Source organism: Patescibacteria group bacterium, assembly GCA_035288465.1.
GTDB lineage: Bacteria > Patescibacteriota > UBA1384 > DATEAH01 > DATEAH01 > DATEAH01.
In genome coordinates, this window is the sequence record DATEAH010000007.1 from 1 (window position 1) to 57,671 (window position 57,671).

56 protein-coding genes, 5 tRNA genes and 1 other RNA gene (1 of these 62 running past the window's edge) are annotated in these 57,671 nt (G+C 38.0%); 41 read left to right on the forward strand and 21 right to left on the reverse strand.

Annotated features, from left to right (window positions below; genetic code table 11):
* Positions 1-272: 272 nt before the first annotated feature.
* From VJJ80_02285 to VJJ80_02310, 6 genes are all read left to right on the forward strand, one after another.
* Positions 273-878, forward strand: coding sequence for a histidine phosphatase family protein (locus VJJ80_02285; protein HLC38931.1), 606 nt, complete (start codon positions 273-275; stop codon positions 876-878).
* Between the two features lie 121 nt (positions 879-999).
* Positions 1,000-1,851: a hypothetical protein gene (locus tag VJJ80_02290; protein ID HLC38932.1), complete on the forward strand. Its 852-nt coding sequence runs from the start codon at positions 1,000-1,002 to the stop codon at positions 1,849-1,851.
* A gap of 150 nt (positions 1,852-2,001) precedes the next feature.
* Positions 2,002-2,073, forward strand: a tRNA-Glu gene (locus tag VJJ80_02295).
* A gap of 258 nt (positions 2,074-2,331) precedes the next feature.
* Complete coding sequence (locus VJJ80_02300) at positions 2,332-2,478, forward strand: DUF5679 domain-containing protein (GenBank protein ID HLC38933.1); 147 nt, start codon at positions 2,332-2,334, stop codon at positions 2,476-2,478.
* 152 nt (positions 2,479-2,630) lie between these two features.
* A complete protein-coding gene (locus tag VJJ80_02305) occupies positions 2,631-4,355 on the forward strand; it encodes a M48 family metalloprotease (GenBank protein HLC38934.1) in 1,725 nt (574 codons plus the stop codon).
* A gap of 279 nt (positions 4,356-4,634) precedes the next feature.
* Positions 4,635-4,949, forward strand: a complete 315-nt coding sequence (locus VJJ80_02310; GenBank protein HLC38935.1) for a DUF5640 domain-containing protein — start codon at positions 4,635-4,637, stop codon at positions 4,947-4,949.
* 141 nt (positions 4,950-5,090) lie between these two features.
* Here the strand turns inward: VJJ80_02310 and VJJ80_02315 are convergent, their stop codons facing one another.
* Entirely contained in the window at positions 5,091-5,840 is a 750-nt protein-coding gene (locus VJJ80_02315; GenBank protein ID HLC38936.1) for a PaaX family transcriptional regulator C-terminal domain-containing protein, read from the reverse strand.
* Positions 5,841-5,919: 79 nt separating this feature from the next.
* Between VJJ80_02315 and VJJ80_02320 the strand changes: the two genes are divergently transcribed.
* The 8 genes from VJJ80_02320 to VJJ80_02355 all read left to right on the forward strand — a co-directional run bounded on the left by VJJ80_02320 (position 5,920) and on the right by VJJ80_02355 (position 14,086).
* A complete protein-coding gene (locus VJJ80_02320) occupies positions 5,920-6,942 on the forward strand; it encodes a hypothetical protein (protein HLC38937.1) in 1,023 nt (340 codons plus the stop codon).
* A gap of 5 nt (positions 6,943-6,947) precedes the next feature.
* Complete coding sequence (locus tag VJJ80_02325; GenBank protein ID HLC38938.1) at positions 6,948-7,679, forward strand: L,D-transpeptidase; 732 nt, start codon at positions 6,948-6,950, stop codon at positions 7,677-7,679.
* Positions 7,680-7,893: 214 nt separating this feature from the next.
* Entirely contained in the window at positions 7,894-8,886 is a 993-nt protein-coding gene (locus VJJ80_02330) for a hypothetical protein (GenBank protein HLC38939.1), read from the forward strand.
* 310 nt (positions 8,887-9,196) lie between these two features.
* Positions 9,197-10,000, forward strand: coding sequence for a ThiF family adenylyltransferase (locus tag VJJ80_02335; GenBank protein ID HLC38940.1), 804 nt, complete (start codon positions 9,197-9,199; stop codon positions 9,998-10,000).
* An 18-nt stretch (positions 10,001-10,018) separates the two neighbouring features.
* Positions 10,019-10,630: a GNAT family N-acyltransferase gene (locus VJJ80_02340; GenBank protein ID HLC38941.1), complete on the forward strand. Its 612-nt coding sequence runs from the start codon at positions 10,019-10,021 to the stop codon at positions 10,628-10,630.
* Between the two features lie 82 nt (positions 10,631-10,712).
* Positions 10,713-12,530 (forward strand): ATP-binding protein, encoded by a 1,818-nt coding sequence (locus tag VJJ80_02345; GenBank protein ID HLC38942.1) that lies wholly within the window; start codon positions 10,713-10,715, stop codon positions 12,528-12,530.
* A 48-nt stretch (positions 12,531-12,578) separates the two neighbouring features.
* Positions 12,579-12,986: a response regulator gene (locus tag VJJ80_02350; protein ID HLC38943.1), complete on the forward strand. Its 408-nt coding sequence runs from the start codon at positions 12,579-12,581 to the stop codon at positions 12,984-12,986.
* A gap of 8 nt (positions 12,987-12,994) precedes the next feature.
* A complete protein-coding gene (locus VJJ80_02355) occupies positions 12,995-14,086 on the forward strand; it encodes a DUF3048 domain-containing protein (protein HLC38944.1) in 1,092 nt (363 codons plus the stop codon).
* 77 nt (positions 14,087-14,163) lie between these two features.
* On the opposite strand, the gene VJJ80_02360 is transcribed toward VJJ80_02355, so the two are convergent.
* From VJJ80_02360 to VJJ80_02405, 10 genes are all read right to left on the reverse strand, one after another.
* A complete protein-coding gene (locus VJJ80_02360; protein HLC38945.1) occupies positions 14,164-14,430 on the reverse strand; it encodes a hypothetical protein in 267 nt (88 codons plus the stop codon).
* Positions 14,427-14,975: a type 4a pilus biogenesis protein PilO gene (pilO, locus tag VJJ80_02365; GenBank protein ID HLC38946.1), complete on the reverse strand. Its 549-nt coding sequence runs from the start codon at positions 14,973-14,975 to the stop codon at positions 14,427-14,429. The genes VJJ80_02360 and pilO overlap by 4 nt, the downstream gene beginning before the upstream one ends.
* Before the next feature lie 4 nt (positions 14,976-14,979).
* On the reverse strand, positions 14,980-15,567 hold the full coding sequence (locus tag VJJ80_02370) for a PilN domain-containing protein (GenBank protein HLC38947.1): 588 nt from the start codon (positions 15,565-15,567) through the stop codon (positions 14,980-14,982).
* On the reverse strand, positions 15,567-16,616 hold the full coding sequence (pilM, locus tag VJJ80_02375) for a type IV pilus assembly protein PilM (protein ID HLC38948.1): 1,050 nt from the start codon (positions 16,614-16,616) through the stop codon (positions 15,567-15,569). Before pilM ends, VJJ80_02370 begins: the two co-directional genes overlap by 1 nt.
* 120 nt (positions 16,617-16,736) lie before the next feature.
* Positions 16,737-17,945 (reverse strand): PilX N-terminal domain-containing pilus assembly protein, encoded by a 1,209-nt coding sequence (locus VJJ80_02380; GenBank protein HLC38949.1) that lies wholly within the window; start codon positions 17,943-17,945, stop codon positions 16,737-16,739.
* Positions 17,942-18,532: a prepilin-type N-terminal cleavage/methylation domain-containing protein gene (locus VJJ80_02385; GenBank protein ID HLC38950.1), complete on the reverse strand. Its 591-nt coding sequence runs from the start codon at positions 18,530-18,532 to the stop codon at positions 17,942-17,944. The genes VJJ80_02380 and VJJ80_02385 overlap by 4 nt, the downstream gene beginning before the upstream one ends.
* A gap of 1 nt (position 18,533) precedes the next feature.
* A complete protein-coding gene (locus VJJ80_02390; GenBank protein HLC38951.1) occupies positions 18,534-18,971 on the reverse strand; it encodes a prepilin-type N-terminal cleavage/methylation domain-containing protein in 438 nt (145 codons plus the stop codon).
* 1 nt (position 18,972) lies between these two features.
* Positions 18,973-19,422, reverse strand: coding sequence for a GspH/FimT family pseudopilin (locus VJJ80_02395; GenBank protein ID HLC38952.1), 450 nt, complete (start codon positions 19,420-19,422; stop codon positions 18,973-18,975).
* Positions 19,423-19,430: 8 nt separating this feature from the next.
* The gene (locus tag VJJ80_02400; GenBank protein HLC38953.1) at positions 19,431-20,648 is read right to left on the reverse strand and encodes a type II secretion system F family protein; all 1,218 of its coding nucleotides are present in this window, start codon (positions 20,646-20,648) and stop codon (positions 19,431-19,433) included.
* A 31-nt stretch (positions 20,649-20,679) separates the two neighbouring features.
* Positions 20,680-23,112, reverse strand: a complete 2,433-nt coding sequence (locus VJJ80_02405; protein HLC38954.1) for an ATPase, T2SS/T4P/T4SS family — start codon at positions 23,110-23,112, stop codon at positions 20,680-20,682.
* A 269-nt stretch (positions 23,113-23,381) separates the two neighbouring features.
* On the opposite strand from VJJ80_02405, the gene dnaX reads away from it, so the two are divergent.
* The 12 genes from dnaX (at position 23,382) to VJJ80_02465 (ending at position 37,095) form a co-directional block, all read left to right on the forward strand.
* Positions 23,382-24,959, forward strand: a complete 1,578-nt coding sequence (gene dnaX / locus VJJ80_02410) for a DNA polymerase III subunit gamma/tau (protein ID HLC38955.1) — start codon at positions 23,382-23,384, stop codon at positions 24,957-24,959.
* A gap of 71 nt (positions 24,960-25,030) precedes the next feature.
* The gene (dnaB, locus tag VJJ80_02415) at positions 25,031-26,386 is read left to right on the forward strand and encodes a replicative DNA helicase (GenBank protein ID HLC38956.1); all 1,356 of its coding nucleotides are present in this window, start codon (positions 25,031-25,033) and stop codon (positions 26,384-26,386) included.
* 42 nt (positions 26,387-26,428) lie between these two features.
* Positions 26,429-27,040, forward strand: coding sequence for a hypothetical protein (locus VJJ80_02420; protein ID HLC38957.1), 612 nt, complete (start codon positions 26,429-26,431; stop codon positions 27,038-27,040).
* Between the two features lie 793 nt (positions 27,041-27,833).
* Positions 27,834-28,043 carry a hypothetical protein gene (locus VJJ80_02425; protein ID HLC38958.1) on the forward strand — a complete coding sequence of 70 codons (210 nt, stop codon included), beginning with the start codon at positions 27,834-27,836 and terminating at the stop codon, positions 28,041-28,043.
* 92 nt (positions 28,044-28,135) lie between these two features.
* Entirely contained in the window at positions 28,136-30,331 is a 2,196-nt protein-coding gene (locus VJJ80_02430; protein HLC38959.1) for a UvrD-helicase domain-containing protein, read from the forward strand.
* Positions 30,332-30,419: 88 nt separating this feature from the next.
* The gene (locus tag VJJ80_02435) at positions 30,420-31,373 is read left to right on the forward strand and encodes a G5 domain-containing protein (GenBank protein HLC38960.1); all 954 of its coding nucleotides are present in this window, start codon (positions 30,420-30,422) and stop codon (positions 31,371-31,373) included.
* A gap of 77 nt (positions 31,374-31,450) precedes the next feature.
* Entirely contained in the window at positions 31,451-32,293 is an 843-nt protein-coding gene (rsmA, locus tag VJJ80_02440; GenBank protein HLC38961.1) for a 16S rRNA (adenine(1518)-N(6)/adenine(1519)-N(6))-dimethyltransferase RsmA, read from the forward strand.
* Positions 32,256-33,860 carry a divalent metal cation transporter gene (locus tag VJJ80_02445; GenBank protein HLC38962.1) on the forward strand — a complete coding sequence of 535 codons (1,605 nt, stop codon included), beginning with the start codon at positions 32,256-32,258 and terminating at the stop codon, positions 33,858-33,860. The genes rsmA and VJJ80_02445 overlap by 38 nt, the downstream gene beginning before the upstream one ends.
* Positions 33,861-33,872: 12 nt before the next feature.
* Positions 33,873-34,553 (forward strand): 16S rRNA (cytidine(1402)-2'-O)-methyltransferase, encoded by a 681-nt coding sequence (gene rsmI / locus VJJ80_02450; GenBank protein HLC38963.1) that lies wholly within the window; start codon positions 33,873-33,875, stop codon positions 34,551-34,553.
* Positions 34,523-34,804 (forward strand): acylphosphatase, encoded by a 282-nt coding sequence (locus VJJ80_02455; GenBank protein HLC38964.1) that lies wholly within the window; start codon positions 34,523-34,525, stop codon positions 34,802-34,804. Before rsmI ends, VJJ80_02455 begins: the two co-directional genes overlap by 31 nt.
* 7 nt (positions 34,805-34,811) lie before the next feature.
* Positions 34,812-36,218, forward strand: a complete 1,407-nt coding sequence (locus tag VJJ80_02460; protein HLC38965.1) for a class I tRNA ligase family protein — start codon at positions 34,812-34,814, stop codon at positions 36,216-36,218.
* Positions 36,219-36,255: 37 nt separating this feature from the next.
* Complete coding sequence (locus tag VJJ80_02465) at positions 36,256-37,095, forward strand: DMT family transporter (GenBank protein ID HLC38966.1); 840 nt, start codon at positions 36,256-36,258, stop codon at positions 37,093-37,095.
* 58 nt (positions 37,096-37,153) lie between these two features.
* Here VJJ80_02465 and VJJ80_02470 read toward each other — a convergent pair whose 3' ends face one another.
* From VJJ80_02470 to VJJ80_02480, 3 genes are all read right to left on the reverse strand, one after another.
* Positions 37,154-38,083, reverse strand: a complete 930-nt coding sequence (locus tag VJJ80_02470; GenBank protein HLC38967.1) for a PD-(D/E)XK nuclease family protein — start codon at positions 38,081-38,083, stop codon at positions 37,154-37,156.
* 155 nt (positions 38,084-38,238) lie between these two features.
* Entirely contained in the window at positions 38,239-38,670 is a 432-nt protein-coding gene (locus VJJ80_02475) for an iron-sulfur cluster assembly scaffold protein (protein HLC38968.1), read from the reverse strand.
* Positions 38,660-39,859: a cysteine desulfurase family protein gene (locus VJJ80_02480; GenBank protein HLC38969.1), complete on the reverse strand. Its 1,200-nt coding sequence runs from the start codon at positions 39,857-39,859 to the stop codon at positions 38,660-38,662. Before VJJ80_02480 ends, VJJ80_02475 begins: the two co-directional genes overlap by 11 nt.
* Positions 39,860-39,998: 139 nt before the next feature.
* Here VJJ80_02480 and VJJ80_02485 point away from each other — a divergent pair, with 139 nt between their 5' ends.
* Positions 39,999-40,181: a ferredoxin gene (locus tag VJJ80_02485; protein ID HLC38970.1), complete on the forward strand. Its 183-nt coding sequence runs from the start codon at positions 39,999-40,001 to the stop codon at positions 40,179-40,181.
* Between the two features lie 16 nt (positions 40,182-40,197).
* Here VJJ80_02485 and VJJ80_02490 read toward each other — a convergent pair whose 3' ends face one another.
* Positions 40,198-40,749, reverse strand: a complete 552-nt coding sequence (locus VJJ80_02490) for a hypothetical protein (GenBank protein ID HLC38971.1) — start codon at positions 40,747-40,749, stop codon at positions 40,198-40,200.
* Between the two features lie 149 nt (positions 40,750-40,898).
* On the opposite strand from VJJ80_02490, the gene VJJ80_02495 reads away from it, so the two are divergent.
* The 11 genes from VJJ80_02495 to VJJ80_02545 all read left to right on the forward strand — a co-directional run bounded on the left by VJJ80_02495 (position 40,899) and on the right by VJJ80_02545 (position 51,965).
* The gene (locus VJJ80_02495; protein ID HLC38972.1) at positions 40,899-41,183 is read left to right on the forward strand and encodes a hypothetical protein; all 285 of its coding nucleotides are present in this window, start codon (positions 40,899-40,901) and stop codon (positions 41,181-41,183) included.
* 2 nt (positions 41,184-41,185) lie between these two features.
* Complete coding sequence (gene mnmA, locus VJJ80_02500; GenBank protein HLC38973.1) at positions 41,186-42,376, forward strand: tRNA 2-thiouridine(34) synthase MnmA; 1,191 nt, start codon at positions 41,186-41,188, stop codon at positions 42,374-42,376.
* A gap of 24 nt (positions 42,377-42,400) precedes the next feature.
* Complete coding sequence (gene recG / locus VJJ80_02505) at positions 42,401-44,452, forward strand: ATP-dependent DNA helicase RecG (GenBank protein HLC38974.1); 2,052 nt, start codon at positions 42,401-42,403, stop codon at positions 44,450-44,452.
* A 120-nt stretch (positions 44,453-44,572) separates the two neighbouring features.
* Positions 44,573-45,160: a helix-hairpin-helix domain-containing protein gene (locus VJJ80_02510; protein HLC38975.1), complete on the forward strand. Its 588-nt coding sequence runs from the start codon at positions 44,573-44,575 to the stop codon at positions 45,158-45,160.
* A 154-nt stretch (positions 45,161-45,314) separates the two neighbouring features.
* Positions 45,315-46,220 (forward strand): hypothetical protein, encoded by a 906-nt coding sequence (locus VJJ80_02515; GenBank protein HLC38976.1) that lies wholly within the window; start codon positions 45,315-45,317, stop codon positions 46,218-46,220.
* Between the two features lie 114 nt (positions 46,221-46,334).
* Positions 46,335-46,411: transfer RNA gene (locus VJJ80_02520), tRNA-Glu, on the forward strand.
* A 363-nt stretch (positions 46,412-46,774) separates the two neighbouring features.
* Positions 46,775-47,323, forward strand: coding sequence for a hypothetical protein (locus VJJ80_02525; protein ID HLC38977.1), 549 nt, complete (start codon positions 46,775-46,777; stop codon positions 47,321-47,323).
* A 125-nt stretch (positions 47,324-47,448) separates the two neighbouring features.
* Positions 47,449-48,495, forward strand: coding sequence for a lysylphosphatidylglycerol synthase transmembrane domain-containing protein (locus tag VJJ80_02530; GenBank protein HLC38978.1), 1,047 nt, complete (start codon positions 47,449-47,451; stop codon positions 48,493-48,495).
* 4 nt (positions 48,496-48,499) lie between these two features.
* The gene (locus VJJ80_02535) at positions 48,500-49,309 is read left to right on the forward strand and encodes a C39 family peptidase (GenBank protein ID HLC38979.1); all 810 of its coding nucleotides are present in this window, start codon (positions 48,500-48,502) and stop codon (positions 49,307-49,309) included.
* A gap of 839 nt (positions 49,310-50,148) precedes the next feature.
* Complete coding sequence (gene rny, locus VJJ80_02540) at positions 50,149-51,672, forward strand: ribonuclease Y (GenBank protein HLC38980.1); 1,524 nt, start codon at positions 50,149-50,151, stop codon at positions 51,670-51,672.
* 17 nt (positions 51,673-51,689) lie between these two features.
* Positions 51,690-51,965: an HU family DNA-binding protein gene (locus VJJ80_02545; protein HLC38981.1), complete on the forward strand. Its 276-nt coding sequence runs from the start codon at positions 51,690-51,692 to the stop codon at positions 51,963-51,965.
* On the opposite strand, the gene smpB is transcribed toward VJJ80_02545, so the two are convergent.
* From smpB to murI, 3 genes are read right to left on the reverse strand one after another with little or no spacing between them, the layout of a single operon-like run.
* Positions 51,958-52,416 carry an SsrA-binding protein SmpB gene (gene smpB / locus VJJ80_02550; protein ID HLC38982.1) on the reverse strand — a complete coding sequence of 153 codons (459 nt, stop codon included), beginning with the start codon at positions 52,414-52,416 and terminating at the stop codon, positions 51,958-51,960. The genes VJJ80_02545 and smpB overlap by 8 nt on opposite strands.
* Positions 52,409-53,443, reverse strand: a complete 1,035-nt coding sequence (locus VJJ80_02555) for an AI-2E family transporter (protein ID HLC38983.1) — start codon at positions 53,441-53,443, stop codon at positions 52,409-52,411. Before VJJ80_02555 ends, smpB begins: the two co-directional genes overlap by 8 nt.
* Positions 53,444-53,491: 48 nt before the next feature.
* Positions 53,492-54,289 carry a glutamate racemase gene (murI, locus tag VJJ80_02560; GenBank protein HLC38984.1) on the reverse strand — a complete coding sequence of 266 codons (798 nt, stop codon included), beginning with the start codon at positions 54,287-54,289 and terminating at the stop codon, positions 53,492-53,494.
* 190 nt (positions 54,290-54,479) lie between these two features.
* Between murI and VJJ80_02565 the strand changes: the two genes are divergently transcribed.
* Positions 54,480-54,551, forward strand: a tRNA-Arg gene (locus VJJ80_02565).
* Positions 54,552-54,563: 12 nt separating this feature from the next.
* Positions 54,564-54,635, forward strand: a tRNA-Pro gene (locus VJJ80_02570).
* 142 nt (positions 54,636-54,777) lie between these two features.
* Here the strand turns inward: VJJ80_02570 and ssrA are convergent.
* The 3 genes from ssrA to VJJ80_02585 all read right to left on the reverse strand — a co-directional run bounded on the left by ssrA (position 54,778) and on the right by VJJ80_02585 (position 56,609).
* Positions 54,778-55,142, reverse strand: a transfer-messenger RNA (tmRNA) gene (ssrA, locus tag VJJ80_02575).
* Between the two features lie 282 nt (positions 55,143-55,424).
* A tRNA-Val gene (locus VJJ80_02580) sits at positions 55,425-55,499 on the reverse strand.
* A 111-nt stretch (positions 55,500-55,610) separates the two neighbouring features.
* Positions 55,611-56,609: a CvpA family protein gene (locus VJJ80_02585; protein ID HLC38985.1), complete on the reverse strand. Its 999-nt coding sequence runs from the start codon at positions 56,607-56,609 to the stop codon at positions 55,611-55,613.
* Positions 56,610-56,715: 106 nt separating this feature from the next.
* On the opposite strand from VJJ80_02585, the gene thrS reads away from it, so the two are divergent.
* Positions 56,716-57,671, forward strand: partial view of a threonine--tRNA ligase gene (gene thrS / locus VJJ80_02590; GenBank protein HLC38986.1) — the 5' portion only. Its footprint extends 766 nt past the window's final position; the window shows 956 of its 1,722 coding nt (coding positions 1-956); its start codon is at positions 56,716-56,718; the stop codon falls past the right edge of the window.

The window sequence follows — 57,671 nt, forward strand, 5'->3', positions numbered from 1 at the left end:
TTTTTTGAAATTTAAATGAGACACTCATCAATCCCTTTTTATGGTGTCTCATTTGTCTCATCCGCCTTGGCGAGCCTTCGGCGAGACAGGTTTTTGCTTCAAAACCTCAAAAATGATGTAATATAATCAATCCCTATTTAAATTAGGTAAAAGACTAAGGAACAAGGTAACCCTCCTTCGCTAAAGCTTCGGAAAGGCAAGAAGGTTATAGACCAGTGTGGGGAGCCAAATTAAATGTTTTAATTTAGTTAAATTTACTAGAAAGTAAAACAATGACGACTTTTTATTTAATGAGACATGGCGAAGACAAAGACAATGCCGCCGGAATTTTAAACGGTCGGAGAGATGAGCACTTAACAATGAAAGGGATTCAACAGGCAAAAACAATTGCGCAAAAAATTAAAGATTCAAATTTAGCCATTGATGTAATTTATACTTCACCATTACTTAGAGCCGTTGAGACGGCCAATATCGTGGCTGATAAATTAAATTTAGTAAAGCCGATAATTTTAAATGATTTAGTTGAAAGAGAATTTGGCGTGATGACGGGAAAGCCGGTGAACCTGGTAGAAAAACTCTGCACACCTAAGATTTTAAAAATAGACGGCACTGTTTATTTTTTTGAAGCGGCGGCGGCGGAAACATTTCCTCAGCTTAAAATCAGAGCCCGACTGCTTTTGAATAAATTATCTAAAAGGCATTCTCGAGGCAAAATCCTGTTAGTTAGCCATGGTGATTTTGGTAAAATGATTTATGCCGCATTCTATCATTTAAACTGGCGTAAAGTTTTGAGTATGTTTTATTTTGATAATGGCAGTGTGGTGGAATTGTCTAAAAAAGCTAATTTTAAAAAACCGGTAGTTTTTAAATCAAATTAGGCTAAAATTTGTGAAATAGAATATATAGATTATAATTAATTTAGAAACTAAATATTAATGTTCCCGCCGGATAAGCGGGGATAAAGCCCCGCCGAAAATACGGACGGGGCAAGGAGGGGAAATGGATGCTGGGGAACCTACTAGTAATCTTGAGGAACAAACCCCAACTCCTAAATCTGGAGGCTCAAAAATTCTTTGGATTATCATCCCAATTCTTATTTTGGGCTTAGCAGTTTTAGGCTGGGGTTTTTATGGTGGAATTAAGACTAAGAAAATTGCCACCGAAGTTGAAAGTAAAATTGCCGAAAACGAACAAAAATGGCAAATTGATGAATTACTTAATCCAACCGAAAAGGTTAATAGTGCCGAAGACGTGGCAGCTCTGAAAGCTGACTACCAGGAAGTTTATGACGATTCAACCGCCGGGTTAGCAAAGCTTGAGACGCTAAAAGGAACCCGAAAAACCGCCGCCTTGGAAGCTGATTTGGCGCGTTTTTATCAATTAACGCAAAAAGCCAGCGGCAATGCGATTACCATGTTGAATTATTTGCAAGAAATGCAAAAAATTAGCTCAAGCTTTCCAACCGTTGATGCAACTGGCGTGGCTGAGTTAAAGACACAGCTGACGGCTTTTAAGGCCTCAGTTGACAAATCATTAGCGACTCTAAAAACCATTAAAACCACACCTTCATTAGAAGCGACAAACAAGAGTATGGTCACTGGTTTAACACAACTTTCCGGTTTATTGGGTCAAGCAATTACTGCTTTGGATAATAATCGTCCAGATCAAGTCCAATCATTGTTAGCTGGTTTTGCCACCTCGGCATCAAGTTTTGAAAGTGTCAAAATGCCAGATCAAACCGCGATGAAGAATGATATTGCTACTGATAGCGAGGTTGCCGAAATTAAGAGCTTAATAACCTCTATTAAAGCTAAGGTCGCCACTTGTAAAACGGTGATCTTTACTTTCTAAGATATCAATAATAGCTTTGAAATTATGTAAAATAGCTTGAAATAGCTTAGATTTTGTGTTAAAATGAAGATAGTGAGAGACTTTTAAATTCTCAAGAAAATTAATTTGGGCCCTATCGTCTAGTGGTTGGGACGTCCCGATAAACAAAATGACGTTATCGTCTAGTGGTCAGGACGTCAGGTTCTCAGCCTGATAACCCGGGTTCGAATCCCGGTAGCGTCAAAAAATTTATTATCGGGATAACAGGGGTTCGACTCCCCTTGGGGCTACCAAATTAATAATTTTTCGAGAAGGCAATAGCTCAAATTGAAGCTAAATTCTCAAGAAAATGAATTTTAGCCTTGACAGCCTCAGAGGCTGCTATATAATAAATTTGAAGCTAAAGACTCCTGAATATTCTTTCAGGGTAAAGCTAATATGGTCGAAGCTTTCCCGAAACTCCAGTTTATGCTTTCGGGAAAAACCTCGAAAGGAGGATAGATGTCAGAAGGATATTGTGTAAAGTGCCGCAAGAAGCAAGAAATGCAAAATGCTCAAGCTATCACCATGAAGAATGGTAAACCGGCGATGACCGGAACTTGCCCATCATGTGGTACCAAAATGTTCAAAATTGGTGCAGCTTCCTAATTCTCAAATTACAGATAATAATAAAAAGCGGTCGCTCAAAAAGTGGCCGTTTTTTATTATTATGTGCTTCTTGACAAATGTTTAATTTAGGAGCATTTTAAAGGTGAGTAACAGTACATTTACAACTCGAGTTCATCGAGGGGGCAACCTAGATGAAGCTGGTTGGTCGGTGGTTCTCTTTGATGATGTTATTGTTGGTTTTTTGCATGAACTCACGCCTTGAAGCGAAAAAATTTGAGATTCAAGCAGAAATTATGGTTGGCCAAATGGTGGCGGGTGATTTGGAAAATCAATTCGGGATTTCTGATAACCCCGAATTCAATGCCGAAATTCAAAATATTGCGTTGCAATTAGCGCCGCTTGCCCAAAGAGAAGGTATTGACTATCAGTTTAGAGTCTTGAATACCGACGAAGTTAATGCTTACGCGGTGATGGGCGGTAATATTTATATTAATAAAGGTTTACTGAAAGCCTTGGGTTTTGCCAGTAGTGAATTTAATCCACTTCAAATTTTGCAACAGATGTTTGGCGGCGGTGGTAGCTTGCTTGAACCAATTCCGCCGGCAAAGGACGAATTGGCGTTTATTATGTCGCATGAAATTACACATATAAAACAAAAACATGGTGTTAAGCAAGTATTATTGAGCATGGGTCTTTCTTTGTTGCTCGGAGATGTTGATTCTAAAAAAGCCGGAGGAGCGGCAAAATTATTAGTGGCACAATTACTCACTTCTGGTCGGAGTCGTGACGATGAAAAAGAAGCTGACAAAAAAGGCGTTGAATTAATGGTTGAAGCTGGATATGATCCAGCGGCAGCTTTGGCAGTAATGCGCCGAATTGAAACCTTATCATCTAATCAAAAAGAATTGGGTATTGAGGGTTTGCTTAGCCGTCAACTGGCGACTCATCCGCCAACTTCAGATCGGTGCGAAGTTTTAAAGGATAATTTGATAAAGTCCCTGACAGGTTTAACCTTTAAAGCTGATATTGCTTATGCGGCAACACAATATTTGAATGGTCCTTATAATTATGACGACCCTGCATGGTCTACCAAATTTGAAGATAAAACAAAGAGAAAGATTAGCAATCTTGAATTAGCAAATTCTAGTTATCGTAAAATGGGAGAGGAATATTTAGGTCAATGTACATGGTTTGTGGTGGCGGTGAGAGAGGATAACATTCTCCCAATTATTAAAGGTAAAGGCAATGCTTGGGTTTGGTATGACGCGTTTAAAAATGCAGGATATGGTTGTGGTCCAGAACCCAAAATAGGTTCAATTGCTGTTTGGGATAAAAAGATTGCCGGGACAGGCCATGTTGCTTTGGTGACAGGTGTTAATGGTGACGGAACATTTGAGGTTTGGGATAGCAACTGGAGCGCTTCATTGGATAGGAAAGTAAGGAACAGGGTGGTATACTCGAAAAATAATATTACTGGTTTTGTGTATTGGCCGAATGGCAAAACAGAACCAGACAAGATATTGATTTCTCCAGATCCACAAATTCCAAACCAGCCGCGCAATATAATCGATATTCAAAATGAGCAATTTCATCTTGGAGATAATCAGGCGGATTCAAAAACGATTTGGCTTAAAGAATTCGCTCTTTCAGCTGCAGATTTAGCAAATCGGACCAAAGCCAAATTATCTTTGAAAGTTAAAGGCACCCCGAAAAAAGACCCAATTATTTATATTAACCGTCAAAAAATAGGTTATGCAATCACGCAGACCGACGAATGGGAGGATTTTTCTTTCCCATTTGATCCTAAAATTCTGCAGGCTGGCAATAACTTGATTGATATCGAGACCATTATTGCCAATTTGTGGCAGACCTTTGATGAGTGTGAGATCCAAAATATTCAATTAATTTTTGAATAAGAAGATTTTTTTACCAGCCGTTGCAGGCGAACTCGACCCACTTGCGACGGCTTTTTTTATTGTCTCGATGACGATAATCCCGCATTCCAAGCGTTATTAATAGGAAAGTCTGCGGGATAGTTGACATAAAACTTGATTTTTTGGTAATTATATTGTAAATTATGATTGATTTTAAAACATCCCAATCCGCACACCCTGATCAGCCAAGGAGAGCGATGAACCGTGAAAAACGGACTGAAACTGTTGGCAATATTTACTATCCTCCTTTTCGTTCTACCGATGCTCAATATATGTTGCTCAAAATCAAATAGTATTGTTGGAACATGGGAAGTTCAATCTGGCTGCGGCCCAATTCAAATTAACTTTAATAAAGATGGCACGGGTTCAATGACTACCCCGATTGATAATCAGAACTTTAATTGGAAAATTGAAGGTAATGAGATCGTTCTTGAGTCAACACTCCGCCATAGTAGTATTTCAGGCGAAACCCACACGAATCCAAAAATACAAAGATATCCTTATAGATTAGAAGAGAATGTTCTCACGATTCATTATTCTGATGGGACAGCTTATGCTTTTCATCGCCTTAATTAAGTTCTAACCTATTTATTTCTATTCATTATTGCCGAGAGGCACCAAGACCCAACTTAGCCTTTCGGCTTTTTTTATTGCCTCGACGACGATAATCCCGCATTCCAAGTGTTATGGCAGGAAAGTCTGCGGGATTGTTAATTTTTAGTACGATTTGATAATATCTCGATAAATTTGATAGGCTTTTTCGCCGCGCCAATTTGAGGGGAGGAATTGTTTGGGGAGTTGGGGATCGTCCCGATAAATTTGCGCAAACTCCATTTCTAAAAAATTGGCCACTAAGGGCCAAAATTTTCCTCTTTTCGTGCGATGGACGTGCTTGATAAATTGTTGGTATTGAGCGTTAATTTCGTTGAGTTTCCAGATTTTTTGAATGGTGCTTTTTTCCCGGTCAATTCGATCTGCTTCCGCCAGAGTCATGTATTGCCTGATGCCGAGCTCATTGGAAAGGCGGTTGATGGCGCCCAGGAGCGGATGGGGGGAGATATAGACGCCTTTTTGGATTTTTTTGAAGCTCATTTCCGCTAATTTTTTTTGAAGCTCAAGTCGGTAGGGGCGTTCTTTTTCCGGAAGGCTAAATATCACCATTCGCCATTTGCCGTCCCAGGGATCAAATTTTCGAAATGGTAGTCTGGGCAAAATTCTGAGCCGACCGCGATTGGTGAGGCTGGGAATTTTATGATGATAACGATGGGTAGTGGTGATTAAGCCCCGTTTTTTAAGAATAGACAATTCTTTCTGAAGCGTGGCCAAGGAATATGTAGTTTTATAAAAGCGACGAAAAATTTGCTGCAATTGAGAATAAGAGAGCGTGTAATTGATCTCGGGCAGGCAATAGTTAATAAAAATCAATAATTTTTCTTGTAAACTGAGATGCTGTTTTATTCTGACCATAATTGTATTTTATCTCAAAAGATTAACTTTTTCCAATAAATATGTTAAAATATTATCAACTCAGGAAAGGGTGATCCAGATGAAAGTCCCACGGCCGATCCTCTTTGTCATTATCGGTGTAGTTATAATTGCCGCAACCTTCAGTTTTTGGTTTTACCAAAAGAAAACTCAGGAACGAATTTGCGAACAAGCTTTGGTCACGAGTTGGTCTTCGGTTATTGGCTTAATGGAAGATATCGGAACCACAATTAAGGAAAAAAATCTTGATTTTGCCGATGTTAGCCGATGCTCGAGCGAATGTTACGCCAAACTCAGTGATATGCAAAAAGCAGTGACAGCGCTGGATGAAACGGCAAAATTTGCAAAAACCAAATCTGATTTAGTAGGTATAATCCGAGATTCAATGGATTTGATGGAAGATGTTAAGGATTGCTGTGACCAATGGCAGACGGCGAATTTTCGAAAATTGGAACTGAAGATCGCTTCAATCAAGCAAGTCGCAGAAAGCACCTTTACAACCTGGCCAACTAGCAGTATGCGCGTCAGGCAACCTCAATTAGCATCTCTAAACACTATTCCAACGCAATTTAACAAAATGAGAAACGCCCGCAAACAGACCGCAACTCCTTCCATATTTCCGACTATGATGTCGATTCCGATTAGCAGAGATTCATTACCAGCCGCGGGTTGGGTTCAGGTAATGACCCCATCTCGTCCAAACTTAGAAGTTTGGTATAGCCCAAACGCAAACGATTATTTTCGATCAATGCAATCTTTGCTCAAGGCCTACAAAGGTCTTCGAGGAGACCTCGATGAATATATCGAACGTGCCAAAAAGCAGGGTTGGGTTTATGGCAGTGCTTATAGCCAATTTTATGATCGTGCTTATGAGTCGCGGCAAAATATTTACAACGCCATGAACGGATTGCCAATTTCTCATGGGTTTGGTGCTCAGCATCAAGAGGCTTTAAATTGTGTCCTTCGCGGTCTAAATGCGATGGATGCCTTAAAAGCCGGCGATTACTCCACCTTTCATAATCTTTCTACCATTAATACTAATGCTTTAAGACGAGTTATGAATGAATATGATCTTAGGGGGTGAGATTCTTGAAATGGCAAATCACTACGTTTTTTATTATTGCCGCATCACTGCTTAGTTTATATTTTTATTCTGATAATCATTTGCGAGTTTTGAAAAGTGAAGCGGCGATCGTGCATAATTCCAGCACCGCGCTGCAGGCTCAACGAATGAGCCTGCCGGTTGCTTTGCCTGAACGCGAACTTAAACCGAAAATGACACCACCAGAATCAAATCTTTCGACACCAATGAAAAAAATTACCCAAAAAACCGCACCTCATTCAGCGAAACAAGCCAAACTTAAATTATCATCAGATTATTATCAGATTTATAATCCCAAGGCAGAAGTAGATTATATCTTAGTTAATCTTGACACTCAGCAGCTTCACGCTTTTTCGGGTCAAACCTTGGTGCTGACCGAAAAAATTTCCGCAGCTTCAAGCAATATTAATATTCCGTCAGATTATGATCTTGAAGGTCCTCACAACCATTTTGGAAACTTTTCAGTCATCAATAAAGTTGTTAATGGTTTTAGCCATCAATTCAATTGTCCTATGCCCTATGCCCTGTATTATTTTAAAGGTCATGCGATTCATCAAACCGAACCTCAATATTATCACCTTTTAGGCACCCCAGCCAGCCACGGCTGTATCCGCGAGGGACCCGTGGTGGCTAAATGGTTATTTGATCATACCTCGGTTGGTACTCCAATTAAAATTTTTTCTTCGAATTCAAACTATCAGCGAGAATTAGCGTATTAAGTTCAATGCGACATTCTCGCTTTTTTTTGTTATTCATGATATATTATCATACTCTTTTTTATTTTTATCGTCAAGTTTTTGGTATGATTTAAGAATAATTTTATGAAGTCAGGGGTATTAATTATTGACTTTTTTCTTATTTTAGTGTAATATTTTATGTGACTAAGGAGCTTGTTCCTTAAGCTCTTTAACAACTCAAAAGGAGATGGTCAGGATGAGAAAGTCGTTGTTGTCAATCGCGATTTTTCTTTTCTTTCTTCGTGTGGGTTTTGCTCAGATTGGACCCGAGGCTCCAATTCTTGGCAAGAGCGTATTAGGTCTCAACGGAATAGCTGTTTTGGAAGTAGCTTCTCCTTCTGAATATTCATACAATCCTGCCGCTGTTCCTTTGGCGCTGAAAATATTTAATGAAGAAAAGTATGCTGAAATTGATTACGGTTTGATCAATTTTGCGAAAGGTCCGACCGTAGAAAATACTTGGCAGTATTGTTCTTTTCGAACAAGTCAGGATTCAGCCATGCGTGTAGCTCGATATACCATTAAATCAAATTCAAAACCAATTATATATCTTGGACCAGACCTTCTAGTAAAGTTTGAAGGAGAGACATACGAAGTTACTTATGGAAAGATGTTTTCGGAAAAAGTGGGCTTTGGCGTAGCCGTCGTCCCTTACGAAAACATTAAAACCAAACTTTCAGCTGATAACATACAGCTTGGTGTAGGTGAAGCCAAATCGGATCTGCACTTTAGAGTTGGTGGGATATATCTTATCCAATCGAATCTGAGTGTGGGAGTCGTCTTTACTAAAGACAAAATAAACGCTTCAACCCTTCTTTCTCCGCTTCTTTCAGGATCGTCCGAGCCAATTAATTTAAATGCCGATTATAATGAGAAGTTGTGGACAGTTGGTGTGGCTTGGCAGCCAAAGCAAGGTACGGGGCTATACTCCACTTGGCAAAAGGGGGATATTACAGGTCCAAACCTTCATGAGGATATTGATCTTAAAGCTTTTGGACTCCAGCAATTTTTGAGTCCAAAACTATGTATTAGGGTTGGTCTTTATGATACTGTTCCTGGATATCAAGTTACCTATTATGGTGATAAATGGAATATTGGTGTTTCTTTTTCAAATAATACATACCGTCGGAGTGAAGCTTTTCTCGGATCGGCGGATACCTTTTATATTTGGGCTGGTGGGAGTTTCTGAATTCTATCAATAAAAAATACCCGAGAGAGGTGAAAGAAAATGTATGAAGAAACGAGCCGAATAGTCGTAGTCTTAACAAGTATCATTATTACGATCGGGTTATATTCACAAGGTATTAAGATTTGGAAAACTCGTAGCGCTAAGGATTTTTCCTTTATGCTAATAGTAGCTTTGTTCCTTGACTGGATGAGTTGGTATAACTATGGTTTCATGTTACACGAATGGCCAATAATTCTAATTGGATCACTAAGTTTTCCTGGAGTTGTATTGGTCTGTTCCGGCTACATCAAGTACCGAGGGGGCGAAAATAATGTGGAGTGATTTCTACGCGGAGCTGGTTAACAGGAACATTGGCGTAATTACAGTGGATGAGCAAGATATGTTAAGAAATTCTTGTATTGCAGTTGCTGGTTGTGGTGGAATGGGAGGTTATTCTGCCGAACAATTAGTACGTTTAGGCGTTGGTCACATTAAAATTGCTGATTTTGATAATTTCGAGGTTCACAATATCAGCCGTCAGGCAGGATCAAGTTTTATTACTGTGGGTCAACCCAAAACCCTAGTTCTATCTTCTTATTTTAAGCAGATAAATCCTGAACTTCATCTTGAGTCATTTCCTGAAGGGGTTCAGCCTGAAAACGCGGCTGAGTTTGTCAGGGATGCTGATATTGTTATCGATGCGATTGACTACACTTGTTTGTACAACTCGGTCGTTTTGCATCGTGAGGCGCGCAAGCAAGGTTTGTGCTTGATTAACCCTCAGGCAATTGCTTTTGGGGTGAGTGTTTTGGTTTTTGGACCAGGGACCCAAACCCTTGAGGAATACGTTGGTTTGCCCGAAGGTGCTACCAGAGAAGAAATTGAAAAGTTTATACCACCGATTGAAAAATTTTGTCCTTATTTCCCAAGTTATATAGACAAAAATATCGCCATGAAAGCAGCGACTGGGCAAATTAATATTCCTAATATTATTATGCCCCAATGTTTGGGAACAGCGATAGCTGTTTCTGAAGCTACGATGATGATTTTGGGAAGAATTCCTCAACCTCAAGGGCCAAATCCAAGAATTTTCATCTTGGATCTCCAAGACAGGTTTTTCAAATGCATAGAGTGACAAAGGAGGTGGGACGGAATGCTCGAGTTCCGGCAGGCTAATGGTAGGGATGAATTGATGAAAGTTTTTAAATTGCGGTATCAGGTTTATTGTCTCGAGAAGTGTTTTTTGCCATCATCGGATTACCCTGAGGGTGTTGAAGTTGACGAATTTGATACGGCGTCTGTTCATTTTGTCGCAATGCATACCGTTGATGGTCAGGAATTGGTTGGAACAATGCGTTTAATACTTGATTCGGACAATGGTTTTCCGGTTGAGAAGCATTTCAGGCTAACTAAACCCATTACAAACCGACAAACAACGATCGAACTTTCTCGGTTGATTGTTGCTCCATCGGCAAGGATAATTGCTATTCCTATTTTGATGGGTTTAGCTCGTGAGATTTATTGGTATTGCAATGATCATCAGATTGAGGATTGCTATGCAGTTTTAGAGGAGCCGTTGCTTAAGATGCTGAAGAGGATTAGATTTCCTTTCCATGTGGCTGGTAAGGAACAGTGGTATATGGGTGGTCTAACCCGACCAGCATATTTATCGGTTTCTGAAACGGTGAGAGTAATGGTTCGTAGTAATGCTATATTTAGAGAGTATCTTACTGAGTCAAAGGGCAATCCCATGATTCTTAGTTAGCGGGGCGACTAGCTTCACAAGCGAGTTTCCCCGTTTTTTTATTTTTACAAATATTGTATAATTAATTTAGATAAGGGGGTAAATGAGCTATTCAACAATTATTTTGTTATTTATGGTGATATTAAATGTTGGTTTGGCAACGATTGTTTTATTTAATAATCTTAAAAATCGGCTAAATCAAATTTTTGCCTTTTTTATTTTGTTTGTAGTTTTATGGACAATAAGTAATTATTTTGCTAATTTCTACGGTCCTTATTCTTTATTTTGGACACAAATGACGTTTGCAAGTGCGGTATTGGTCGCATTTACCTTAGTTTATTTTTCATATTATTTTCCAAAATCAGAAAGAAAAATCTCTAATAAAGAACACCTTATAATTACAATCCCAACAATTTTAATTTTGTTGTTATTATTATTCACAAAAACAGTAATTGCCGGTATTACTATTATTGAAACCGGGACTGGTGTTGAACAGGGAATATTGTATTATATTTGGCCTGTCTATTTTTTGTTATTTATTATTTTTACATTTTATAACTTGATTAAAAAATACCGGAATCTTAATAAAAAGCAACAAATTCAAATGAGAATACTTTTTGTGGGTTTATTATTGAGTTTGTTATTAGCCATTACCACAAATTTACTTTTTCCCTTAATCTTAAAAAACGATACCTTAAGCAATTATGGTCCATATTCTACTTTTATAATCATTGGGTTTACAACTTATGCAATTATCAAACATGAGTTATTAAATATTCGAGTAATAGCGACTGAAACCTTGGTAGCATTAATAATATTAGCCTTGATTGTTCAAACTTTATTATCAAAATCGTGGGCTGAGGGATTGATTCGGACAGGATTTTTATTGCTTGTCGCTTATTTTGGTTATTTGCTTATTCGGTCGGTTATTCAAGAAATTGAGCGACGAAAAGAGGTGGAGAAACTATCTCGGGAATTAGAAAAGGCCAATCTTCATCTGCAGGAATTAGATAAACTTAAATCTGAATTCGTCTCGATTGCCAGCCACGATTTATTAACCCCAGTCGCTGCGATCGAAGGCTATCTGTCGATGATTTTAGATGAAAAATTAATCAAACTCAAAAATCCGAAATTAGAAGATTATTTACACCGCGTTTACGATTCGGCCAAGCGTTTGACCCGCTTAATTACAGATTTATTAAATATTTCAAGAATCGAAGAAGGCCGCCTGAGATCAGAAAAACAACCCATTGATATTAATGAAACGATTAAGAGCGTGATTAAGGAATTATCTATCCAAGCGGATAAATATCATTTGTATTTACGATTTGATGAGCCAAAAGAAAAACCAAAACCAATTTACGCCGACGAAGATCAACTCAAAGAAATCTTAATAAATTTAATCGGTAATAGCTTGAAGTTTACCAGAAGTGGTGGGGTAACCATTTCGCTTGAAACTCTTTCGACTCATGAAATTGAGTCAAGGGTCGCAAAACTCGAAGAGACGGCTTTATCGCAAGCCAGCAAACAAGGCGAGATGTTGCCGATGATGGTGGGAACAAAAAGCCGAGTGATGTTAGGTGATGAGCAATTAGTAATCCACGTCAAAGATACTGGCGTTGGAATTGCTGAAGACGAATTGCCAGGACTTTTTCAAAAATTTTACCGTGGCCGCACTCTTTGGACAGTGAAAAAAACTCCGGGTACTGGTTTAGGATTATATATTTCAAAATCATTAGTGGAAATGCACAATGGTCGAATCTGGGTAAATGAATCTCGAAGGGATAATGGTTCTGATTTTGCCTTTAGCGTCCCATTTGTCAAAGACTCAATTATTGTCGGACATCACGAAAAGAAGTTGACTCTTGAAGAGGAAGCAAAGCTAAAACCTTTGGCGAAGGGACCAACCAGGGATTTTTAAAAGTTGACATTTTTAGTGAATCAAATATGATGGAGGTGCGGAGGAAAAATGGTAGAAGCAAAAGCAACAATTTTAATCGCTGAAGATGATTTAACCCTAAGAGACATGTATCAAATTCGCTTGGAAGCGGGCGGTTATCGAGTTTTGGTGGCAGCAAATGGTGAGGAAGCCTTGCAAGTTTTGGAAAAAGAAAAGCCAGATGTAATTTTGCTTGATATTATGATGCCAAAAATTAATGGCTTAGATGTCTTGGAAAAAGTAAAAACTAACCCAGCTACCAAAGCGACCCCAGTTATTATTTTAACGGTCTTAATCCAAGATCAGACTCGTGTTAAGGGATTGATGTCAGGCGCGGATGATTATTTGATTAAATCCGAAACCATGCCTGGCGAAGTCATTAAAAAAATTGAAGAAGTCTTGGCGAGAAACCAAAAAAATAAAACCGAAGAGAAATAAAAACAAAAATGGAAGAAATTAATATTTCCGAAGAAAAACAATCTAAAAAGCCAAATTTTTTATTAAGGCCATTTTCAAGGACTACGAAAATAGTCCTTTTAATTTTATTGATAATTTTTGGTTTAGTTTTTGCCTGGGCGATTTATGTTACGCCGATTGCTGATTCTTTTAACCCTTTTGCTAGCCGTAAAGGAGATCAGGGGGAATTGCCAACCTTAAATGCGGTCTGTCCGTTAAATGGAAGTGCCGCGGCTGATGATATGGTGGGAAATCGTCCTTTTGGCGTCATGATTGAAAACCATCCCGATGCCAGACCCCAATCTGGTTTAGACAAAGCTGATTTGGTCTATGAAGTAGTTACTGAAGGTGGCATTACTCGGTTCTTGGCATTTTTTGGGTGCCAAAACCCAAGCCAAATTGGACCGGTTCGATCGTCTCGGATTTATTATTTAGATTGGGTTTCGGAGTTAAAATCATTTTACGCTCATGCGGGCGGTTCACCCGATTCTTTGGCCGCTATTCAACAACGTGGGATTTTGGATTTAAATCATGCCACTGGTTATTTTTGGCGATCAACAAGTCGAGCTGCACCTCATAATTTATATACCTCATTAGAAAAACTTAAATCGTATGCTCAGAGCCGTCATTATGATTTAAATAAAGCTGATTTCACATTATGGAAATTTAAAGATGATCCGGAAAAATCTGCTCGACCTGAATCAAAAAGCGTTAAAATTAATTTTTCTTCAGCCTCGTTTCTGGTTTCTTATTCCTATAATAAAGAGACAAATAATTGGTCAAGGTCAATGGCAGGCAAATCTCATTTAGACGCGGCGACAGGGAAACAGCTTAAAGTTAAAAATATTGTGGTTCAATATAGTCAAATTGTGGCTCGAAGTGATGGTCGGGTTGATGTCGGCAATATTGGATCAGGTCAAGCTTTATTCTTTATTGATGGCATAGCCTTGACCGGTACTTGGAAAAAAGATTCGACCAGCGCTCGAACTATATATGCCGATTCAAATGGCAGGGAGATTGAATTTTCACGTGGTCCAATTTGGATTGAAGTGGTTAAATTAGGAACAGTCATAAATTATTAATAAATCATAGATAGCTTTAAATTTAGATTTAATAAAATCCGCCAGCAGGCGGATTTTATTGATTGGCAAGCTGATTTCTATTTATAGGGGACGAGAGGATCTGGCCGACCGGTACTTTCGGTGGCGGAAACCGGATTGGTATAATTTCGGGTAGCCTCAACCTTTTTAGTTTCAGCCGTATCTTTAATCGTAATTTCTGGTTTAACGACATCTGGAGTGAAATTATATAATAAATAACCTTGATAACCTAAATAAGCAAACAACGCCATAAAAGCAATCACGATTAAAAATTTTACCGTTTTATTGATAATTGAAAAGCTTGTTTTGGTATTTTTTTCAGTCATTTGGTGGCCTTTCTTTGGTAAACCGAACCATTAATTTTAGCTTTAGTCTTTTCTGGTGTGTATTGTAATTCAATGCCGGTCGCATTATTAATTTGGGCTAATTGAGTTAAGCCTGACAAGAACCTTACAAACGAGCCAAAATTTCCCTCTAATTCGATTTCAAATTTACTTTCATCAACACCACTGACAGTAGAAGTGGTTTTGGTTTTTTGATCAGCGGCGGTCGGAAATTTGATTGAGGTGAGGGTATTTCCTGAACTTTGGGCAAGAGCTTCAGCCTGAGTGGTAAAATTTGTCGAGCTATCTTGAGGTAGATAATTTAGCATTTTATCAATTTTTGGCTTTTTAGTTTCAAATTCTTTAGCGAATTTTTCTAAATCGACTAACTCGTCTTTAGCAATAATTAATTCTTGATTTTTGGTTTTATTTTCTTTGTATTGTTTGGCGAGTTGTCCGGTAAGCGGTTTGACGACAAAATAAAGGACCGCCACAATAATGAAGCTGAAAAGGATCACGACGGTTAAATTTTTTTGTTCTACAGACATATTATTACTCCTCAGATTTGGTGCCGGTTGATTGAGTGGTAGGTGCAAATTTAGCATTTGCTAATTCCGCGATCATTTGAAAAGTTAAGCCACCGCCATCAGGATTAATTGAAGCGGAAATAAAAACCGGATTATTAAATTCATTCGAAGTAGCCAGTTTAGTCTTAAAAAGCATCACCGTGCGGTAACTACCAGCAAAACCGGCAATTTCGATTTTATTTTGGGATTGTTCGTTAATCTTAAAGGTGGTTAATTGGAGATTGCCCGGAGTTTGATTGGCTAAATTCAAGAGAATTTTTTCCCAATCGACTTGATACGCGGAGATTTTTTTAATAATGGTAGAAGTTTCATTATATTTTTGAACTTGAGATAAAATCTGGTCGTATTGTTTACGCTTATTGGCAGCATCATTTATTTGATTTGCAAGGCCACGATTGATGATATTGAAATATTGGACTCCAGAAAAGATGACGATTAAGATTAAAACAACTAACAGGGCAATCGGAGTCATATACGAAGAATAATAAAGACTTTTTCTTTTTGAAATAATTTTTTCTTTTTCTTGTGGCGGGAGAAGGTTGATTTTTATCATTAGTATTGATCCCTTAAAGCTAAGCCAGCCGCTGTAGTTAATCGTAAAATTTGTTCTTGAGGCATTTTTCGCCAGGTTCGTGAGGCGATATTAACAAATGGGTTGGCAATATTGGTTTTTTTGCCAGTCGTTTCGGTTAAATAAGTGGCAATTTCAGGGGTTAATGCCCCGCCCCCACAAAGTCGAATTTCAGAAATTTTACGGGCCGGCTTGGTGCGCGTTTCATAAAATTTAATGGCGTTATTGATTTCTTCAATGACATCATTGATAACCGGCGACATTGCCGCAATTAGATTTAACTTAGGGTCTTTTTTGAAACCCGTTTCTCTTTTAAGTTTTTCAGCTTCAACATCAGTAATTTTTAAGCTATTGGCGAGACTTTTCGTTAAAGTGTTGCCGCCATGAGGTACGGTGTAGGTGAATTTGATGCTATCAACATCGTAAATGCTAATGCCAATGGCGGCGGCGCCAATATCAAGGATTAAAAAGGTACCTTGTTCTCCTTTTTTGGCAATGGCGCGAGCGGCGGCGATTGGTTTGGTCTCAAGGGCGATCAAATCAATGCCAATAGATTTAAAGATTTTAAAATAATTATCGACTAAATATCTTGGGGCAGCCACGATTAGGACATTTAGGCTATTTTGGGAGGCTGGTCCTAAGGAAAACCAATCTAAATATAATTCATTTTGGGGGATGGGAATATGTCGAGCCGCTTCGGTGGGGACGGCAACAGCTAATTCTTCATCAGTCATTTTTGGAATTTGAATTATCTTTGTAAAAACCTTAGATTCTGGCAAACCGGAAACGGCGGTTTTTTCGAAAATACGAGGCCTGGCAGTTCGACAAGCGTTTTTAATCGCATCAGCAATTACCCGATCGGCAATGTCTTTTTGCTGGTTGGCTTTGGCGGGAATATTAACAATATTAAAGGATTTTAAATAATTTTGATTGCCACGTTTTTTTAAAGCCACAATTTTTACGCTATCGTAACCTAAATCAACACCAAGTAAGTTTTCCTGAATTTGTAAAAAACGATCAAATGAAGACATTATTCCTCAATAAATAATCAGCCCCGGATAATTTTTAAATTTTAAGGATAGAGATGCGCCCCTGACCTTTAATACTAATTTTAATTTATCAATAAATGAAATATCTGTCAATTTTTAAAGCTAATAAATTTCGTTCCAAGTTTTACTTTTCATAAGCCATTTACCGCCAGGACCAGTGGTAAAGATGGAACTTGCTAATCCCATGTCATAATCTAAGGTGGCGCTGCTATTCAAGGTGAGTTTTTTACCAATCAGTGATACCACATGGCCATTTGAATTAATGGTAATGCCACCATTTAAGGCATAAAATAAGCCACCGACACCATTGGAATTAATCGTGTTGGCAAAAACATCAGTGCTGGTGGAGGCGAAAAGAATATAGCCTTTAGGATCAGCACTGGTTGGATAAATATTGGTGTTGCTTTCGATTACGACGGTGCCGTCAACAACAATCACCGTGCCTGCCGAGACAAATTGTGGATCGAGCCTGAGGGTTGAATTTGACCTCATCACAAAATTCCCGGTCACATATATGGGACCTTTGAGGGTGGTATCTGAATTTTGGCCAAGAGTTAAATTACCAACAACTTTGCGAGGTCCAAAATCGCCGGTGCCAGTAATAGTATAATCGCCGTTAATTTGATCGTCATTTTCGCTGGCGGCATTTTTCCAAAAATCAATCGTGATAACAGGCATTTGTTGTGATGGGGCACCCGGGTTGGTGGTGCCGGAAATTTCCGGATTTGGAGTGGTAATAGTGGTGACCGCATAGGCATCACCATTAATATGTGAATTTGAAGCCCCGGCAATATGGCCATTAGAATAAACATTACCATTAATGATAGAATTGCTGGCCATTTCCAAGCCCCATTCACCAATTTGGACCGCATAATGGAAGGCGGCTTCTTCTTCAGAAGCTTCGGTGCTGGCAATGATTTGAATTTGGCGTTGGGCGGGAAAGGGTGAAGAAACTGGGTAGTAACCGGTCGAAGTAATGAGTCTTTCGTTCGGATCAGAAGCTGAAGGGGCAACCGTGACCGTAAATTTGCCCCCACCCAGAGCAGTATTTTGTTCGCCGGCATAATTTAAACTTGGTTGGTTGAGGCCCCATAGTGCTTTTTGAATGCCAGATTCAGCTAAAGTAAAAGCCAAATTAGAGTTTTTTAAATTTTTAGTAATTTTTAAATCATAAGAAACAACGGAGATAAAAAGCGTACCAATTGCCATCATAATCACCATAATAAAGAGGACGGTAGTCAGGGCAAAACCAGAATTATTACGAAAATTCTGGCCAAAGATTTTAAAATTTAAAAGTTTGTTTTTTTTCATATTAAATTCCGAGGTTTAATTTCTGTTTGTAAATTAATTGTTTGCGAGCCTTGAGTTGCGGTTAAATCAATGGTGATAATGGAAGTTCCATAAAGCGTCAAGCCGGTGATGTTACTAGAAATAATAGTATCCTCATCAGAGCTAAGAACGGCATCGCTGGTGTCATATGAAACCCAGACTTCAGCGGAATCGACATAGTAGTGATAAATCTGACGTTTTAAATCTGTGCCGGAAAGGTAATATTTAATATATCTTATTTTTTCAAAATTAGAATCTCGAAAACTAATTTCATGTGCAACTAAGGGATTATCTTTGGTGGCAGTTAAAACCGTGGCGATTTCTTCAGTTTCTCTGAGCTCTCGGGAAATTCTTTCCAAGCCAATGCGGGCGTTTTGGGTTAAATCAGTTTGGGCTGAGCCAGTTTTATAAGATTTTTGGCTAACCGCATAAACAGTATAGATTGAACCTAAAATCAAGAGTGAAACTGTAATCGCAACTAATAATTCCATTAAGCTAAAACCGGCTTGATTGAATTTTAAATTGCGACGAGTTTTGGAATTTACGAATTTTTGGGGCAAAAATCTCATTTTATTTACCTTTAAGATAAGTGCTGGTCAGACTTTTTTGTTGGCCACCGTCAGTCCAAAAGACGGTGGCGGTAATTTTTTTCAAGTTCGTTTCTGTTTGAGACTGGACTAAGCCATTATTTACATAGATAACTATGGTTTGAAAATAATAATCATAAAATGGGCTTGTGGTATCACTTGTAATACGGTTTTTTACCTGACTTGTAACTGAAACATATGCAGTATTTTGGATCTTTTCTATTTCACCTTGGAGTAAATTTGAAGCGGTGGTTTCCTTTTCAGAAGTTTTGGTGGCTCTTAAGCCAGCTGGAAAAAGTTGAATAATCGCGGTCGTGGTTATAATAAAAACCAGCAAAGCCAATAAAACTTCAACCAAGGTGAAGCCATTTTTGGCCGGTTTTGAATTTTTTACTTTAAGATTTTGTCTTGATATTCTCATATTAATAGGTTTTAATTTGTCCGACCGGGGTAATTTCAATAGTAATTTTTTCACCAAGATTATTATTTAAGATTATGGTACCATAATTTAAGGGTGCACTCGAAGGTGTAAAAGTAATTTGATTATTGGTAAGATTTACTTGGAAAAAGCGAATCCCACGAGATAGGTTGGTGTTGCTGACTTCTGTTTCAGAGCCATCAACTGCTAAGCGATAATTGGTGTAGCTATCGTTTCCTAAATTAAACCTCACTAAATGCCGAGCTTGAGTGGAAACAGTGGAGCTTTGGGCTTCACGTAGGGCTGCGACCATTTCTCTCGCCGAACCAGTCAACCGATAATGGGGTGCGACTCGAGTCAGGGCCGCGAAGGAAACAACGCTAAGGATTAAAATGATAGAAATTACGACGAGAACTTCAACTATACTGATGCCTTGTCGGAAATATTGATTCATATTTTTCTCTATTTAATAACTTGAACTAAACTATAAATTGGACCTAAAACAGACATCAAAATAAAGGCAACGCCCGCACCCATGACAATCATTAAAATTGGTTCGAGTAAAGTCGTTAAGTTTTGGCTCATATAAGCGACATCTTTTTCTAAAAATTTGGCTAAATTACGTAAAACATAGTCTAAGTTACCCGATTTTTCACCGACCGTGATCATCTCGCAGATTAAAGGTGGAAAATTTTTATCTTCGAAAAGAGAGGCGCCAACCGGTGAACCATTTTCAATTTTAATAGCCACCTTTCTAAGCCCATTTTGATAATGAACATTGCCGGTTAATTCGACTAAGGTATCGAAAATTTCCAAAATTGGCAAACCGGCCGCAGTTAGAGTGGCTAAGGTTCTGACAAAAGTGGCCAAATAAGCCTTTTTTTGTAATTGACCAACTACCGGGGTTTTCATGCTAATCCAATCAAACACAGATTTAATTTCAGGGAATTGTTTAGTCCAACGGTATAAGAGATATAAACCCACCACAATCGTAATTATTAGCCACCAATAATTAACAAATGCATTACTGACACCAACCAAAATTCTGGTGGTAAGCGGTAAAGTGGCACCGACTTCATTAAACAAGCTCGTTAATTGAGGCACCACAAAAATCATAATAATAACGACCACCGCGACCAAGGAAATCAAAATAAAGATTGGATAAATTAAGGCGTTTTTTATTCTTGACATTAAGTCATAATTTTTAGATAAATCACCAGCCAATCTGGTTAATACCTTATCGAGCTTGCCGGATTTTTCGCCTGATTTGGCAATTTGGCTATAAATTTTAGGAAAAATATCGCTTCTTTTTGAAAGTGAATCGGAAAGAGCATTGCCCCCTTTGACTTCTTCGGAAATTTCCGCAATTTGCTCGGAGAAATATTTATTATTAGTTTGATTTTTGAGGGTGTCTAAGGCGGCGACTAAGGGAAAGCCGGATTTAAGCATGACCGCTAATTGTTGAGTGAAAATTACTTTATCGCGGAGAGCGACTTTTTTCGAAAAATAATTTAAAATATTAAAAGAGCTGGTGGCTAAGTCTTTACTGGAATCGGAAAGAGAGGTCACAAAGAGACTTTGTTTTCTTAAAATTTCCGCCGCCGCCAGGCTATTTGCCGCTTCAACCTCACCGGCTTTTTCAACGCCATCTTCAGTCTTGGCGCGATATATAAATTTCATATCAACCCTCTATAATTAATGAATTTTCAATTTATTCTCGAGTCACTCTCCAAACTTCTTCAACAGTGGTAATACCATCAAGCGCTTTTAAAATCCCATCTTGTTTCATGGTGATCATACCTTCGGAAATCGCTTTGGTGGCTAATTCTTGGGAGGAAACTTTTTTCAAGATTAAATTTCTCATCGGTTCAGTTAAAGCAAAGACTTCAAAAATTCCAACCCGTCCTTTATAGCCGATATTATTGCACGCTGTGCAACCTTTGCCTTTATAAAAGACCATCTCGCGATTATCAAGCTCCTTTTTTTCTTTCTCGGGGAGCTTGGCTAATTCTTGTTTAATTTCAGTAAGAATTTCATCGGCAATAGGTTCTTTTTGTTTGCAATGTTCGCAGACTTTACGAGTTAATCGTTGAGCCACAACAGTATTAACCGAAGAAGTGACTAAAAATGGTTCAACGCCCATATCAATCATACGAGGCACCGCTCCAGCGGCGTCATTAGTATGAAGAGTTGAGAGCACCACGTGGCCAGTTAAAGCCGCATGGACAGCCATTTCGGCGGTTTCGAGATCGCGAATTTCACCAACCATAATAATATCCGGATCTTGTCTGACAATTGAACGTAAGCCTTTCGCAAAAGTAAAACCGATGTCAGTCCGCACCTGACCTTGGTTAATACCCTTAATCTGATATTCAACCGGGTCTTCAAGGGTAATAATATTAACACCTTCTTTGTTTAATTTGCCTAAGACGGCATATAAAGTAGTGCTTTTACCAGAACCGGTCGGTCCAGTCACTAAAATCATCCCATGTGATTTACTAATGGCATCGTTTAAACGGGAGAAAGCTTCGCCACGAAAACCCAATTCCTCTAAAGTTAACACGCCACCCGATTTATCTAAAATACGCATGACCGCCTTTTCGCCATAAACAGTGGGAAAAACACTTAACCTAAAATCAATTTTACGTTTATTAACCGTGAGTCCAAAACGACCGTCTTGCGGAAGTCGAGTTTCGTCAATTTTTAAATTTCCTAAGATTTTAATACGAGAAATAACGGCTGGTTGTATCGATTTTGGCAAGGAAACTACCTCTTGAAGCACGCCATCAATTCTAAATCTAACGATGACTTCTTTTTCATAAGGTTCAATATGAATATCTGAAGCTTCGGATAAGACGGCGCGTTTGAGAATTGATTGGACGGCTCGTGAAGTTGGTGCTTCAGCTTTGGCAATATCTTCTTCTTGGTCTTCTTTTGTTTTAGTTTCTTTCTCTGGAGTCGCTTTTTTAATTTCTTGAGCTATTTCAGATTCAAATTCTGAATATTGTTCCAAAACATGACCAATATCTTCTTGGGTCGCTAAGGCTGGTTTGATTTCTGCACCGGTTTTTTTCTTGATAAATTCGATGGCTTGATAATCTTCGGGATCAACCATAGCGACGATTAATTTGCCATTTTTTTCTTCAACCGGAATCGCTTGATAAAGCCTGGCGATATATTCTGGAATTTTGGCTAAAATTTCTTTGGGAATTTTATGGCTTCGAAGATCAACATAGCTAATATCATTTTTTGGTTTTGCAGTTTCGGATAAAGTCGCGGTAATTTCCTTGCGGGCGTTTTTAAAAACATTGGCTTGATTAGGGTTTTGAGCTGCAAGATTGTTGGGGTTAGGAGCGGTTTTTGCAGCTGGATTTGTTGGAACTGGAGTTAAAGTTGTGGGCTCTTTTTTGGGACCAGCAATTGGAGCGGTTTTTACAGGTTCTATTGGTTTTTCAGATTTTGTTGGGGTTGGTTTTTCTGAAGCATCAAGGGTGGGAGAAGAGGTCCTGGAAGCTGATTTTTTGCCAAATAAAAAACCGAAAAAGGATTTTTTAGTGGACGGAGTTGGCGAAGGAGCAACTGGTTTAGACTCAGGTTTAGGCGAAGGGGTAGGAATAGTAGTGCTTGGACTATCAGGGGTAGGTTTTATTTTTGTACCATAATTAATTTGTGAACCAGATTTGAGAAATGATGAAGAAGGTTGATTTTGTGGGGTAGTTTTTGCTGCCAGAGAAGCGGGCGCAGAGGTAGTGTGGCTAGAAATTTTTTCAATAGGTTCAGTTTTGGCGGGTCTTTGGATTGGAATAATTTGTTCACCAGAAATAGGTGCCAACTCTGGTTCAGTTTTAGCAGCTTGCGTTTTGGGTTCAGTATAATCTTTGCCAATCGATTTTTTGAGCGTATAGCTGGTATTAAATGAAGGTTTCTTTTTATTTGCCGTAGGCTGGGGGTTTTGTTGGGGATCGATGTTTTTATTAGAGATCGCACTCGGCGAGAAAGCCCCCAAATTAGAAATTAAAACTTTATTGCCTTGTGCTAATTGCGAGGTCACGACATTAATAAAAGTTCTTACGAATAATTCCGTTTTTTTCACAGGTAAATTTGAATTTGTCGCTAATAATCTCACAAATTCTTTTCTGAGCATTAAAAAACCCTCCTTTTTATTCTTTTATCTCAAATTTCAGTTTGGAATTAGTTTTATATTAAAATAAAACTATAAAGACGGGATTTCAGTTTATCCGCAATGCAGATCTCTAATTGTTTGAGCATCTATTTTAATCGTACTATTTCCATAATTTGTTGTCAAATCTTGGCATTTTTTCAATAATAGTTTAAGATAAAAAGAGACAAAACAAAAATTAAAATATTAAATTTATTTCTATAAAACATAAATTTCAACAGATGAGGGGCAAGATGCTTCCTATTTCTTTGTATCGTAAATGGAGACCACAGCGGTTTGAAGAGGTCGTGAACCAAGCGCCAGTGGTAAAAACTCTCGCTGGCGCAATTCGCCATGGCCATATTTCGCATGCTTATTTATTTGCTGGGCCTCGCGGGACTGGCAAAACCACGATTGCGAGGTTATTGGCTAAGGCCGTTAATTGTGAAAATAATAAAAGTTTCGAGCCGTGCAACAGATGCCAGTCGTGTCTTGAAATAAGTGAGTCTAGGTCATTGGATATTTTTGAAATTGACGCAGCTTCGCATCGCGGCATTGATAAAATTAGAGATTTGATTGAAAAAATTAAATTTACACCCGCCCGGGCGCGATATAAGGTATTTGTCATTGATGAAGTCCATATGTTAACTCGCGAAGCGTTTAACGCCCTGCTAAAAACACTCGAAGAACCGCCAGTGCACGCGATCTTTATTTTGGCAACCACAGAGGCTTACAAGATACCACCAACCATTCTTTCACGTTGTCAACGTTTTGATTTTAAAAGATTATCAGTTTTACAAATTTCCCAGCAACTCGAAAAAATCGCCAAAACTGAAAAAATCAAAATTGAAGCCGGAGGTACGGAGTTATTAGCACAAAATTCTGAAGGATCATTGCGTGATGCCATTGGTTTTTTGGATCAGCTTCGGGCAATGACCAAAAGCAATATCACTTTAGCAGACATTGAATATGTATTGGGTTTGACTTCGCAAAAATCAGTCCTGAGGTTAATGGATTTAATTTTTAAAAACTCTTTAAAGGAAGCGGTTGAATTGGTGAATAAAATTTTTAGCAAAGGCTATGAATTGCCGCAATTTGCCAATGCCGTGATTGAAGAATTAAGAAAATTAGTCTTAGCTAAAAGTGGTTTGGAATTTTCTTTTTTAGGCTTAGACGAGGATGAAGAAGCTAAGTTTTCCAAATGGCAAGATCGAGTTAGCCTAAAAAGATTACTAGAAATCATCAAAGCTTTTCGTGGCGTGGAGGATTATTTAAAAACTGTCTCGCAACCACCACTGGCCCTCGAAATGGTTTTAGTGGAATTAATCGTGCCAAACCTTGAAAAAGACGGAGAAACAAGATTTCAGGACAAAATTGTAAAGCCGAGTGTAGATTCGCCAAAATCTGACACATCAAAAAGTAGTTCATCTAAATCAAATTTAAAAATCGAGCACCCAAAACAGAATCTCAAAACCGAGAATCCTCAAGAAATGACGAAATTTATCGAACTTTGGGCGGAAATTTGTGAAAAAGTTAAAGAGGAAAATAGCTCTTTAGCCTCGTTTTTGAAAATGTGCGTGCCATTGCAAATTTTAGATGATAAAATAATTATTGGAGCAAAATTTAAATTATATATTGATAAAATTCACGAAAAAAAGGTCTTAGTTGAAAAAGTGATCGAGGCTGTTTTTGGCCAAGGATATGAATTATCGTGTGAAAAAGTGACTGATCAAAACAAAGACCAATTTCAGCAAAATTCAGATAAATTACGGGAAGCGGAAGAGCAGCTCGAAGAAAAATTAGCCCAAGAAGCGCGTCAAGTTTTTGAGTAATAAATAATTTTAAAGAGGATTAAGTGGCGAGAAAACGCAACCGCACCACCCATGCCAAAAAATTTGATCAAATGGCGGATATTGTCGGCAAATTGCCACCACAAAACATTGAAGCTGAAAAATCGCTTTTAGGTTCTCTATTGATTGATAAAGACGCGATTATAAAAGTGGCGGATATTTTAAAGGTTGAAGATTTTTATCGGGAAACGCACGGCCAAATTTATGGGGCAATGCTGGGTTTGTATGATAAAAAAATGCCAATTGATTTAATTACTTTGACTGATATTTTAGAGAAATTAAAAATTTTAGAAGAAGTTGGCGGGGCAAGCTATTTAGCCACCTTAGCAAATTCCGTACCCACTGCCAGCCACGTGGTTTATTATGCCAATATCATTAGCCAAAAAGGAATTTTAAGAAGGCTTATTGAAGCTGCGCAAAATATTGCCCAGTTAGGTTATGAAGAATCTGAAGATGTTGATGCAGTTTTAGATAGCTCAGAGAGAATTTTGTTTGATGTCACCCAAAAATTTTTAAAGCAAGAATTTGTTTCCATGAAAGATGTTTTATCTGATACTTTTGAGAGGATTGATAAGCTTCACAAAGAAAAAGGCAAAATGCGGGGTGTACCGACTGGTTTTGACGGCTTGGATAATATTTTGGCTGGTTTGCAGCCTTCTGATTTTATTGTTTTAGCTTCCAGACCTTCGATGGGAAAAACTACCCTAGCTTTAAATATGGCCGCACATGTGGCAATTAAATTAAAAATTCCGACCGGAATTTTTTCTCTGGAAATGAGCAAAGAACAATTAGTTGACCGAATGCTTTGTACGCAGGCGGGCGTGGATTCGTGGAAATTACGGACCGGCAATCTTGATGATGAAGATTTTCCGAAAATTGGTTATGCAATGGGGGTCTTGTCTGAGGCGCCTTTGTATATTGACGACGCACCGGTTTTAAACTCGATGGAAATTCGCACCAGAGCTCGAAAATTAAAAGCGGAACATGGTTTAGGTTTGATAGTAATTGATTATTTACAGCTAATCCAAGGTCGAAGTTTTACAGGTGATCAAAACCGTGTCCAAGAAATTTCTGAAGTGAGCCGTTCCTTGAAAGCCTTGGCTCGGGAATTAAACATTCCAGTTTTAACCTGCTCACAACTTTCAAGAGCCGTGGAAATGAGGCCGAATCACCAGCCGCAATTAGCTGATTTACGAGAGTCAGGTTCAATTGAACAAGATGCAGACGTGGTGATGTTTATTTATCGGGAAGATTATTATGACAAAGACACGGAAAACAAAAATATTGCGCAAATAATGATTAAAAAACATCGCAATGGCCCAACTGGCGAAATTGAGCTTTATTTTGTACCTGACCAATTAGCTTTTAAGGATTTGGAAAAAAAACGTAAAGTTGAAGCTCGTTCGTAGAAACATTAAATACAGTAGAAGCATTAAATACATAGGAAAGAGATGAAAGATTTTTTTGATGAAAACGTGATTGATTGGCGAACAATTGATGACTACCAAAATGAGGGAACTTTGGCGGGTTTGTGTATGGCGCTGGCAGAATCTGACAAATTATTAAATTATATTCTCACTCAGCAACATTATTTGGGCAAGAATGTTTATGAAAAAATCCATGAGGCCAAAGGCCGCTTTTCTGATTTGAAAAATTTAGCGCGGGCGCTTGAAGTAAAAGAGAGTATTTTTGTAGAATATGACCAGGAAGTTTCCAAAGAAGATATTAAAATGGCTTTAAAATATTACCGTGAGGCGATTTTAGATCTTACCGAGAACAAAAAGCCAGATTCAGGTGCTTTTGAAAGAATTTCATCCTGGATAAATTATAATTTTATTTTTCATTCAGGTCGATTCAGAAAAGTGGTAATCAGTTTTTTGGTGGCGATTTTCTTATTGATAATTTTAGACGTAACTCATCCTGGCCAGGCAATCGTGCACTTTTTAACAAGTTTGTTATTTAAAGCTGGAAATTGGTTTTTGGTGGCTGGTGTTTTTGTGGTTGGAATCGTGATAATTGTTTTAGGGGTAATTATCTATTTTGAGAAAAAAAACCGAAAATAATAAATTTAGGCTGTGGATAACTCATCAAAAATCAAAATGCAAAAATCAAAATGCAAAATGAAAATTAGCAAAAACGAATTCAGTTTTCAAAGAAAATTAAATTAGCCCCCTTTTAGGTCTTGACAAAATTAAACCCATGGCATATAATGGTATAATCTTCAGAAATGAAGATGAAGATTAACAACTAATCTCTACCGAAAATTTTCTGAAATTGCATCGGGTGGAAGAAGACAAGGAGGGCTTTTTAATACCTTAATTCTTCTGCTATACAACACTACAAAATTGCACCTAAAAAAATAAAAATAAAAAATGAGTAGTTGGTACACTTAAGCTGGATAAAAATTATCTTGCTCAAGCGTACCAACTACCCAAAATAGGGTAGAGATTGGTACAACAGAGGATCGGCACTCGCACCTTCTAAACAAAGGCTTGCAGAGACTGAGTTTTCTCTGAAGGGCCAATAGGTTTTTCGGGGATCATTAGAAGACTGCAGCCTTCCAAGGCGCGGAACGCGCCAAACATTTTAAAAATAGTGGGCGTTTAGTTCCGCGCCTATTCTAACACAAAGCTTGAAGAAAATCAAGTCTAAGCGCAGCCCGTCTCACCTTATCGGTGAGCCGAGGTAAAAAGAATAGGCGCTTTTTTTGTTGCCTCGATAGCAACAATCCCGCACTCCTATCGTTAAGAAAGGAAAATCTGCGGGATATTTGTTGCGAGTCTTTATTTATTCGTAAATTTTTGGTATATTAACCACAAGCTGTTTAATCGCCACACAATCCGAGGAGGTACCGAAATGACCAGCAAAGAGTTTAGGCAGATGATTTTTAACCCTAACATTACTGATGTGGATTTGGAAGAGCGTTTTTACGGAGTCGAAGTTGAGAGCGAAGAAGATGCACAGCAGCTTTTAGAACTGCTTAGAGAGCATCGCCAAGTTACGATTGATATTATTTATGCTAAGAATTTGCCTCTGCCAAGATCTGCTTATGAGCGAGGTTATTGAGAAAAACTATTATTAAATGAGGTGGACCCGTGAACTTTTCCGAGGCTCTACCTCTTTTTTCTTTGCCTAAAAACTGGTAAAATTAGAAAGCAATGAAAGATATTTTGGGAAATCTCAATCCAGAGCAAAAAGAGGCCGTTCTCACCACCGAGGGTCCGGTATTAATAATTGCCGGTGCAGGGTCGGGCAAAACTCGAGTCTTAACCCATCGCATCACTTATTTAATTTATCAAAAAAGAATCAGTCCTCAGCATATTTTAGCAGTTACTTTTACCAATAAAGCCGCCGCGGAAATGAAAAAAAGAATTGCCAAACTTTTAGGTCGAAATGAAAACGACCATTTTCGGCTGATGCCGTTTTTAGGTACTTTCCATTCAATTTGCGTGCGAATTTTGCGCGAAGAAGCCAAAACCTTGGGTTTTAAATCGAACTTTGCCATTTTTGATACCGCAGATCAAAAAACCGTGGTCAAAAAAGCGATGGAAAAATTACAAATTGATCCCAAGCAATATGCGCCAGAATTAATTTTAAATATGATTTCAGGGGCGAAAAATGAACTTTTAACCCCTCAAGATTATGCGAAATACGTGAGCAGTTCTTTTCATGAAATAGTTTTGGCAGTGTATGCTGAATACCAGAGGATCTTGAAAGATAATCAAGCTTTGGATTTTGATGATTTGATTATGAAAACAGTTTGGTTGTACAAAAAATATCCGGAGATTTTAATTAAATGGCAAAAACGCTTTCAATATATTTTGGTTGATGAATATCAGGATACGAACCGAGCTCAGTATATGTTGGTGAAATTATTAGCAGCTGAGCATAAAAATATTTGTGTGGTTGGAGATGATGCGCAGGCAATATACGGCTGGCGCGGAGCAGATATTCGCAATATTTTGAATTTTGAATCGGATTTTCCTAAGACGAAAATCATTAAATTAGAACAAAATTATCGTTCGACAAAGAGAATTTTAGCCGCGGCACATGAAATAATTTGTAAAAATGTCGTCAAAAAAGAAAAACAGCTTTGGACGGAAAATGAAGAGGGTGTGCCAGTGACAATTTTTGAAGCCCAAAATGAAAAAAATGAGGCGGAATTTATTGTCAATGAAATTAAAAGCTTATCTGATGATTCGTCTCCGGTCAGAACTAGTCAGCTTTCGTTAAAAGATTTTGTGGTTTTATACCGCACCAACGCGCAAAGCCGAGCGATTGAGGAAATTTTTCTAAAATATGGTTTGCCGTACCGGATCATTGGCGGGACGAAATTTTATAGCCGTAAAGAGATCAAGGACACGCTAGCATATTTACGTGCGATTTATAATTTAGATGATTTGGTAAGTTTGGAAAGGATTATTAATTTGCCGCCACGCGGAATTACTCCCAAGACTTGGACACAAATTGTGAGTTTGTTTGAAAAAAATGGCAAGGATTTAGAAAAAGTTAAGATTGGTCTTGATAAATTGGAAATAATCAATAGTCGGGCGCAGAAAGCGGTCACGAAATTTTTGGAATTAATGGCAATATTGCGCGAAGCAGCTCACAAATTAAATATTGAAGAATTGATTGATTTTGTTCTATCTGCCACCAAATATAAAGAATATTTGTTAGACGGTACCATTGAAGCTGAAAGCAGATGGGAAAATATCCAAGAATTAAAATCGGTGACGAAGAATTTTAAAAACATGGCACCCATCGATAGCCTGGGTTCGTTTTTGGAAGAGGTGTCTTTGGTAGCGGAAATTGATAATTGGGATCCAAATTCTGAAGCCGTCACCTTAATGACCGCGCATAACGCGAAAGGTTTGGAATTTGCGGTAGTATTTATGGTCGGCATGGAAGAGGGTTTGTTTCCGCACGCCAACAGTTTGTTGGAACCGGCAGAAATGGAAGAGGAACGGCGCTTATGTTATGTGGGGATGACTCGGGCGAAAAAAAGGCTTTATTTGCTTTTTGCCAGATCGCGTTTGTTGTATGGTTCAATTCAAGTTAATTTGCGGTCGCGCTTTTTGGATGATTTGTCCAAAGAATTAATTGATGAAATCAGCCATGAGCAAATTAAACCGGCGAGCCAATCATCGGAAGGGACGGATGTTTCGGTTGATGATATTAATCAAGACCTTGAAACTAATATTTCTTTTACTGATGGTGATCGCATTGAACATGAAGAATTTGGACAAGGTATAATTGTGGAATTGGATGGGGATATCGCGACCGTGGCGTTTGCCGGGGTAGGGGTAAAAAAACTATCTTTGAGTATCGCGCCAATTAAAAAACTCAAAAACTAAAATTTGACAATTTGGAATGCTTTGCTAAAATCAAACAGGAAAGGAGAGGATTATTCTTTCTTTTTTAAACCGATATAAATTTGGAATAGTGCTCACAATATTTTTCTTTTTCTTAGTTTGGCTTGGAATTAGGGGACATCAAAATTCCGCTCAGGTTTTGGGCGCCCAGATTAGTGCAAAGCCAATCATTATTATTGATAATGGTGTGGAAAGTCAATATTTTGTGACTGAGAGCCGGCTTGCGGAAATCTATGATGAAATCGGTTTAAAAATTTATCCAGAAGACCGCGTGACGGTTTTAGTTGATCCGCAACTCGGTTTGGGTACTCAAATTCGAATCCGGCGCGCGACGGCGATTTGGGTCAATGATGGTGGCATTCCGAAAATTTTTCGAACCTGGAAAGAAACTGTAGGGCAATTATTAGACGAAAAACAGATTAAAATTGGGCAACTTGATCGGTTAACACCGTCTTTGGAAACAACTTTGACAGATAATTTAAAAGTTGTGATCGTGAGGGTGAAACAAAAAGAACAAACCGAAATGGTTTCAATTGCTTTTGAGACAAATTATAAAAATGATGCTTCGCTTTATATTGGTCAAAATCGGGTGGAACGAAGCGGGGCAAATGGCAAAAAAGAGGTTTTATTCCGTTTAACTTTTGAAAATAATCAGTTGGTGAGTAAGGATTCAATTAAAGAAAAAATTATTACCGAGCCTACGACAAAAATTGTTTTACGCGGTACCCGTAAAAAAGTAACGGTACGGTGTGCTGGATATAATTTATTGGCTGAGGATGCCGCGGCCAAGAATAATATTGATCCGAATTCTTTATGCCGGACAATGATGGCAGAAAGTAATGGTCACTCGGATTCATATAATCCAGCTGGACCATATTATGGTTTATTTCAATATGCTTACTCTACTTGGCAATTATTAAGTCCAAAAGCTGATTTTGCTGGTGCGAGTATTAGTAACGCGCGGGCGCAAATTTATGTGACGGCTTGGGCATGGGCGCACGGCTATCGCGGCCGATGGCCATAGTTTCGGCTTGGCACTCGAAAACTTTTTCTATATAATAAGGATAGAGTCATTTATTCTTTTTTCATTTTCGAGGATTTATGAAGCTGACCGACAAAAAAGTGCTGGCGGAAATCTTATCGCAGCATCATTTATGGGCACAAAAAAGACTGGGTCAGAATTTTTTGTCGGATTTTGAGGTTTTGCAAAAAATTGTTCAAACCGCGGAGATTAACCATAAAGATTATGTGGTTGAAGTTGGAGCCGGGATTGGGACCCTAACTGATCAACTTTGCCAAAACGCGAGATGGGTAATGGCAGTCGAAGTCGATCCTAATATGGTGAAAATTTTACAAGAAACCTGTGGTCATTATTTAAATTTAAAAATTATCCAAAAAAATATTTTGGGTTTAGAATTGAATCGAGTTTTAGGCAAAATTGCTGAATACAAAGTGGTCGCAAATTTACCTTATTATATTACCCAGCCAGTTTTGCGATATTTTTTAGAAAATGAAACCAAGCCCGAGAGTATGGTTTTGATGGTTCAAAAAGAAGTCGCGGAAAGACTCTGTGCGAAACCGGGCGAAATGAGTTTGTTATCGGTTTCGGTCCAATTTTTTGGCCAGCCCAAATTAATTCAGATTGTGAAAGCTGAAAGTTTTTTCCCAGCTCCCAAAGTAGATTCAGCCATTATTAGAATTAATAAAATTCGCGAAAGATTTCTCGAAGTTTCGCAACCATTATTTTTTACTTTAGTTAAGGCTGGATTTTCGGAAAGACGAAAACAAATTCATAATTCACTTGCGACTAGCTTACAATTAGCACCCGAAACAGTGCAAAAAATATTAACCCAAGCTGAAATCGATCCTACGCGTCGAGCTCAGACTTTATCAATGGAGGAATGGCATGAACTCTACCAAGCCTTTACCAGAGAACAAACCTGAAGAAGAATCTGCATCGTCAAAAAATGAGCAATTAAATGTTCAACCTGATTCGCAAACTCCGGAAAAATTGCCAGAAGAAAAACCAGCAGGAATAGTTCGAAAAGGGATTGATACTACCGGTGCGATTGTAAAGGGCGGGGCTGAGTTGGGAATTAAGGGCGCCGAAAAAGGTGCCGAAATTACCGAAAAAGGTTTTGAGGTCGCGGGTAAAAGTTTGGAATTAGTTGGTAAGGGAGTAGAAGCCACTGGCAAGGGTGTTCAATATGCGGGTAAAGGAGTGGAATACACGGGCGTGGTAGTGGAAGGAGAAGTTAAATCTGGTCTAAAATATCTTTCTGGCATAATCAAGAATCGTCGTGGCATTAAAGATTTTTTCTGGAAATCAAAACGGGGTGTTATCACCGGTAGTGCCGATAATGATCCTTCTGGTATAGTCACGTATACTCAGATTGGAGCAATCGCTGGGTTCCAGTTGCTTTGGCTTTGTTTGGTGGCTTGGCCGTTGTTGACGGTAGTCGAAGAAATGTCAGCCCGCATTGGCGTCGTTACCAAAAAAGGTGTAAACTCTATTGTTATTGAGAATTATGGCCGAGCCTGGGCATATTTGGCGACTTTGATAATTTTAATTTGTAATACTTTTACAATGGGCGCAGACATTGCGGCAATGGCTGATGTGGCTTCAATATTAACTAAAATTCCGGAATTAGTGTATATCTTATTGCTGGGTGGAATATTTTTCTGGTTACTTTGGACCAAAGGTTATCAAGCAATTAGCCGTTATTTGTTTTTATTAACCCCTTTCTTTTTGTTATATATTGGTTCGGCTTTATTTTTAAATGTTCCTTGGGGTGAAGTTTTAAAGAATACTTTAGTTCCGACCTTGGGATCAATTAATATGAGTTTTGCTTTAATTGCGGTGGCATTTTTAGGAACAACCTTAACCCCGTTTTTAATTTATTGGGAAGCAACACAGGAAATTGAGGAAAATAAAACCGTCGCCAAACTTCATGATGAGAGTATTGGGGTTACATCAGGGATGTTTTTTTCGCAGTTTATTGCTTTTTTCATTATTGTCGCCGCCGCCGCGGTTTTTGCTGGTGCAAATCATGAGTTAAATTCAGCCCGCGAAATTGCCTTAGCGTTCAAGCCATTAGGTAAAATGTCATTTTTACTCTATTCTTTAGGGATATTAGGATCTGGTTTTTTGGCAATTCCGGTAATGGCAGCTTCAACAGGATATACTTTTTCGGAAACCTTTGGTTGGAAAAAAGGTTTGGATCAGCCATATTCAAAAGCAAAAGGATTTTATGCAGTAATGATTTTAACTTTAATTTTTGGAGTAGCAATTGCTTTATTGAAATTTAATCCAGTTTTAGCTTTGGTTTATTCCCAGGTTTTAAACGGTTTATTGATGCCAGTTTTGGTGGTGTTATTATTGTTTATTTGTAATAATAAAAAAATTATGGGTCAACACACAAATCGGGTTTGGAGTAATATTTTTGGTTTTTTGGCCTTGATTGTTTTAGTTTTAGCTGATTTTGCCTTAATATTTCAGTGGTTAAAATAACTTTGAGGAAATATGAATTTGGGAACTTTATATATTGTTGCCACCCCGATTGGTAATTTGGCGGATATTACCTTGCGAGCTTTAGAAACTTTGAAAAAAGTTGATTTGATCGCGGCCGAAGACACTCGTCTGACCACTCGGCTGCTATCAAGATATGAAATTAAAAAACCGCTTATTTCTTATCACCAACATTCGCGCTTATCGAAAATTGACGAGATTATTTGGGAATTAAAAAATGGTAAGCAGGTGGCTCTGGTGTCAGATGCGGGTACGCCTGGGATTGCTGATCCTGGTGCCAGCTTGATTTTAAAAGCGCTTGAGAATAAAATAGAGATTATCCCGATTCCAGGAGCGCAAGCAGCCGTCACTGCCTTATCAGTGAGTGGTTTTTCGGAATCAAAATTTATTTTTGTGGGATTTTTACCTAAGAAAAAAGGTCGTCAAACTTTATTAACACAACTTTCGGAAATGGTTTTTGAGGGCGTATTGATTTTTTACGAATCACCATATCGTATTAATAAAACCTTGCTGGACTTGCAGAACTATTTTGGTGACATTGAAGTAGTAGTGGCTCGAGAATTGACAAAGATTTATGAAAGCTTTTATCGAGGAAAAATTAGCGAAGTTGAAAAACAAATTAAGGCTAAGGGAGAATTTGTAATATGCCTCAAAAAAGCTATCAATGCCAAATAACAGGTCGGGTTCAAGGAGTCTTTTTCAGGTCGTATTTAAAAAAACATGCCGATAATTTGCACCTGGCAGGTTGGGCAAAAAATGAGCCTTCAGGTTCGGTTTTACTTGAAGTCCAAGGTGAAGGGGACGCGGTAGATGAATTTTTAAAACTGGTTAAAATCGGGTCTGAAAATGCAAAAATTACTAAAGTTAAAGTTCGCAAAATCCCCAATCAAACAAATTTAAAAGAATTTATAATTAAAATAATTTAAGGTTAAAATGAAAAAATTTTATCTCACCACGCCAATTTATTATGTTAATGATAAGCCTCATATCGGTCATGCTTACACGACAATCGCCGCTGACGTAATCGCGAGATATTATCGTGCCAAAAATAAACCAGTGATGTTTTTGACCGGTACTGACGAGCATGGTAAAAAAGTCGCTGAGGCGGCTGAGAAAAATAAGACGACGCCGCAACAATTTGTCGATGATATTTCCGGGCATTTTAAATCAGCTTGGCAAAAATTAAATATTTCCAATGATTATTTTATCCGCACCACGGATGTGAACCATGTCCAGGTAGTAAATAAGGTTTTACGACAATTATTTAAAGCGGGTTTAATTTATAAAAGTAATTATGAAGGGTTATATTGTGTAAGTTGCGAGGAGTTTAAAACTGATAAGGATTTGGTTGATGGACTTTGCGCAATTCATAAAACTAAACCCGAGAAAATTAAAGAGGAGTGTTATTTCCTCAAAGTCTCAAAATATCAATCGCAGCTGCAGGAATTAATCACCAAAGGCGATTTAGAGATAAGTCCTCAGACTCGAAAAAATGAAATTATTAGTTTTTTGAAAAATGAAAAATTAACTGATGTGGCAATTTCCCGTCAAAAGGAAAAAGTTGATTGGGGAATTAGTTTGCCTTTTGATAAAAATTATACCACTTATGTTTGGGTGGATGCGCTTTTAAATTATTTAACCGCGACAAATTGGCCAGATAAGGATTTTGATCAAGTTTGGCCGCCCGACCTTCAATTGATGGCGAAAGATATTTTGCGAATTCATAGCACGGTATGGCCGGCGATTATTTTAGGTCTTGGTTTAAAATTACCCAAGAAAATCTTTGCCCACGGTTTTTTTACTATTAATGGTCACAAAATGAGCAAGAGTTTAAATAATGTGGTTGATCCGGTAAAATTAGCTGATGAGTATGGGGCAGATGTAGTTCGATATTTTTTACTGCGCGAATTTACTTTTGGTCATGATGGTGATTTTAATTTAGAGAGATTTGCCGAGCGATACAACGCTGATTTAGCCAACGATTTGGGTAATTTAGTACAACGAATTTTAAGTTTAGCCAAAAATAACCAAATTCAGACCATTCCCGATAAGACAAAAACTTTAACCGAGGTTGAAAAAGATTTGGAAAATTTGAAGTTTAAGGATGCTTTAGACCGGATTTGGGAATTTGTGGTGACCGCAAATCAAGAGATAGAACTTGCCGAGCCGTGGAAATTAGCCAAAACCGAGCCTGTGAAATTTGCCAAATTTATTGGGGAAATGGTCGTGAAAATTAGTCTGATTGCCAACTCATTAGCGCCATTTATGCCTAAAACTAGTGCACAAATTTTAAAGCAGATTAAAACTCAGGAAATTGAACCGATATTTCCTAAAAAATAAATTATTTCAGCCAATTTTTTGACCCAAAGGAGGGTTTTTGATTTTGTACCCATTACTGGCGATGCTAAGTAATGTTATCGGAATTGTGGTTGATAAATTTGCTTTATCTCGCCAGAAAATTCAACTCGATGTTTTTAAAGTGACTTTATTTCTATTGTTGTGTTTATTTACCGCAATTTTTTTGCCATTTTTAGGCTCGATAAATATTACTAAAGCCTTAACACCAACCTATTTAATTATTTTTGGACTAATGTTGGTAACGGCAATTGTCTGGAATATTTTTTATTATCAAGGGATTCAAAAAGAGAAACTTTATGAGTTTCAAACGATCATTACTTTTACTCCCTTAGTGACGATCTTGTTGGCGAGTTTGCTCTTCATCGAAGAGAGAAAATGGCAAGTTGAATTGGCAGCAATAATTGCGAGTTTGGCATTAATTTTTGCCCATGTCAGAAAATCTCATTTCCAGATTAGCCAATATTCTGCGGGTTTGATAATTTGTGTTATTTTAACCTCCCTAGAATTAATTTTAATTAAAGTTTTGTTAAATGTTTATTCGCCAGTGAGCTTGTATTTTTTGAGGACTTTAATTATTTTTATCTTTTTTGCGCTTTGGTACCGTCCCAATTTAAATAATTTACCAAAATCAGGTTTGGCTTTAATTGCGGCCTCAGCGGTAATGGGGGCGGCACAAATGATTTTGAAGTTTTACGGTTTTGAATTTTTTGGAGTGGTCTATACTGTGATGGTGATGACTTTGGGACCGATTTTGGTTTATTTGTCTTGTTTTTTGATTTTTAAAGAGGAATTAAAAAAAAGAACTATTTTGGCGGCGCTGGTAATTTTGGCCTGTATAGTTTGGGCGACGTTTCAATAAAATTACTAAATAGTGCTGACAATACAGAATTCTTGAGAACTATTTAGAATTTGAGAACCTATTTTTTCTTTTTAATTTGATGAGAGATTTTTCCGGTCTTAGTCCGATATACATCTCCTAAATCGGAAAATAATTTTTCGACTTTTTTTTCGTCCATATAACGATGCAAATGTGGAGTTAAATTTTCGGCTTTATCCTGCAACTCTGATTCTTTTGATTTTAGTTCTAAATATTTTAAAACGATTTCATCAATACTTCTTTTTTGTTGGCGAAATCGGTCTTTCATAATGGGACAAAACTGTTGAAAATCGCACCAACCACAAAGCGGACCCGGTTTTGGTGCAAATTTTTCTAATGAAATTTGTTCAGCAGTTTTGTTCACCGTTTCTTCGAGCTGTTGGTGATCCTCTTTTTGCCTTTTAGTGCTTAATTTTAAATCCGGTGCTAAAAAATGGAGCGAGAGTTTAACATCGGTCAGGTGGGGCCATTTTTGTTTGGCGGCCCAATCGTACATAGTGAGCTGTAAATTATCATCAACTTTGTCTTGTGTCGGTACCCGGCCAGTTTTATAATCAATGATCTCAAAATGATTATCAGTTATTTTATCAACCCGGTCAAAAACCCCGGAAATGTTATGTTCGCCCATTGGCAAGACAAATTTTTCTTCAATACTGACAACGGCCGGCATGGCTTTTTTGATTCGGGAATAAAAATTTTCCACAATTTTCAGGCCATTGGCAAAATAATTTTGCGCCACTTCATTTTCGGCAAAAATGCTCTTATCGAAATTTTCGGAGTAGAGTTTGATTGTTTCTGCTTGAGTTGGTAAATGATAAACATCTTCCAAAATAAACTTTAAGGTTTCGTGGAGATGATTGCCAAACCACATTTTTTCCGAAGGTTTGGTGGGGAGGCGATCGAGATATTGGAATTTAAACATTAAGGGACACGTTTGATAAGTATTAATCGCAGAATATGAAAGTCTCATAAAATCCTCCGGATTATTTAATAACTAATATCTAATTTCCCCAAAGGGGAGCCTTCGGCTCTAATGCCTAATCAGCCCCCAATGATTAAATGACGAAATGGCTAAAATTTAATTTCAGGCATTAGGTATTTATTAGGTCAATTAGAATAATTAGGTTAATTTTTCTTTTTATTATGTTGGTAATTTTCAATCGCTTTTTTAATACCTTCGGCAGCCAAAACCGAGCAATGCATTTTAACTGGTGGTAATCCTTGTAAGGCATCAGCGATTGCTTGATTAGTTAATTTTATCGCTTCGCGAAGTGGTTTGCCCATAATCATTTGTGTGGCCATGGAAGAGGTGGCAATCGCGGCGCCACAGCCTAAAGTTTCTACTTTAACATCGGCAACATATTCAGTATCTTTACCTTTAATTTTTTTGGTTTTAACCTTAATATAATATTTTGCCACGTCACCGCATCTGGGATTGCCAACGACCGCTTCTCCAGAGGGGTTTTTCATGGCGCCAATATTTTGTGGGTGCATAAAGTTTTCTAAAACTTTTTTGCTATATAAATGATCTATTTTTGCTCCTAATTTAATGAGCATTTACTTTTTTATTTGGTCCAAAAGGGGAGATTTGACGTAACTTTTTAATTATTTTTGGTAAAACTTTGATGACATAATCAATTTCCTGTTGGGTAGTTTTCCAGCCTAAACTAAATCTGATCGAGCCATGAGCCCGAAACGGGTCCTGGTACATCGCCATAATTACATGAGATGGTTCGAGGGAACCTGAGGTACAAGCAGAACCGGTTGAAGCGGCAATGCCCTTAAAGTCTAAATTCAAAATGATTGATTCGCCTTCAACATATTTAAAATTTAAATTTAGGATGTGCGGGACACGCTTTTTAATATCGCCATTAAGTTGGACATCAGGAATTAGATCGATAATTTTTTTCTGCAAATAGTCGCGTAATTTTTTAATTTTTTTCGTTTCCAAAGAATTATTTGCCATTTTAATGGCTTTACCAAAACCGACAATTGCTGGGACGTTTTCCGTACCTGCCCTTAAACCAAATTCATGTTCGCCACCTAAACTCTGCGCTTTAATTGGGGTATTTTTTTTAACAAATAAAGCCCCAATTCCTTTAGTTGCTCCTAATTTATGTCCAGATAATGTCAGCAAATCGACATGTAGCCATTTGGTATTGCAGTTTTCATAACCTGCCGCTTGGACGGCATCAGTATGAAAATAGATTCGATGTCCATTTTTGGCACGGCTTTTATTCATTTTTTCAAGCATTTTTCCAATTTCGCGAATCGGCTGCAAACTCCCAGTTTCATTATTAGCGTACATAATCGAGACTAAAAGCGTATTTTTTTGGATAACTCTTTTGATAGATTCAAGATTGACTTGACCCTGTGGATTGACTCTAAGATATGTTACTTTAGCTCGTTTCGCCTTTTCTAATTCACGGTAACAATTTAAAACCGCATGATGTTCAATTTGGGTAGTAATAATATGAGGAATAAATTTTGAATTTGTGACCAGACCACGAACGGCTAAATTATCAGCTTCAGTGCCACCAGAAGTAAAAATTACTTCATCTGCCTGGCAATTTAAAAAATCTGCGATCGTTTTTCTATTCTCATCAACTGCTTTTCGAGCTTCCCGGCCAAATTTATGGATCGAAGATGGGTTGCCAAATTTTTCTGAAAAATATGGCAAAATTTTGCTTTTTATTTGAGGACGAACTGGCGCGGTCGCCGCATAGTCCAAATATATTTTAGGCATAAAATAAGATTTCCTATAAAAAACATGCAGCCATAAGGATTTGGTTTTTTTCCGTTTGGCATATTATCTCCTAAATGTTATTATAACATAGGAATGAAAAAAGTTAAAGTTTTAGGCAAGCGACTAAAAGGAGCGAAGAATGGCAAAGGTGAGCGTTGATAAAGAAAAGTGTATTGGTTGCGGGGCGTGTCAGACATCATGTCCTAAGGTTTTTAAAGTCGGCGATGATGGCAAATCATCAGTTATTAATCCTGATGGTAAGTGTAACCTTAAAGAGGTTGCGGCCGCATGTCCGACAGGCGCAATCACTATTTCGGAATAATTTTAGGACTCATATCTTAATAATATGAAGGATAATAAGCAAATTGATATTCAACAATGTTCTCATCTACGGTGCTGGTGGTGACAGTCAGGCTGGCTGAGTTTTTTGAGAAGGAAAGGCTTTCTTCATCCGAATCTAATAATTTCCAACCAGCACTAACTAAATTTGTGCGATAATAATTTATGATTTTAGTTGAAGTCGCGCGAACTTTGTAGCTTATCTGATAAAAATTATTGTCTTGAGTAGTCGAATATCGGGTACGAATTGAACCAGGATACCTGACAACACCAACTATATCAGTGCCGGCAACATCAGTGGTGGGCATGGTTTCAGTTGAACTCGAACTGCCAGTGTCGCTGGAAGTTGAAGTCGGGGTGCTGGTGACAGCAGTTTTGATGGCTTTTTTGGCTTTGCTATAAGCATAATAGCCTAAACCGCCACCCAAAAGTAGTAAAAAAACGAGCACTAAGACAATAATCAGCACCACTTTAGTTCCTTTTTTGGGTTCGGTTGAAGGCGTGGGCGTGGGTGCGGATTGTGGCTGTGGTTGTGGTTGAGAACTTTCCATTTCCCTCCTTTAAATTAAAATTAGTCAAGAAAATCTTGATCAAATTTAACATGTAATTCTATATTTATTATATCCTTAGAGTTGGGCTTGTCAAATTAGGATTGAATTTGAAGCAATTTTATGGTAAGATTAGTCATAAAGGAGTTAAAATGAACGAAATTTCTCCTGAAACCAATGAGTTACAAACAGAACGAGAAATTGTTATTGCCGGCACGGCGATTGAAGGAGCGGTCCAACGGCTCGCAGAAGTAGCTCCGGATTTTAATCTAGAGGGCAAGAGTTTAAGTGATTTAGAAAAGGAAGCGACGCGGTTAGAAGAAAAAGCGGCGGCGATAAGGAGTTTGGCGGTGCATTGTCGTCCCGATAATAACATTCTGGGGATCGTTGAGGGTGGATTAAAGGTAAAAATTAGAGAATTGTCAGAAAATTCTTAAAGATGAATCAAAAAGTATTGGTCGCAATGTCTGGAGGCGTAGATTCTTCGGTCGCGGCGGCATTGCTTAAAAAAATGGGTTTTAAACCGATTGGGATTTTTTTAAAGTTTTGGCAGCCTGAAAATAACGATCATTTTACGAACCGATGTTGTTCTACTGAAGCATCTTTTATGGCGCGTCAGGTGGCTCAAAAAATAGAAATCCCTTTTTATGTTTTGGATTTTCGAGAGCAATTTAAAAAAGAAGTTGCAGATTATTTTATCTCGGAATACAAAAAAGGCCACACGCCAAATCCCTGCGTGAAATGTAATCAGAAAATTAAGTTTGGTTTATTATTGCAAAAAGCACGTGAATTTGGGGCAGAATTTATTGCGACTGGTCATTATGCACAAATTTTTCCGCTTACTAATAAATCTGGCAGCGGGAAAAAGATATTTAATGAGAGTGCAGGTTTGAATTTTAGTAATTCCGAGCAAACAAAGCCAGTTTTAAAGTCTGCTTTGGAAAAATATTCCCGAGCTAAATTAATTTTGACTGAGGCTCGAGACAAGACGAAAGATCAATCATATTTTTTATGGACCCTTAAACCTGAACAGCTTCAAAAAATTTTATTTCCAATTGGCAATTTCACTAAGCCCGAGGTGAGAAAGTTGGCTAAAAAATGGGGTTTGCCGAGTGCTTTAAGTCGAGAAAGCCAAGAAATTTGTTTTGTAAATTCGAGTTTGTGGGATTTTTTACAAAAATATTTGAAGCCAAAAAAAGGTAAAATTGTCGATTTAAATGGTAAAATAATTGGTGAACATTTTGGAGCGTTATTTTATACAATTGGGCAAAGACATCATTTGGAAATTCCGGCTGATAATCCTGAACAAAAACCATATTATGTAGCGAGAATTGATTTGGCGAAAAATGAAGTGATAGTCGGGCATGAAGCAGATTTGTATTCAAAAGACTTAATTGCGAACGAAATTAATTGGATAAAATCAATCAACAATCAACAACCAGCAATCAATAATGTCGAAGCTCGAATTCGTTATGGCCACCCCAAAGAAAAGGTGAAAATTAAATTTCAAAATTCAAAAATTCAAGCCACTTTTGATAAACCGCAACGGGCAATTACGCCTGGACAATCCGTGGTTTTTTATCAAAACGAGGCGGTTCTTGGGGGTGGAATAATTGAAAATAAAAAATAAAAAATAAAAAATTAAAGATAAATGATGTTAACATCAAAGACCCCGATTCAAAAAATTGCCGGGATTGGACCCAAAATTGCCCAAAAGCTCGAAAAATTGGGAATTTTGACGATTTCCGATTTATTACATCATTACCCCTACCGGTTTGAGGATTTTTCAAAAATTTCAAAAATTGGACAAATTAAACCTGGCACGCATTGTGTAAAGGGAAAAATTCTCGAAATTAAAAGTAACCGCACCTTTCGTAAAAAAATGTTTATCACCCAAGCGATTATTCAGGACGCGACTGGTTCAATAAAAGTTGTCTGGTTTCACCAACCATACTTAACTAAAATGTTTAAAAGGGGTAGTCAGGTATTAATTGCTGGCCGTGTTGATTATGGCTACGCAGGTTTAGCTTTTCAAAATCCAACGATTGAAAAATACACCAAGGGTGGTTTGCATTCGGGTCGAATTGTACCCATTTATCCGGAAACGGCGGGTTTAAATTCTCGATGGCTGAGAAGAATTATTGCTTCGCTTCTAAAATTAACTGATAAAATTCCAGATTATCTGCCTAAGCAAATTAAAAAAGAATATGATTTACAGGATTTACCCCAGGCTTTAAAACAAGTTCATTTTCCAGATTCTTTCGAGAAACTAGAAATTGCTAAGAATCGAATCGCTTTTGATGAATTATACTTATTGCAATTGAAAATGTTGAGATTACGCCAGAAATGGCAAAAAATGACCGCCTCAAAAATTCAAATTGATCTTGAAGCAGTTAAGAAATTAGTCAAAAAATTGCCTTTCAAATTGACTAATAGCCAGAGAAAAGCGGCTTGGGAAATTTTGCAGGATTTATCTAGAAAATATCCGATGAATCGGCTTTTGGAGGGTGATGTTGGTTCTGGTAAAACTGTCGTGGCGGCAATTGCGATGTTGGCAGTAGCAAAATCTGGTTTACAATCAATGATGATGGCACCGACGGAAATTTTAGCCCAGCAACACTTCCATACTTTAAAAAAAGTTTTAGCGCCTTTTCGGTTAAAAATTGCCCTATTGACTAGCTCGAAAGCCGAAGCCGCGGGGATAAAAAATGCGGCTCGTCCAAAGATCATTGAAAAAATTAAAAACGGTCAGATTCCGATTGTGGTTGGCACGCATGCTTTGATTGTGGAGAAGATGTCTTTTGAAAAATTGGGTTTAGCGATTATTGATGAACAGCATCGTTTCGGGGTCGAGCAGCGCACTAAATTACATCAAAAAGCGAAAGGTTGTCCGCATTTATTATCAATGTCAGCCACACCAATTCCTCGCAGTTTAACTTTGGCGCTTTATGGCGATTTGGATTTATCAATTATTGACGAAATGCCCAAGGGTCGTTTAAAAATTGCCACTTATTTGGTACCGGCCGAAAAACGGCGCAAAGCTTATGAGTTTATCGCCAAGCAAATTAGAGCTGGTCGGCAGATTTTTGTGATTTGTCCATTAATTGAAGAATCAGATCGGCTGGGCGTAAAATCGGTGGAAACTGAATATTGCAAACTAAAAACTCAAATTTTTCCCAAATTCAAAATTGGTCAATTGCATGGCAAAATGAAACCTAAAGAAAAAGAAAAAATTATGGCTAATTTTTTAAAAAATAAATACAATATTTTAGTTTCGACTTCGGTAGTTGAAGTTGGCGTTGACGTACCAAATGCCTCGGTGATGATGATTGAGGGGGCAGAAAGGTTTGGCTTGGCACAATTACACCAATTTCGAGGTCGGGTGGGTCGTGCGGAACATAAATCGTATTGTTTTATATTTTGCGAAAGTCCCACTACGAAAATTTGGCAACGCTTATCAGCTTTAACTAGAATTAACGACGGTTTTAAATTAGCAGAAAAAGATCTGAAACTGCGCGGACCGGGCGAAATTGATGGTATTCGGCAGCATGGCTTGGTGGATTTGAAAATGGCGAAATTAACTGACTTGAAAATGGTCAAATTAACCCGCGAGGCAGCGGAAAAAACTCTTAAAATTGGACTCGAAAATTTACCGCTTTTAGAAAACAAAATAAAAGAATATAATAAGAACAAGAATAGAGATTGAAATAACCAATAATTAATAACCAATCAAATTCTAAACCCCAGTTACCAAATGTTTGAGAGTTATGTTATTGAAAATTGAATGTAAATTGGAATTTGAAAATTGATTTTTAGCGATGAGATTATGATTGATTTTATTGAAAAATACAAACTTTACATTGTCGGTTTTTTGGTCTTGGTAATTTTAGTCGGAGTGGTGATTTTGCTTTGGCAAAAGAAAAATAGTCCGAAATCATCGATTACAAAAAATAGTAGCGAAATTAGAGTTGATATTGAGGGCGCCATTAAAAAGCCCGGCGTTTATGTTTTAAAATCCGAAGCGATTTTAGAGGATTTAGTCGCTCAAGCTGGCGGCGTGACCGAAAATATTGATAAAATCAGGTTTGCTCAGGAATTTAATCGAGCCGAAGTGTTAAGTGATGGCCAAAAAATTTATTTGCCATTTGCCGGAGAAGTGGCAGGTGCGGCGACAAATAATACTAGCGGTAGTGCGACTGAATCTAACACGATCCAAACTGCGGGAAAAATTAACTTAAATTCAGCTACTGCCGAGCAATTAGATACTTTATCTGGAATTGGACCAGCTTATGCGGCCAGAATTATTGAATATCGGCAGGCGCATGGTGGCTTTAAGATTATTGAAGAAATAATGGAAATTAAAGGGATTGGCCAAAAAACTTTTGATAAAATCAAAGACCAGATTACGATATAGAGTCAATGAACAGTAAACAGTTCCAACCAGGGTCTGGTCCGCCTCTGGCGGAAACAATTAGCAATCAAATTTCTTGACAATTTTAGAAAAATTGTTAAAATATAAACAGGAGAAGCAGACTCCTTTTTTGAAACCCCAAAGGAGGCAGATAGCGATGCAGGTTCAGGCAGTGAGGGACGTTAAGTGCGATCGTTGCGGCATGGTTGGTAGACCGGTTTTTTCAGTAAATTTTAATGTTGTGGTCAGCCAAAGCAAGGAGAGCTTAACTTGTATTAAACCTGTAAGTGTTGCGATTTGTTCAGAGTGCATTGAGGGATTAGGTGCGTTTGTTAAGGATTTGTTAAAAGATGATGATTATTTCAGAGAAGAAGCATCAGTAGTTTTGAAGGGCGATATCCGCGAAGATTATCTAGATGAAATTATTGAAAGTTTAAAAGTTTGCTTGAAAGATGCTGGTGTTAGCAGCGAAAGTCTGAGCGGAAATACTCCGGAAAGTAAAGATGATTGGAAGGCACTTTTTGAGACCCTTGGGCATGATTGGATTGTGGCATTTACGGGATTTTTTGAGGCGGATGAGGATGGAGTCTGTAATCTAATTGAAGCGTGGCAGCAAGATCAGGAAAGCAAAAAAGACTCTGAAGATACTGAAACCACTGAAGCCGCAGATAAAGTAGCCCTAATTGAACGAAAGAGACAAATAATTGATGCTCTGGGTGGATTTACAGTTTTTCGCGAAGCACTAACTTCTGGATTGCACGAAACGTCAACGATTATTGATGGGATGGAAATTGCTAATGATGAGTTGGAAAGTTTGTTAGATGATGACCGTTGTGAAGAATTTCTCACCAGACTGCAGGGGATATTTATCGGAAGATTTTTGCATTCTCTTGGCGTCGAATTTGAAGCGGCAACTCTTTTAGCTTCTGAATATCAAGATGCAATTAGATCTGCTCTAGAGAGCGAAACAGGCGAAGATATTTCTCTTGAAGAGTTTAGGGGAAAACTAATTAAAGCCTTGGGTGCTTTTTCAGCAGAAGTAATTGATATTCAGATAAAATAATTATTTATTACTTTCGGCTACTGGTCGATCTTTGCCAACGGCTTGTAGCCCTTTTTGTTTAAAATGGACAAATCAGCTTCTATTTGATATAATCAGAGTAATAAATAAATTTTTGCCGCCATCGTCTAGAGGCCTAGGATACCAGGTTTTCATCCTGGAGATCACCGGTTCGAATCCGGTTGGCGGTGCCAAGATAAAACTGTAATCTCCTTGATTACAATTTTATCTTATTGCCACACTGGGTGAGAACCTGTTGGCGAAAAAATTAAACAAAAATCAAAGTGAAATATTATACTTTCCGTTCAGTCGTTAGTTGAGTTGTTTTGCGTTGAGACGGGCTTTAGCCCTTCGAATCCGGTTGGCGGTGCCAAAATAGAATTCCAATTCATAATTTATAACTCAGAATTACATTACAGAATCCACAATTCGTAATTTGTCCCGTTAGCTGGCGGGCTTTTTTAATTTGAAAGCCGTTTACTTTGTTTGCCGCATATGATATATATAGTATAATCTCCGGAATGGTCCGGTCTGGTCATCTGCTAAGGAGGCGCGAGATGGGTGGGTTCTCGACCGGTGTTTTCACCCAACTTTATCAGCAGGTTCATTACGGCCAAGAACCAGCAATACTTCAACGCTCGGTGAGAGAGGTATTTGCCGAAGTATATGGGTTGAACATGGTAGATGTTGATTCTAAACTTCAGGAATGGGGGATCGACCTTTCAGGGTTTGGCATGCGGCTCGTTTGGGAAGCTGATCGAACCCATCCAGGAAAGGAAACGGGTGCTGTTATCGCTGTTCCTGGATGTGAACCCGATGCTTTTATTTTCAAAGTTCCAGCTGGTACCCATACAGAATTCATAATGGCTCTTTATCGTAAAGTATTAAGTAAAATCGAAGCCAAAGACATTGTAAAATTTGATGGTAAGGGAATTCTTTGCCGCGAAGCAGATTCATATCTCCTGCAATCTCTCGCAAAGACAGCCAAAATCTTAGAGGTGTTAGTTGGTAAAAGAGCCGCGAATAAGTGGCTCAAAGAGCAAACAGAGCTACTCGAAGAGATGATATCCACCCGCCCAAAAAAGCTGGGTGTTTCAAAAGTTTAATTTGAAACCTAATCAAACCAATTATTTTGAGGGATCTTATTCCGGCCTTCGCTATCTCATTTCGGCGTAGACCTTTTTTAATTGCCAATTTTTCAAAAAACGCATACAATAAAAATGAGGGAAAATTGACAAATTCAGATAAGCAATTATTTAAATTTAGTTACACTCGACTAATTATCATTATTTTAGTCGCCCTTGGCATCTATTTATTAATCCCTAAATTAGTCGGGCTCAAAGAAGGTCTTAGATTAGTCCAGCAGGTAAAGCCGATTTATATTGTCTTGGGCATTTTGGGCGAAGTGGTTAGCTATACTGGTGCAGCGATGCTAATGGGTTTGGTGATTAGAAAACTCAAAACCCGCCTGCCGTTTATTGATTTAATCCGCATGGGCACAATTGGCGCTTTTGCGATTCACTTTTTTCCAATTTCCGGGGCTGGAGAAGCAACCATTAATTATTATTTATTGCGCTCAAAAAGTGTTTCCTCGGGTGACGCACTTTTTGTTTTTATCATTCGTGGGATATTTTTATATATCGCCTTTTTTATAATTTTTGCTTTGGGTTTATTGTTAACACCGTCGCATCCTTTGCTGAGCTTAACGCAAAAAATTATTTTTATAGCTTTATTTATTGTTATTATTATCGTGACGTTTTGGGTGAGATATTTATATCGCAATCGCGATCGTTTTTGGTCAGCAGGCTATAAGTTTTTAGGGATAATTAATTGGTTTAGCCGCAAGCTTTTCAAAAAAAGAGTTTTTACGCCCGAGACTTGTGAGATTTTGGTTTCCGATATTTATAATGGATTTGGGACATTTTTTAGGAATAAACGCAAAGAGTGGTTACCGGCTTTAAGTTGGTCAGCAATCTATTGGCTGGGTGATATGTCTTGTTTATTTTTTAGTTTATTGGCATTTGGCTTTGTGGTTCATCCTGGCGTGCTGATTTCCGCATATGGCATTGCCACACTCTTGGGATTAATTTCGTTTATCCCGGGAGGTTTGGGGGTGGTAGAGGGTGTTTTAAGTTTGGGCTTGATTGGTTTGGGCGTTTCTGCTAATATAGCTTTGTTTGGAGTTTTGCTATTTCGCTTAATGTCTTTTTGGTTAATTATGCCAATTGGCTTTGTTTCTTTTGTGACGATGCAGAGCGAGATCAAAAACCATAAATAAATTTATGCCACAATTTAAATTGAAAAATAGACAAACTCAAGTAATTTTGATGATAATCGTCATTGTCGGGGCGGTTTATTTTTTAGTGGCAAATCGACCTAAAAATGCGGTTTCGCCGGTGCAACAAGAAAATGACGGTTTAACTAATTTGTTGTCGCCGCGAGAAGAAAAAAAATTAGATAGTAAAAATCAGACCAAAACTACTAATACCCAATCTAATACTCAAACTGCGATTAAAGATTCGGTTTTATTGTCAGTGCCTTTTACTTCCCAAGCACCTTTGGTGGTTTGGGATGATTTGCATAATGAAGCTTGCGAAGAGGCGTCGGTAATCATGGTGGCTGAATATTTATCAGGTAATCATAATCGTAAATTAGAAGTGAATTTTGCTGACCAACAAATTATCAAGATGGTTAATTGGGAAATTAATAAATTGGGTTCACATAAAGATTTAACCGCCGAAGAAACCGTCAGATATTTAGCAATTGGTAATTTGGGTTATAAAAATGCTCATGTTCATCGTGATTTTTCGATTGATAATATTAAAAGGGAATTATCAGCTGGCAAACCCGTGGTTATCCCGATGGCGGGCAGGCTTCTCGGAAATCCGAATTTTCGGCAGCCTGGTCCGGTCTATCATATGTTGGTGATTAAGGGTTATAATTCAAAATATTTTATTACCAATGACCCCGGGACGCGTAAGGGCGAAAGTTATAAATATTTGTTCTCCACAATTGAAAAAGCCGCCCATAATTGGGCGGGTACTCCTGATAAAATCGAGTCTGGCGCGAAAGTCTATTTGACTCTAAATTAGATTATATCTTGAGGTGGGAGATTTATTTTGGAAAGATGGGGCTACGAGGCAGGAAGGAAGAGTTGGTTGGTGTTTCCCCAGTTTGGGGGAACTAAGTTGGCACCAGCCTGTCTTTCTTCTTCCTGCCTCGCAGTTTTCTATGTGAACCCAACATTAGGTCCTGAGTTTGAGAAATTCTCAGAACCGGTTGGGGTTGAAGACTGACCAGCAGCGTCCGGGTTTTCTATCCCCGAGTCTTGGCGTCTCAGGCCTCGCTATTCGACGCTGCCGGTCAGATTCTGAGAGGGTTAGCGGCTGGGATAACCGTGGGGTAGTGTGATTGGACTGCAGACGGGGAACCACCTGAGGCTGTCCCATTTCCAACCCTCTCAAGCTGAAGGGGGAAAGGTGCGCCAAGATTTCCAGACCAGGATTGCAACCGCTATTTGGGTTCCTTATTCCCCACGAAACTGGCGAAGGCATTTGGTTCTACGCCAGGTCTTGCACACCATCCGGAGAACTTCATGCCTTCATGACTGTTGGAGAGAGGAGAGTGATACCCAACTGAAGCTGCGAAAGTGATAACCCTTTCCTCTCTTTTTGGTTCCGTAGTGACGCTCCTTCCTCGCCGTGAGTCTTGAAGCGTCTAAGCTCTTACAGTTCTCCGAACTGTCGCAGCTTAAGAGCTAAGCTATAATATTGTACCAAATCCTAAAAATTTGTCAAGTCAATATCAAAAAATTGGTTTGACAAAAGTGGTTCTTTCTTGTTATAATTTAAGCAGATTATAGTAATTTTTTATTTAAATTTTGATCCCATAAAAATGGGGAATTGAATTGCGAACATGAGAGGAAAATACAATGAACAATTTGATCTTAGGGTTATTGATCGGCCTGCCGATTGCTACTGGCGTGGCCGGATATTTTTTAAGAAAACTAACGGTCCAGAAAATTTTCAAGACTCAAGAAAACAAAGCTTCTAAAATTATTAACGACGCAAAAAATCAAGAAAAAGAAATTTTGTTAAGCGCCAAAGACGAGGCTCTCAAAATTAAAGAAGAGGCAAAAAAAGAAGCTGACACGAAGCAGAAATACATTTTTGATTTGGAAAGAGCTTTACGTTCCAAAGAAGATTTATTGGAAAGAAAATCCCAAAACTTAGAGGATGATAAGGCTAAATTATCAGAAAAAATTTTAGAAGTGGAAAAATTTAAAGAAGTTTTAAAAAAAGCCAAGGCTGAGCAAATGACCACTTTGGAAAAGATTGCGAAAGTTTCTCAAGATGAAGCAAAAAAAATTTTGTTAGACTTGGTGGAAAAAGAGTATAAAGATGAATTGGTAGAAAAAATCAAAGAAATGGAGCTTTTCACCAAAGACCAAGCCGAAGACAAAGCCAGGGAAATTATTATTACCGCGATTCAAAGATTAGCCTCGGAACAAACCGCAGAAACAACCGTAGCGGCAGTATCAATTCCTTCTGACGAAATGAAAGGCCGCATTATTGGTCGCGAAGGCCGCAATGTCCAGACTTTTGAAAAATTAGCCGGCGTCGACGTCATCATCGATGACACTCCGGAAGTAGTGGTGATATCATGTTTTGATCCGGTGAGACGGCAAATTGCTCGCATGGCTTTGGAAAAATTAATTGCCGATGGCCGAATTCACCCGACTCGTATTGAAGAAATGATTGAAAAAGCCAAAGTGGAAATTTCTCAGCAAATCAAAGAAGCCGGTGAGCAAGCAGTTTATGATGTTGGCGTGGCTGGTTTGCATCCGGATTTAGTTAAAATTTTAGGCAGATTAAAATTCCGCACCTCATACGGCCAAAATGTGTTGATGCATTCGATGGAAACCGCAAATTTAGCGGCCATGATTGCTTCTGAACTTGGTGCAGATGTGAATATGGCAAAAAAAGCGGGCTTATTGCATGATATTGGTAAAGCCGTTGACCACCAAATTGAAGGTTCGCATGCGGTAATTGGGGCTGATATATTGAAAAAATATGGTATCAATCCTGATATTGAAAAAGCAGTTCGAGGCCATCACGAAGACATTGAGCCAACTTTAATGGCAATTATTATTCAAGCCGCAGATGCGATTTCCGGTTCCAGGCCAGGGGCGCGTAAGGAATCTTTGGACTCTTATATTAAAAGATTGGGTGATTTGGAAAATGTCGCCAATGATTTTGAGGGAGTTGATAAATCTTATGCAATTCAGGCTGGTCGTGAGATTCGTGTGATTGTGAAACCTGAAGATATTGATGATTTAGCCTCGGCCAAATTGGCGAAAAATATCGCTCGAAAAATTGAAAAAGAATTAAAATATCCAGGCCAAATTAAAGTAAATGTGATTAGAGAAACGAGAGCGGTTGATTTTGCAAAATAAATTATAAAAGAGGGAAAATGAATAAAAAAGAACTGGTGTCAGAAATTGCCAAAGCCTCGAATCTGAATCGTGGCGAGGTTTTGAAATTATTAAATGAATTTTCTCATACCTTAGCGCAGACTTTGGCAAAAGGGGAGAAGGTGAGTCTTTCCGGTTTCGGAACTTTTTCTCTATCTAAAAGACAAGCTCGAGTTGGGACGAATCCGAGAAATCCCAAGGAAAAAATCCAAATTCCGCCTTCGGTGACAGCTCATTTTAAACCATCGCAAACCCTAAAATCGAAAATTAGTTAAAGTCGCGGAGTTCTCTTCGGGCGTTTTTAGCGAGATCTCTTTCTTTAAGAATTTGTTTTTTATGATAAGTTTTTAAGCCTCTGGCGAGACCGAGTTCGAGTTTAATACGATTCTTTTTCGAATATAATTTTAAGGGCACTAAAGTGAGCCCTTTTTGTAATTTGCCCGCAATTTGTACAATCTCAGCTTTATTTAACAATAATTTTCGAGATCTTTTAGGATCAAAACTGATTTTAGAATATTTATATGGCGAAACGTGTGTCCCAATTAACCAAATTTCACCGCCTAAAATTTGGGCAAAGGCATCACCCAAATTAACCTGATGATTTTTAATCGATTTGGTTTCAGCGCCATTTAAAATTAACCCAGCTTCAATGGTTTCTAAAACCTGATATTTTAGCCGGGCTTTTTTATTAATCGCAAAAACGCCTGATTTAAATTTTTTATTCATCGCTTTTTTTAACTAAATTTTGCCACTCTGAAATAAGAACATACATTCCAGCCATGATTGGTACGGCCAAAATTACTCCTAAAATGCCAGCTAAGACGCCACCGATTAAAAGTGCCACAATAATAATAACTGGTGACAAACCGACTGCTTTTTGCATGATTTTAGGTACCAAAATATGTCCTTCGAGTTGTTGGACAATCACGAAGATGATTAAAACTATCAAGGCTAGCCAGGGTGAAACAAAATAAGCGACAATTAAGGCAGGAATGGCGCCCAAAACTGGTCCCAAATATGGAATTATTTCCGTTAATCCAGCCCAGACCGCCAGGGCTAAAGCATACGGAACTCCCAGAATAAACAAGGCGATAAAATCAATTACCGCAATAATAATGCATAAAATAATTTGGCCTCTCATCCAAGCGCCCCATTTTTCTCGAACTTTATGAAGAATTGTGAAAATTGCAGTTTTTTGGTGGATCGGTAAAAATGGTTCAACGATATTTTTCAAACCATTCTTTTCAATCAAAAGGTAAAAAACTAAGACTAAAATTGTCACGATTGCACCAATTGCCGTAAAAAAGCCGCGTGCCGTGGAAAAGATATTTATTGAGAATTTTGCCAATTGGTCAGAAGCAGTTGAGAGGGGTTTTTGCAAAATTGTTATAATTGAAGATTGCTGTGAGAAAAAGTTTTGTAAAAAATGATAAGAAGAAGAAACCTGGCTAATAATATTTGGGGCATTATCGATTAAATCTTGAATCTGCAAGACTAAGGGCGGAATGATTAAATATGAAATTCCAGCTAAGATCGCCAGACCGATAATATAAATAATTATTGCCGAAAGAATCCGGGGAATTTTTTTGGCTTCAAACCAGTCTACGGTTGGATTTAAAGCGGCAAAAATGATCAGCACGACAGCTAATAGAATAATAATTCCAGATATACGCCAAGCCAACCAAATCAAAAAGATAATAAATAAAATTTTTAACAAAGTACTGGTTGAAATTTCGATCGTTTTTTTCTCCATGACACTCCTTCGTTATCCTTACTTTGATTTTATCTTACTACTTTTTATTTAATTGGTAAAGACGATTTTTTGAAATTTAATTCGATTTCGGGATAAAAAGTGTTTCGCCATTTTTTCGATACCTAGGCTAAGGTCGGAAACAAAAAAGGTGTGTTTTGGTCTCGAATTATTTTTAATTTTATTTTTGGATAAATATTGTTGAAGTTTTGAGCTAACAGTTTGAGCAGAATCGATTATATTGGCTTGATGCTTGATAATTTTTTTAATTTGATTTTTGAGTTTTGGAAAATGAGTACAGCCTAAAATTAAAGTATCAATCTTTTTTTGGCTCAAAGGTTTTAAATATTTTTTGAGAATTAGGTTTGTTTCGGGTTGTTTTTCCCAGCCTTCTTCAATTAAAGGAACGAGTAAAGGGCAAGCTTGGCTGTAGACCTTGATTTTTAATTCAGATTTGGATTTTTGAAGAATCGCTTTTTCGTAGGCAGAACTTTGTATGGTGGCGCGGGTGGCGATGACACCAATTTGCTGATTTTTAGTGTTAGCCAGGGCTTTTTGAACTGCAGGAGAGATAACATCAAAAAAAGTTATTTTTGGAAATTTTTTATATAGAGTTGACATGGCATATGCCGAAGCAGTATTGCAGGCAATGATGATAATTTTTGCCCCTTGTTGTTTTAAAAAATTAACCCCCTCAAGAGCGTGTTTAATAACAGTTTCTGGAGATTTATTTCCATATGGAAGATGGGCTAAATCGCCAAAATAAACGGTTGATTCATTTGGGCTCTTTTTTAAAATTTCTTTTAAAACAATTAAACCGCCCAAACCCGAATCAAAAACACCAATCATTTTATCCTCTGATAAATTAAATTTTCAATACCCCAATTTTATCCCAATAAGATTGAAAATTCCAGCCTAAAAGAGTAAAATAGGATTAGAATTGCCCTCTAAGCTTCTGGCCCCGCAAAGGCGGGGCCCGAGTCCTTGACTCCGACCAAATCGGAGTCGGGCAATTAGATACCTGCCCGCCGATACCTATGCCCCCGTAGTTCAACGGATAGAACAAGGGACTCCTAAGCCCTAAATAGAAGTTCGACTCTTCTCGGGGGCGCAATATTTTTTTCGGAGCGTGGCCTAGCGGTAAGGCGCAGCCTTCGGGAGGCTGAGATCGTGAGTTCGAATCTCACCGCTCCGATTATTATTCAGCGCGTCCCGCCAACGGCGGGGAGGCCGTCCCGCCAGGGCGGGACCAGCCCGATATTAAAAAAACCTCCTTTTTTGAGAGATTTTTTTAATTATAAAAATTTCTGGTCCCGCATAATCAAAGCACACGGGATAAATGGAGGTGCCGGAAGTTGCATCCGGGTCCAAAAGTTTTAAAAAATATCTTCTACAAGTTTATTCCAGATAAGTACTTAGGTAATCAGCTTAAATCTGGACTAAAAACTGAAAACCGCAATCTTTTATTAGCTTAGGTTCGGTAAAAAAGATGATTACCAAACTGCATCCGAAATTATGACACCAGATTTGCAACTTTCGGAAAGCTGCAAGAGGCGCCCCGTCAAAGGCGGGGATGACAATAGCGGTTAGGCTACTGCCATTTGTAAAGCAGGTTTGTTGCTTGTTTTTTTCTAGTTTTGATTGGGCTAGAAACCAAACTTGCGACATTTTTCGCAGTCTTTTGTCGAGGCTTGTCACCCCCTTATGGCGTTGGTAGACTGATACGCTACCGACCTCAGACCATTTTCTTTTTCGGAAAGAAAAAGTCTGACAAAAAGAAAACTTATTCGAAATTCCTATCGTGGCAGAATCATGGAAAGGTTGTTTAACTTTCATGGTCTGATTTACTGTCATTTTTCTGATCTTAAATCCGAATTTTTAAAGTTCTATCTTAATTTTACCACAAATTTTAATTTTGTCAAGACTGGTGGGCGGTATCCCAATGGTCATCGGGATGACCTTCTGCACATTCATTTGATATAAATGGTGCGCGCGGTAGGACTTGGACCTACGACCTTCTCTACGTCAAAGAGACGCTCTACCCCTGAGCTACGCGCGCATATTCAAATTCGAACTATAGGTATCTTAATTTTAGCCTAAAACCACCAAAATTTCAAGCTCTTTTTCGTATTTTTGTATCCGTCAACTGGCGGATTTTGTATTTCGTAGACTAATCAGTAAATTCTTGGGTGAACATCTCTCCCCAATTATCAGCTGAAATTATCCCGATGCCAATTTTATGAAAATTAGGAGATAAAATATTAGCGCGATGTCCAGGACTATTCATCAGCCCATTATGCGCAACCTCAACATCCGGGGCATAAGCTAAATTTTCGCCCGCAGTTTTAAAATTAATTTTTGCGGCCAATAAACGATCGGTCGGAGTGCCAGTGACAGGCGAATTGTGATCAAAATATGATAATTTAAACATTTCTAAAGAATGTTTGCGGGCAATCGCGGATAGGGCGGGATCGGCAATAAGAGAGCCTAGACCTTGTTTGCTTCTTTCTGCGTTAATTAGTTCAAGCATCCTTTTTTCGGCGTTATAGTTGATAGTCAGCTCAAGATTGCCGGGAAAAGAAATGGTCTGATTTTCTCCTGGGAAAATGGCGCCTAATAAATTATCGATTTTAGCTCGAGTTTCCTTTTCGGCCGGAGCTAATAAATTTTCAATTTTCTGATCAAAAAAGGAGAACTTGTTTAGGAGAAATGGGGTGAATTTTGAGTCAGACATAGTTGATTTTAATGCCGGACTCAAAGGTAAAATGACCAAATTAATAATGATAATATTAATGGCGATAAAACCATTAATGAGACCGGGAATCATGCCTAAAAGCCTATTTATAATTTTAAAGGCTCGATTTTGATTCCATCTTTCAACTAGGGGCTTGAGAGTTCTTCTGAGAATTATTCCCGAAATAATGGTCCAAATAATTTCCACGCCCACAAAAATTACCAAAAAACCAATTAAATTGGCTAAACCAATGCTAAACTTAAAACTTTCGGCTAAAGTTTGACCGAGATAAGGGTATAAAAATAAGCTTGCCACCACCGAAATAGCAAAGCCAATAAGTGTGAATAATTCGTCAAAAAAGCCTCGCCAAAAGCCAATGAGGACGGAAATTGCTAAAATTGCAATAATGGCAATATCAATAATATTCATATCCATAATTACATTATACCAAAAAATAAAAATATTTTTTAAAGCTTGAATTTTAAGCTAAATGGTTTAAAATTGAAGTAAATTAATAATTTGATTTAGAAATGGGGTAAAAATGTCAGATAAAAAACAAGCCACCAAATTAGAAACAATGCGCCATTCCTGCAGTCATGTTTTGGCTGAGGCGGTTTTAGAAATTTTTCCTGAAGCAAAATTAGGCATTGGTCCAGCCACGGCTGATGGTTTTTATTATGATTTTCAACTGCCGGTGCCGTTATCTGAAAAAGATTTGCCAAAAATTGAAGACCGAATGAAAGCAATTATTAAAAATAACAAAGCTTTTGAAAAAAGCATAATTTCTCGTGAAGAAGCTCAAAAACTTTTCAAAAAATTAGAGCAACCCTTAAAATTAGAATTAATCGCTGAATTGCCAAAAGATGATAAAATAACCATTTATAGGACTGGTAATTTTATTGATTTATGCCGTGGGCCACACTTGGCGTCGACTGGTAAAATTGGACCTTTAAAATTAACTTCAATCGCCGGGGCATATTGGCGCGGTTCAGAACAAAATCAACAATTACAGCGGATTTACGGAACATGTTTTAATGATAACAGCGAGCTTTCAGAATATTTAGAAAAACTTGAAGAAGCGGAAAAGCGTGATCATCGCAAATTAGGCAAAGCCTTAGATTTATATTCGGTCTCAGATGATATTGGGCCTGGTTTGATTTTATGGCATCCAAAAGGATCGGTGATTAGAAAAATTATTGAAGATTTTTGGCGTGAAGAACATTTAAAGCGGGACTACCAATTGGTTTTCTCGCCTCATATTGCTCGAGAATTGATTTGGAAAAAATCCGGACACTTGGATTTTTACTCAGAAAATATGTTTTCTTCGTTTGGTATTGAAGGCGATCATTATTTGATTAAACCGATGAATTGCCCTTTTCACATTGCGATTTATAAAACCCATTTACACTCTTATAAAGATTTGCCAATTCGCTATGCTGAACTTGGCATGGTTTACCGATATGAAAAATCTGGAGTTTTGCATGGTTTAACTCGGGT

What these genes read in the sequence shown, in the direction of transcription:
- VJJ80_02405 (HLC38954.1), bottom strand. Translation starts at nt 23,112, where the DNA reads ATGCTCAGAAAAGAATTTGTGAGATTATTAGCGACAAATTCAAATTTA.
- rsmA (HLC38961.1), top strand. Translation starts at nt 31,451, where the DNA reads ATGAAGCTGACCGACAAAAAAGTGCTGGCGGAAATCTTATCGCAGCAT.
- VJJ80_02470 (HLC38967.1), bottom strand. Translation starts at nt 38,083, where the DNA reads ATGAGACTTTCATATTCTGCGATTAATACTTATCAAACGTGTCCCTTA.
- VJJ80_02490 (HLC38971.1), bottom strand. Translation starts at nt 40,749, where the DNA reads ATGGAAAGTTCTCAACCACAACCACAGCCACAATCCGCACCCACGCCC.
- VJJ80_02370 (HLC38947.1), bottom strand. Translation starts at nt 15,567, where the DNA reads ATGATAAAAATCAACCTTCTCCCGCCACAAGAAAAAGAAAAAATTATT.
- VJJ80_02400 (HLC38953.1), bottom strand. Translation starts at nt 20,648, where the DNA reads ATGAAATTTATATATCGCGCCAAGACTGAAGATGGCGTTGAAAAAGCC.
- VJJ80_02555 (HLC38983.1), bottom strand. Translation starts at nt 53,443, where the DNA reads ATGGAGAAAAAAACGATCGAAATTTCAACCAGTACTTTGTTAAAAATT.
- VJJ80_02290 (HLC38932.1), top strand. Translation starts at nt 1,000, where the DNA reads ATGGATGCTGGGGAACCTACTAGTAATCTTGAGGAACAAACCCCAACT.
- pilO (HLC38946.1), bottom strand. Translation starts at nt 14,975, where the DNA reads ATGTCTGTAGAACAAAAAAATTTAACCGTCGTGATCCTTTTCAGCTTC.
- VJJ80_02460 (HLC38965.1), top strand. Translation starts at nt 34,812, where the DNA reads ATGAAAAAATTTTATCTCACCACGCCAATTTATTATGTTAATGATAAG.
- VJJ80_02475 (HLC38968.1), bottom strand. Translation starts at nt 38,670, where the DNA reads ATGCTCATTAAATTAGGAGCAAAAATAGATCATTTATATAGCAAAAAA.
- rny (HLC38980.1), top strand. Translation starts at nt 50,149, where the DNA reads ATGAACAATTTGATCTTAGGGTTATTGATCGGCCTGCCGATTGCTACT.
- VJJ80_02445 (HLC38962.1), top strand. Translation starts at nt 32,256, where the DNA reads ATGAACTCTACCAAGCCTTTACCAGAGAACAAACCTGAAGAAGAATCT.
- rsmI (HLC38963.1), top strand. Translation starts at nt 33,873, where the DNA reads ATGAATTTGGGAACTTTATATATTGTTGCCACCCCGATTGGTAATTTG.
- VJJ80_02335 (HLC38940.1), top strand. Translation starts at nt 9,197, where the DNA reads ATGTGGAGTGATTTCTACGCGGAGCTGGTTAACAGGAACATTGGCGTA.
- VJJ80_02305 (HLC38934.1), top strand. Translation starts at nt 2,631, where the DNA reads ATGAAGCTGGTTGGTCGGTGGTTCTCTTTGATGATGTTATTGTTGGTT.
- smpB (HLC38982.1), bottom strand. Translation starts at nt 52,416, where the DNA reads ATGAATAAAAAATTTAAATCAGGCGTTTTTGCGATTAATAAAAAAGCC.
- VJJ80_02330 (HLC38939.1), top strand. Translation starts at nt 7,894, where the DNA reads ATGAGAAAGTCGTTGTTGTCAATCGCGATTTTTCTTTTCTTTCTTCGT.
- pilM (HLC38948.1), bottom strand. Translation starts at nt 16,616, where the DNA reads ATGTCTTCATTTGATCGTTTTTTACAAATTCAGGAAAACTTACTTGGT.
- VJJ80_02510 (HLC38975.1), top strand. Translation starts at nt 44,573, where the DNA reads ATGATTGATTTTATTGAAAAATACAAACTTTACATTGTCGGTTTTTTG.
- VJJ80_02455 (HLC38964.1), top strand. Translation starts at nt 34,523, where the DNA reads ATGCCTCAAAAAAGCTATCAATGCCAAATAACAGGTCGGGTTCAAGGA.
- VJJ80_02340 (HLC38941.1), top strand. Translation starts at nt 10,019, where the DNA reads ATGCTCGAGTTCCGGCAGGCTAATGGTAGGGATGAATTGATGAAAGTT.
- VJJ80_02385 (HLC38950.1), bottom strand. Translation starts at nt 18,532, where the DNA reads ATGAGATTTTTGCCCCAAAAATTCGTAAATTCCAAAACTCGTCGCAAT.
- VJJ80_02395 (HLC38952.1), bottom strand. Translation starts at nt 19,422, where the DNA reads ATGAATCAATATTTCCGACAAGGCATCAGTATAGTTGAAGTTCTCGTC.
- VJJ80_02310 (HLC38935.1), top strand. Translation starts at nt 4,635, where the DNA reads ATGCTCAATATATGTTGCTCAAAATCAAATAGTATTGTTGGAACATGG.
- VJJ80_02535 (HLC38979.1), top strand. Translation starts at nt 48,500, where the DNA reads ATGCCACAATTTAAATTGAAAAATAGACAAACTCAAGTAATTTTGATG.
- murI (HLC38984.1), bottom strand. Translation starts at nt 54,289, where the DNA reads ATGATTGGTGTTTTTGATTCGGGTTTGGGCGGTTTAATTGTTTTAAAA.
- VJJ80_02420 (HLC38957.1), top strand. Translation starts at nt 26,429, where the DNA reads ATGAAAGATTTTTTTGATGAAAACGTGATTGATTGGCGAACAATTGAT.
- VJJ80_02515 (HLC38976.1), top strand. Translation starts at nt 45,315, where the DNA reads ATGCAGGTTCAGGCAGTGAGGGACGTTAAGTGCGATCGTTGCGGCATG.
- mnmA (HLC38973.1), top strand. Translation starts at nt 41,186, where the DNA reads ATGAATCAAAAAGTATTGGTCGCAATGTCTGGAGGCGTAGATTCTTCG.
- recG (HLC38974.1), top strand. Translation starts at nt 42,401, where the DNA reads ATGTTAACATCAAAGACCCCGATTCAAAAAATTGCCGGGATTGGACCC.
- VJJ80_02315 (HLC38936.1), bottom strand. Translation starts at nt 5,840, where the DNA reads ATGGTCAGAATAAAACAGCATCTCAGTTTACAAGAAAAATTATTGATT.
- VJJ80_02480 (HLC38969.1), bottom strand. Translation starts at nt 39,859, where the DNA reads ATGCCTAAAATATATTTGGACTATGCGGCGACCGCGCCAGTTCGTCCT.
- VJJ80_02300 (HLC38933.1), top strand. Translation starts at nt 2,332, where the DNA reads ATGTCAGAAGGATATTGTGTAAAGTGCCGCAAGAAGCAAGAAATGCAA.
- VJJ80_02425 (HLC38958.1), top strand. Translation starts at nt 27,834, where the DNA reads ATGACCAGCAAAGAGTTTAGGCAGATGATTTTTAACCCTAACATTACT.
- VJJ80_02355 (HLC38944.1), top strand. Translation starts at nt 12,995, where the DNA reads ATGGAAGAAATTAATATTTCCGAAGAAAAACAATCTAAAAAGCCAAAT.
- VJJ80_02495 (HLC38972.1), top strand. Translation starts at nt 40,899, where the DNA reads ATGAACGAAATTTCTCCTGAAACCAATGAGTTACAAACAGAACGAGAA.
- VJJ80_02320 (HLC38937.1), top strand. Translation starts at nt 5,920, where the DNA reads ATGAAAGTCCCACGGCCGATCCTCTTTGTCATTATCGGTGTAGTTATA.
- VJJ80_02350 (HLC38943.1), top strand. Translation starts at nt 12,579, where the DNA reads ATGGTAGAAGCAAAAGCAACAATTTTAATCGCTGAAGATGATTTAACC.
- VJJ80_02380 (HLC38949.1), bottom strand. Translation starts at nt 17,945, where the DNA reads ATGAAAAAAAACAAACTTTTAAATTTTAAAATCTTTGGCCAGAATTTT.
- VJJ80_02545 (HLC38981.1), top strand. Translation starts at nt 51,690, where the DNA reads ATGAATAAAAAAGAACTGGTGTCAGAAATTGCCAAAGCCTCGAATCTG.
- VJJ80_02485 (HLC38970.1), top strand. Translation starts at nt 39,999, where the DNA reads ATGGCAAAGGTGAGCGTTGATAAAGAAAAGTGTATTGGTTGCGGGGCG.
- VJJ80_02585 (HLC38985.1), bottom strand. Translation starts at nt 56,609, where the DNA reads ATGGATATGAATATTATTGATATTGCCATTATTGCAATTTTAGCAATT.
- VJJ80_02430 (HLC38959.1), top strand. Translation starts at nt 28,136, where the DNA reads ATGAAAGATATTTTGGGAAATCTCAATCCAGAGCAAAAAGAGGCCGTT.
- VJJ80_02345 (HLC38942.1), top strand. Translation starts at nt 10,713, where the DNA reads ATGAGCTATTCAACAATTATTTTGTTATTTATGGTGATATTAAATGTT.
- VJJ80_02360 (HLC38945.1), bottom strand. Translation starts at nt 14,430, where the DNA reads ATGACTGAAAAAAATACCAAAACAAGCTTTTCAATTATCAATAAAACG.
- dnaB (HLC38956.1), top strand. Translation starts at nt 25,031, where the DNA reads ATGGCGGATATTGTCGGCAAATTGCCACCACAAAACATTGAAGCTGAA.
- VJJ80_02285 (HLC38931.1), top strand. Translation starts at nt 273, where the DNA reads ATGACGACTTTTTATTTAATGAGACATGGCGAAGACAAAGACAATGCC.
- dnaX (HLC38955.1), top strand. Translation starts at nt 23,382, where the DNA reads ATGCTTCCTATTTCTTTGTATCGTAAATGGAGACCACAGCGGTTTGAA.
- VJJ80_02390 (HLC38951.1), bottom strand. Translation starts at nt 18,971, where the DNA reads ATGAGAATATCAAGACAAAATCTTAAAGTAAAAAATTCAAAACCGGCC.
- VJJ80_02525 (HLC38977.1), top strand. Translation starts at nt 46,775, where the DNA reads ATGGGTGGGTTCTCGACCGGTGTTTTCACCCAACTTTATCAGCAGGTT.